The organism is Nocardioides sp. P4_G10 (assembly GCF_056401175.1).
The window spans coordinates 56682-112814 of record NZ_JBFUJV010000014.1 but is presented as its reverse complement, the minus strand read 5'-3'; the positions used below and the strand labels follow the sequence as shown (position 1 = coordinate 112814).

54 protein-coding genes (2 of these 54 running past the window's edge) are annotated in these 56133 nt (G+C 70.6%); 31 read left to right on the top strand and 23 right to left on the bottom strand.

From position 1 onward, the window contains the following. Positions 1-27, bottom strand: partial view of a 1-phosphofructokinase family hexose kinase gene (locus AC1DP1_RS15265; RefSeq protein WP_457191028.1) — the 5' portion only. The gene continues 939 nt to the left of window position 1, outside the view; only the first 27 of its 966 coding nucleotides appear in the window; the start codon lies at positions 25-27; its stop codon lies beyond the left edge, outside the window. After that, on the bottom strand, positions 24-791 hold the full coding sequence (locus tag AC1DP1_RS15260; RefSeq protein WP_457191026.1) for a DeoR/GlpR family DNA-binding transcription regulator: 768 nt from the start codon (positions 789-791) through the stop codon (positions 24-26). Before AC1DP1_RS15260 ends, AC1DP1_RS15265 begins: the two co-directional genes overlap by 4 nt. Positions 792-891: 100 nt before the next feature. Here AC1DP1_RS15260 and ptsP point away from each other — a divergent pair, with 100 nt between their 5' ends. The 4 genes from ptsP (at position 892) to AC1DP1_RS15240 (ending at position 6670) form a co-directional block, all read left to right on the top strand. Continuing rightward, positions 892-2583, top strand: coding sequence for a phosphoenolpyruvate--protein phosphotransferase (ptsP, locus tag AC1DP1_RS15255; protein WP_477507523.1), 1692 nt, complete (start codon positions 892-894; stop codon positions 2581-2583). Positions 2584-2696: 113 nt separating this feature from the next. Next, on the top strand, positions 2697-4433 hold the full coding sequence (locus AC1DP1_RS15250; protein WP_477507522.1) for an alcohol dehydrogenase catalytic domain-containing protein: 1737 nt from the start codon (positions 2697-2699) through the stop codon (positions 4431-4433). Positions 4434-4569: 136 nt separating this feature from the next. Continuing rightward, on the top strand, positions 4570-6078 hold the full coding sequence (locus tag AC1DP1_RS15245; protein ID WP_477507521.1) for a PTS mannitol transporter subunit IIBC: 1509 nt from the start codon (positions 4570-4572) through the stop codon (positions 6076-6078). Between the two features lie 157 nt (positions 6079-6235). After that, on the top strand, positions 6236-6670 hold the full coding sequence (locus tag AC1DP1_RS15240) for a PTS mannitol transporter subunit IIA (RefSeq protein WP_378543272.1): 435 nt from the start codon (positions 6236-6238) through the stop codon (positions 6668-6670). A 5-nt stretch (positions 6671-6675) separates the two neighbouring features. Here the strand turns inward: AC1DP1_RS15240 and AC1DP1_RS15235 are convergent, their stop codons facing one another. Next, the gene (locus AC1DP1_RS15235) at positions 6676-8805 is read right to left on the bottom strand and encodes a molybdopterin-dependent oxidoreductase (RefSeq protein ID WP_477507520.1); all 2130 of its coding nucleotides are present in this window, start codon (positions 8803-8805) and stop codon (positions 6676-6678) included. A gap of 129 nt (positions 8806-8934) precedes the next feature. Between AC1DP1_RS15235 and AC1DP1_RS15230 the strand changes: the two genes are divergently transcribed. From AC1DP1_RS15230 to AC1DP1_RS15215, 4 genes are all read left to right on the top strand, one after another. Beyond that, positions 8935-9201: a DUF6458 family protein gene (locus AC1DP1_RS15230; protein ID WP_191196801.1), complete on the top strand. Its 267-nt coding sequence runs from the start codon at positions 8935-8937 to the stop codon at positions 9199-9201. Positions 9202-9410: 209 nt separating this feature from the next. After that, on the top strand, positions 9411-9686 hold the full coding sequence (rpsO, locus tag AC1DP1_RS15225) for a 30S ribosomal protein S15 (RefSeq protein ID WP_056906479.1): 276 nt from the start codon (positions 9411-9413) through the stop codon (positions 9684-9686). 272 nt (positions 9687-9958) lie between these two features. Then, positions 9959-12196 carry a polyribonucleotide nucleotidyltransferase gene (locus tag AC1DP1_RS15220; RefSeq protein ID WP_477507519.1) on the top strand — a complete coding sequence of 746 codons (2238 nt, stop codon included), beginning with the start codon at positions 9959-9961 and terminating at the stop codon, positions 12194-12196. A gap of 111 nt (positions 12197-12307) precedes the next feature. Further along, a complete protein-coding gene (locus tag AC1DP1_RS15215; protein WP_477507518.1) occupies positions 12308-13618 on the top strand; it encodes a M16 family metallopeptidase in 1311 nt (436 codons plus the stop codon). A gap of 3 nt (positions 13619-13621) precedes the next feature. On the opposite strand, the gene AC1DP1_RS15210 is transcribed toward AC1DP1_RS15215, so the two are convergent. Beyond that, the gene (locus tag AC1DP1_RS15210; RefSeq protein WP_191196803.1) at positions 13622-14137 is read right to left on the bottom strand and encodes a class I SAM-dependent methyltransferase; all 516 of its coding nucleotides are present in this window, start codon (positions 14135-14137) and stop codon (positions 13622-13624) included. Positions 14138-14253: 116 nt separating this feature from the next. On the opposite strand from AC1DP1_RS15210, the gene dapB reads away from it, so the two are divergent. Then, a complete protein-coding gene (gene dapB / locus AC1DP1_RS15205) occupies positions 14254-14997 on the top strand; it encodes a 4-hydroxy-tetrahydrodipicolinate reductase (protein WP_477507531.1) in 744 nt (247 codons plus the stop codon). A 121-nt stretch (positions 14998-15118) separates the two neighbouring features. Further along, positions 15119-16729, top strand: a complete 1611-nt coding sequence (locus tag AC1DP1_RS15200; RefSeq protein WP_477507517.1) for a M4 family metallopeptidase — start codon at positions 15119-15121, stop codon at positions 16727-16729. A 34-nt stretch (positions 16730-16763) separates the two neighbouring features. Here AC1DP1_RS15200 and AC1DP1_RS15195 read toward each other — a convergent pair whose 3' ends face one another. From AC1DP1_RS15195 to AC1DP1_RS15175, 5 genes are all read right to left on the bottom strand, one after another. Continuing rightward, positions 16764-17060 carry an AzlD domain-containing protein gene (locus AC1DP1_RS15195; protein ID WP_191196805.1) on the bottom strand — a complete coding sequence of 99 codons (297 nt, stop codon included), beginning with the start codon at positions 17058-17060 and terminating at the stop codon, positions 16764-16766. Then, positions 17060-17791 (bottom strand): AzlC family ABC transporter permease, encoded by a 732-nt coding sequence (locus tag AC1DP1_RS15190; protein ID WP_477507516.1) that lies wholly within the window; start codon positions 17789-17791, stop codon positions 17060-17062. The genes AC1DP1_RS15195 and AC1DP1_RS15190 overlap by 1 nt, the downstream gene beginning before the upstream one ends. Before the next feature lie 55 nt (positions 17792-17846). Further along, positions 17847-18071 (bottom strand): hypothetical protein, encoded by a 225-nt coding sequence (locus AC1DP1_RS15185; protein WP_477507515.1) that lies wholly within the window; start codon positions 18069-18071, stop codon positions 17847-17849. A 118-nt stretch (positions 18072-18189) separates the two neighbouring features. Beyond that, positions 18190-18759, bottom strand: coding sequence for an N-acetyltransferase family protein (locus tag AC1DP1_RS15180; protein ID WP_477507514.1), 570 nt, complete (start codon positions 18757-18759; stop codon positions 18190-18192). Positions 18760-18769: 10 nt separating this feature from the next. Next, complete coding sequence (locus tag AC1DP1_RS15175; RefSeq protein WP_477507513.1) at positions 18770-19366, bottom strand: DUF3043 domain-containing protein; 597 nt, start codon at positions 19364-19366, stop codon at positions 18770-18772. A 181-nt stretch (positions 19367-19547) separates the two neighbouring features. Between AC1DP1_RS15175 and AC1DP1_RS15170 the strand changes: the two genes are divergently transcribed. Genes AC1DP1_RS15170 through AC1DP1_RS15150 form a run of 5 tightly spaced genes read left to right on the top strand, consistent with a single transcriptional unit; the run spans position 19548 to position 23300 of the window. Further along, positions 19548-20348, top strand: coding sequence for a PspA/IM30 family protein (locus AC1DP1_RS15170; protein ID WP_457185284.1), 801 nt, complete (start codon positions 19548-19550; stop codon positions 20346-20348). Further along, on the top strand, positions 20345-20623 hold the full coding sequence (gene pspAA / locus AC1DP1_RS15165; RefSeq protein WP_457185286.1) for a PspA-associated protein PspAA: 279 nt from the start codon (positions 20345-20347) through the stop codon (positions 20621-20623). Before AC1DP1_RS15170 ends, pspAA begins: the two co-directional genes overlap by 4 nt. A 13-nt stretch (positions 20624-20636) precedes the next feature. Then, positions 20637-21551, top strand: a complete 915-nt coding sequence (gene htpX / locus AC1DP1_RS15160; protein WP_477507512.1) for a zinc metalloprotease HtpX — start codon at positions 20637-20639, stop codon at positions 21549-21551. A 10-nt stretch (positions 21552-21561) separates the two neighbouring features. Beyond that, positions 21562-22134 (top strand): PspA-associated protein PspAB, encoded by a 573-nt coding sequence (gene pspAB / locus AC1DP1_RS15155; protein ID WP_457185290.1) that lies wholly within the window; start codon positions 21562-21564, stop codon positions 22132-22134. Next, positions 22131-23300 carry an ATP-binding protein gene (locus AC1DP1_RS15150; protein WP_477507511.1) on the top strand — a complete coding sequence of 390 codons (1170 nt, stop codon included), beginning with the start codon at positions 22131-22133 and terminating at the stop codon, positions 23298-23300. Before pspAB ends, AC1DP1_RS15150 begins: the two co-directional genes overlap by 4 nt. 27 nt (positions 23301-23327) lie before the next feature. Here AC1DP1_RS15150 and AC1DP1_RS15145 read toward each other — a convergent pair whose 3' ends face one another. Then, positions 23328-24512 (bottom strand): winged helix DNA-binding domain-containing protein, encoded by a 1185-nt coding sequence (locus AC1DP1_RS15145; protein ID WP_477507510.1) that lies wholly within the window; start codon positions 24510-24512, stop codon positions 23328-23330. 19 nt (positions 24513-24531) lie between these two features. Continuing rightward, positions 24532-25716 (bottom strand): quinolinate synthase NadA, encoded by a 1185-nt coding sequence (nadA, locus tag AC1DP1_RS15140; protein ID WP_477507509.1) that lies wholly within the window; start codon positions 25714-25716, stop codon positions 24532-24534. Positions 25717-25770: 54 nt separating this feature from the next. Between nadA and AC1DP1_RS15135 the strand changes: the two genes are divergently transcribed. Further along, positions 25771-26997 (top strand): glucose-1-phosphate adenylyltransferase family protein, encoded by a 1227-nt coding sequence (locus AC1DP1_RS15135; RefSeq protein ID WP_477507508.1) that lies wholly within the window; start codon positions 25771-25773, stop codon positions 26995-26997. Between the two features lie 24 nt (positions 26998-27021). On the opposite strand, the gene AC1DP1_RS15130 is transcribed toward AC1DP1_RS15135, so the two are convergent. Then, positions 27022-27909 (bottom strand): GNAT family N-acetyltransferase, encoded by an 888-nt coding sequence (locus AC1DP1_RS15130; protein ID WP_477507507.1) that lies wholly within the window; start codon positions 27907-27909, stop codon positions 27022-27024. After that, complete coding sequence (locus tag AC1DP1_RS15125) at positions 27906-28322, bottom strand: SRPBCC family protein (protein WP_477507506.1); 417 nt, start codon at positions 28320-28322, stop codon at positions 27906-27908. The genes AC1DP1_RS15130 and AC1DP1_RS15125 overlap by 4 nt, the downstream gene beginning before the upstream one ends. A 42-nt stretch (positions 28323-28364) precedes the next feature. Here AC1DP1_RS15125 and AC1DP1_RS15120 point away from each other — a divergent pair, with 42 nt between their 5' ends. The 3 genes from AC1DP1_RS15120 to erpA all read left to right on the top strand — a co-directional run bounded on the left by AC1DP1_RS15120 (position 28365) and on the right by erpA (position 31275). Then, entirely contained in the window at positions 28365-29447 is a 1083-nt protein-coding gene (locus tag AC1DP1_RS15120) for a glycerate kinase family protein (RefSeq protein WP_477507505.1), read from the top strand. 283 nt (positions 29448-29730) lie between these two features. Next, positions 29731-30690 (top strand): hypothetical protein, encoded by a 960-nt coding sequence (locus tag AC1DP1_RS15115; protein WP_477507504.1) that lies wholly within the window; start codon positions 29731-29733, stop codon positions 30688-30690. Positions 30691-30915: 225 nt separating this feature from the next. Beyond that, positions 30916-31275 (top strand): iron-sulfur cluster insertion protein ErpA, encoded by a 360-nt coding sequence (erpA, locus tag AC1DP1_RS15110; protein ID WP_191196820.1) that lies wholly within the window; start codon positions 30916-30918, stop codon positions 31273-31275. A 114-nt stretch (positions 31276-31389) separates the two neighbouring features. Here the strand turns inward: erpA and AC1DP1_RS15105 are convergent, their stop codons facing one another. Beyond that, positions 31390-31644 carry a hypothetical protein gene (locus AC1DP1_RS15105; RefSeq protein ID WP_477507503.1) on the bottom strand — a complete coding sequence of 85 codons (255 nt, stop codon included), beginning with the start codon at positions 31642-31644 and terminating at the stop codon, positions 31390-31392. A gap of 62 nt (positions 31645-31706) precedes the next feature. On the opposite strand from AC1DP1_RS15105, the gene AC1DP1_RS15100 reads away from it, so the two are divergent. Beyond that, complete coding sequence (locus AC1DP1_RS15100) at positions 31707-32693, top strand: carbohydrate kinase family protein (RefSeq protein WP_477507502.1); 987 nt, start codon at positions 31707-31709, stop codon at positions 32691-32693. Positions 32694-32712: 19 nt separating this feature from the next. Here the strand turns inward: AC1DP1_RS15100 and AC1DP1_RS15095 are convergent, their stop codons facing one another. Together AC1DP1_RS15095 and AC1DP1_RS15090 are read right to left on the bottom strand one after the other, a co-directional pair. Further along, positions 32713-32970, bottom strand: a complete 258-nt coding sequence (locus tag AC1DP1_RS15095) for a sulfurtransferase TusA family protein (protein WP_477507501.1) — start codon at positions 32968-32970, stop codon at positions 32713-32715. Next, positions 32967-34100, bottom strand: a complete 1134-nt coding sequence (locus AC1DP1_RS15090; RefSeq protein ID WP_477507500.1) for a cysteine desulfurase family protein — start codon at positions 34098-34100, stop codon at positions 32967-32969. The genes AC1DP1_RS15095 and AC1DP1_RS15090 overlap by 4 nt, the downstream gene beginning before the upstream one ends. Before the next feature lie 49 nt (positions 34101-34149). Between AC1DP1_RS15090 and ctaC the strand changes: the two genes are divergently transcribed. The 5 genes from ctaC to AC1DP1_RS15065 all read left to right on the top strand — a co-directional run bounded on the left by ctaC (position 34150) and on the right by AC1DP1_RS15065 (position 39962). Continuing rightward, entirely contained in the window at positions 34150-35163 is a 1014-nt protein-coding gene (ctaC, locus tag AC1DP1_RS15085; protein WP_477507499.1) for an aa3-type cytochrome oxidase subunit II, read from the top strand. Beyond that, positions 35160-36941, top strand: a complete 1782-nt coding sequence (gene ctaD, locus AC1DP1_RS15080) for an aa3-type cytochrome oxidase subunit I (RefSeq protein ID WP_457185317.1) — start codon at positions 35160-35162, stop codon at positions 36939-36941. Before ctaC ends, ctaD begins: the two co-directional genes overlap by 4 nt. After that, a complete protein-coding gene (locus AC1DP1_RS15075; protein WP_457185319.1) occupies positions 36938-37336 on the top strand; it encodes a cytochrome c oxidase subunit 4 in 399 nt (132 codons plus the stop codon). The genes ctaD and AC1DP1_RS15075 overlap by 4 nt, the downstream gene beginning before the upstream one ends. 115 nt (positions 37337-37451) lie before the next feature. Beyond that, positions 37452-38678, top strand: coding sequence for a L,D-transpeptidase (locus AC1DP1_RS15070; RefSeq protein WP_477507498.1), 1227 nt, complete (start codon positions 37452-37454; stop codon positions 38676-38678). Between the two features lie 120 nt (positions 38679-38798). Further along, entirely contained in the window at positions 38799-39962 is a 1164-nt protein-coding gene (locus AC1DP1_RS15065) for an RtcB family protein (RefSeq protein ID WP_477507497.1), read from the top strand. A gap of 93 nt (positions 39963-40055) precedes the next feature. Here AC1DP1_RS15065 and qcrB read toward each other — a convergent pair whose 3' ends face one another. The 4 genes from qcrB to ctaE are packed head-to-tail and all read right to left on the bottom strand — an operon-like array spanning position 40056 to position 44413. After that, positions 40056-41810: a cytochrome bc1 complex cytochrome b subunit gene (gene qcrB / locus AC1DP1_RS15060; protein WP_457185325.1), complete on the bottom strand. Its 1755-nt coding sequence runs from the start codon at positions 41808-41810 to the stop codon at positions 40056-40058. Continuing rightward, positions 41807-42919, bottom strand: a complete 1113-nt coding sequence (qcrA, locus tag AC1DP1_RS15055) for a cytochrome bc1 complex Rieske iron-sulfur subunit (RefSeq protein ID WP_477507496.1) — start codon at positions 42917-42919, stop codon at positions 41807-41809. The genes qcrB and qcrA overlap by 4 nt, the downstream gene beginning before the upstream one ends. Next, positions 42916-43788, bottom strand: a complete 873-nt coding sequence (gene qcrC, locus AC1DP1_RS15050; RefSeq protein WP_477507495.1) for a cytochrome bc1 complex diheme cytochrome c subunit — start codon at positions 43786-43788, stop codon at positions 42916-42918. The genes qcrA and qcrC overlap by 4 nt, the downstream gene beginning before the upstream one ends. Before the next feature lie 46 nt (positions 43789-43834). Then, entirely contained in the window at positions 43835-44413 is a 579-nt protein-coding gene (ctaE, locus tag AC1DP1_RS15045; RefSeq protein ID WP_457185614.1) for an aa3-type cytochrome oxidase subunit III, read from the bottom strand. 137 nt (positions 44414-44550) lie between these two features. Between ctaE and AC1DP1_RS15040 the strand changes: the two genes are divergently transcribed. From AC1DP1_RS15040 to trpD, 3 genes are read left to right on the top strand one after another with little or no spacing between them, the layout of a single operon-like run. Continuing rightward, a complete protein-coding gene (locus tag AC1DP1_RS15040) occupies positions 44551-45540 on the top strand; it encodes a cytochrome c oxidase assembly protein (RefSeq protein ID WP_477507494.1) in 990 nt (329 codons plus the stop codon). Beyond that, positions 45533-45949 (top strand): Rv3143 family two-component system response regulator, encoded by a 417-nt coding sequence (locus AC1DP1_RS15035; protein ID WP_477507493.1) that lies wholly within the window; start codon positions 45533-45535, stop codon positions 45947-45949. The genes AC1DP1_RS15040 and AC1DP1_RS15035 overlap by 8 nt, the downstream gene beginning before the upstream one ends. Before the next feature lie 43 nt (positions 45950-45992). After that, positions 45993-47021 (top strand): anthranilate phosphoribosyltransferase, encoded by a 1029-nt coding sequence (gene trpD / locus AC1DP1_RS15030; RefSeq protein WP_477507492.1) that lies wholly within the window; start codon positions 45993-45995, stop codon positions 47019-47021. A gap of 1 nt (position 47022) precedes the next feature. Here trpD and AC1DP1_RS15025 read toward each other — a convergent pair whose 3' ends face one another. Beyond that, a complete protein-coding gene (locus AC1DP1_RS15025; protein ID WP_477507491.1) occupies positions 47023-47646 on the bottom strand; it encodes a hypothetical protein in 624 nt (207 codons plus the stop codon). Between the two features lie 36 nt (positions 47647-47682). Continuing rightward, positions 47683-51936 (bottom strand): hypothetical protein, encoded by a 4254-nt coding sequence (locus tag AC1DP1_RS15020; protein ID WP_477507490.1) that lies wholly within the window; start codon positions 51934-51936, stop codon positions 47683-47685. Positions 51937-52153: 217 nt separating this feature from the next. Here AC1DP1_RS15020 and AC1DP1_RS15015 point away from each other — a divergent pair, with 217 nt between their 5' ends. Genes AC1DP1_RS15015 through AC1DP1_RS15005 form a run of 3 tightly spaced genes read left to right on the top strand, consistent with a single transcriptional unit; the run spans position 52154 to position 54955 of the window. Beyond that, complete coding sequence (locus tag AC1DP1_RS15015) at positions 52154-52432, top strand: Lrp/AsnC family transcriptional regulator (RefSeq protein WP_378543193.1); 279 nt, start codon at positions 52154-52156, stop codon at positions 52430-52432. 31 nt (positions 52433-52463) lie between these two features. Further along, positions 52464-53324 carry a glycosyltransferase family 87 protein gene (locus AC1DP1_RS15010; RefSeq protein WP_477507489.1) on the top strand — a complete coding sequence of 287 codons (861 nt, stop codon included), beginning with the start codon at positions 52464-52466 and terminating at the stop codon, positions 53322-53324. 47 nt (positions 53325-53371) lie between these two features. Beyond that, positions 53372-54955, top strand: coding sequence for a hypothetical protein (locus tag AC1DP1_RS15005; protein ID WP_477507488.1), 1584 nt, complete (start codon positions 53372-53374; stop codon positions 54953-54955). A gap of 94 nt (positions 54956-55049) precedes the next feature. On the opposite strand, the gene AC1DP1_RS15000 is transcribed toward AC1DP1_RS15005, so the two are convergent. Beyond that, positions 55050-56133 carry the 3' portion of a DEDD exonuclease domain-containing protein gene (locus AC1DP1_RS15000; RefSeq protein ID WP_477507487.1) on the bottom strand. It continues 707 nt past the right edge of the window, so the window shows 1084 of its 1791 coding nt (coding positions 708-1791); the start codon falls outside the window, past its right edge — the gene reads right to left on this strand; its stop codon occupies positions 55050-55052.

Below are 56133 nucleotides of genomic sequence, written 5' to 3'. Positions count from 1 at the left end.
GGGGTTGGGGGTGAGGGTGAGGATCATGCGACCACCACCTCGATCCCGGCGCTCTCGAGCGCCCGGAGGTCCGCCGGCTCCACGTCGCTGTCGGTGACGAGGACGTCGAGGCTGTCGAGGGTCGCGAACCGCACGGCCGTCTCGACGCCGAGCTTGGTGGAGTCCGCGAGCACGACGGTCTTGCGCGCGCAGGCGATCATCGCCCGCTTGCTCGCCGCCTCGTCGCTGTCGGGGGTGGTGAGCCCGTGGCCGACGGTCAGGCCGTTGGTGGCGATGAACGCCACGTCGGCGCGGAGGTCCGCCAGGGCGGCGACCGTCTCGGCTCCGACCGCGGCGTGGGTCGTGGGCCGCACCTTGCCCGGCAGCAGGTGGAGCTCGATCTGGGGCAGCCCGGCCAGGCGGGTCGCGACCGGCACGGCGTGGGTGATGACGGTCAGCCGGTGGTCGCGGGGGAGGGCGGCGGCGAAGCGCGCGGTGGTGCTGCCCGCGTCGATCACGATGACCGAGTCCGGGGGCGGCAGCAGGGAGACGGCTGCATTGGCGATGGCCTCCTTGGCCTGCGTGTTGGACTGGTCGCGCTCACCGATGCCTGACTCGATGACGGTGAGGGAGCCGGCCGGGACCGCGCCGCCGTGGACGCGTCGGACCAGTCCCATCCGGTCGAGCGTGGACAGGTCGCGGCGCACGGTCTCGGTGGTGACCTCGAACTGCTCGGCCAGCTGGACCACCGAGAGCCGGCCGCGCCGACTGATCAGGTGGGCCATCGCCTGCTGGCGCTCTTCCGCGTACATCCGGTCCACCTTCCAGGTACATCGACGAACGATCTGTGTATGTGTTGTTTTAGTCCCGAATGTGTTGCTTGTCAACAACCCGGTGTTCTACGGTGTGTCCATGACCACATCCGCCGACCCATCCGCGACCACGCTCAGCGGGACCCCGGTCGTCCCGGGAGTCGCCGCCGGACCCGTCCTCCACGTGCGCGGCGAGGTGTCGCCCGACGCGATCGCCCGCTACGGCGACGGCGACTTCGCCGACGCCGACGCCGCGCTGACGGCCTACGACGACGCCGCGGCCGCGGTCGCCGAGACCTTCACCGCCAAGGCGGCCTCCGCCCAGGGCGCGGCGGCCCAGGTTCTCACCGCGAGCGCCGGGCTGGCCCGCGACAAGGGCCTGCGCTCGGGCGTCGCCAAGAACCTGCAGGCCGGGCAGGGTCCCGTCACCGCGGTGCAGGGAGCGGTCGAGCAGTTCGTCACGATCTTCACCAACATGGGCGGCCTGATGGCCGAGCGCGTCACCGACCTGCGCGACATCGAGCGGCGCGTGGTGGCCCACCTGGTGGGTGAGCCCGCCCCCGGCGTGCCGACCCCGAGCGAGCCGTCGATCCTGGTGGCCGAGGACCTGGCCCCGAGCGACACGTCCGGCCTCGACCCCGAGCTGGTCACCGCCCTCGTCACCGAGCGCGGCGGCGCCACCAGCCACACGGCGATCATCGCCCGCCAGCTCGGCATCCCGTGCGTGGTCGGCGCCGCCGGCATCATGGCGGTCCCGGCCGGGGCCTTCGTGGTCGTCGACGGCGAGGCCGGCACCATTGAGCAGGGCGCCGACCCCGAGGCGGCCCGCGCGCGCGTCGAGGAGAGCCGTCGCCTCCGCGAGGAGCTCGCCAGCTGGAACGGCCCCGCCGCGACGTCCGACGGCATGCCGGTCAAGCTGCTCGCCAACGTCGCCGACGGCCCCTCCGCCGAGTCCGCGGGGGTCGAGCCGGTCGGGGGAGTGGGCCTGTTCCGCACCGAGCTGTGCTTCCTCGACCAGAAGGAGGAGCCGACCGTCGAGGAGCAGGCGGAGATCTACAGCGCGGTCCTCGCGCCCTACGCAGACGGCCGCTACGTCGTCGTACGCACCCTCGACGCCGGCTCCGACAAGCCGATCGCGTTCGCGACCCACGAGGGCGAGGAGAACCCCGCCCTCGGTGTCCGCGGACTGCGGCTCAGCTTCGACAACCCCGGCCTGATGGACCGCCAGCTCGACGGCATCGCCGCCGCGGCCGAGCGGACCGGCACCGAGACCTGGGTGATGGCGCCCATGGTCGCCACGGTGGCCGAGGCCGCCGACTTCTCCGTCAAGGTCCGCGCGCGCGGGCTCAAGGCCGGCGTGATGGTCGAGATCCCCAGCGCAGCGCTGCTCGCGCACCGGATGCTCGAGGTCGTCGACTTCCTCTCGATCGGCACCAACGACCTCACCCAGTACGCCATGGCCGCCGACCGGATGGCCACCGACCTCGCGCACCTGACCGACCCCTGGCAGCCGGCCGTGCTCCAGCTCATCGCGATCACGGCCCACGCCGGCACCGAGGCCGGCAAGCCCGTCGGCGTCTGCGGCGAGGCGGCGGCCGACCCGCTGCTCGCCACGGCGCTCATCGGGATGGGCATCACGTCGCTCTCCATGGCCGCGCGCGCCGTACGCCCCGTGGGCGCGCAGCTCGGCAAGGTCAGCTTCGAGACGTGCGAGGCGGCGGCCGAGGCCGCCCTGGGTGCTCCCGACCCGATGGCCGCGCGAGCTGCCGTCCGGGAGCTGCTCGGTCACTGAGCGTTGATGGCCTCCCCGCCTCGTCAGGCGGGACCAGCCTCGGGAGATCGGCCTCCGGCCCGTGGCTCTGGTGATGTCCCCGGAGGCGCCGTCCACCTCAACACGGAGGAACCATGACATCAGCGTACGACCGCTACCGCGCGGCCGATCTCGACCTGCCGGAGGAAGCCTGGGCCTGGAACCTGTGGGGCGCGGGCGAGGACAACATGGGCAAGAACGGCGCGCCCGAGCTGGTCGCCATCCCCGAGCCCGACGCCGACCACATGCTGGTGCGCATCGACAGCGTGGGCCTCTGCTTCTCCGACGTGAAGATCATGCGTCAGGGCGGGAGCCACCCGAAGCTCTACGACCGCGACCTGGCGAAGGAGCCCACCCGGCTGGGGCACGAGGTGAGCCTCACCGTCATCGAGGTCGGTGACCACCTCAAGGACCAGTACCACGCAGGCCAGCGGCTGGCCGTGCAGCCCGACATCTACCAGGACGGCAAGAGCACGGCCTACGGCTACACGATCCCCGGCGGACTGATCCAGTACCACCTCATGGGTGCGGAGATGCTCGAGACCGACGACGGCGCCTGCCTGCTGCCGCTCCCCGACACGATGGGGTACGCCGAGGGCTCCACGCTGGAGCCCTGGGGCTGCGTGATGGCCGCCTACACCCAGCGTCGCCGCCTCGAGCCCAAGGCCGGCGGGACCATGTGGATCGTCGGCCGGCCCGGCGACGAGCGCGACTACCTCTTCTCCTCCGGCCTGGACGCCCCGGCCACCATCGTGATGACCGACGTGCCCGCCTCGGTGGTGGAGCTCGTCGAGCGCACCTCGGCCGACACGGTCGTGCGCAACGGCATCGGCGCCGACGACTACCAGGCACTGGTGGACGAGGTGACCGACGGCGCCGGCTTCGACGACATCGTCATGCTGGATCCTCGTTCCGCGGCGACAGCGGGTGCCGTGGCCAAGCACATCGCCCGGCGGGGCACCCTCAACATGGTGGGCGAGACCGCTCTCGACGGCCTGGTGGACACCGACGTGGGCCGTCTGCACTACGACTACACCGCCTACCTCGGCGGCCGGGGCCCGGACATCGCCGCCTCATACGGAGAGGCGCGCAACCGCTGTGACCTGCGTCCGCAGGGCACGACGGTCTTCGTGGGCGCCGGCGGCCCCATGGGGCTGATGCACGTCCAGCGGGCCATCCAGCAGCCCGACGGCCCCCGGACGATCGTCGCCACTGAAGTGAGCGACGAGCGCCTGAAGGCCCTCGAGGACCGTCTGGCCCACCTGGCGGCGAGCAACGACTGCGAGCTGCTCACCTTCAACTCGCAGACGTCGGACCAGTCGCTCCACGACTTCGTCATGGGGATCACCGACGGCCGGGGGGCCGACGACGTGGTGGTCAGCGTCCCCATCTCCGGCGTGATGGCCGAGGCCGACACCCTGATGAACGCCGACGGCATGCTGGTCTTCTTCGCCGGTGTCCCCAACGGCACGCTCGCGCCGCTGAACCTGAGCGCGGTGTACCTGGACAACGCCCAGTACACCGGGACGTCGGGACTGACCATCCACGACCAGCAGCAGGTGGTCGACCTGGCCGACCGGGGTGAGCTCTCCCCGGGATCCATCGTGGGCGCCGTCGGCGGCATGCGCGCGGCCAAGGACGGGCTCCAGGCCCTGGTCGACGGCAGCTACTCCGGGAAGGTCCTGATCTTCCCCCAGATCCACGACCTCCCGCTCATGGGGCTCGACGAGCTGAAGGAGAAGCTCCCGGACGTCGCCGCGAAGCTGGGACCCGGCGACACCTGGAACGACGAGGCGGAGAAGGCGCTCTTCGACAGCCAGCTGAGCGGCTAGCGCCGACTGTCCGGGGTAAAGCCACAAGGTCGGGCACAAATCGTGCCCGAATGCTTGGCAACATGCCCGAACGTGAGGTTTAATCGCGACATCATGTGATGGGGGTCACCCCCGCGTTCGACTGGAGGACATCAGCATGGCCACAACATTCACGGCCCCCACCGGCTCCGGTGCCAGGGTGCGCGTGCAGAAGTTCGGCACCTTCCTCTCCAACATGATCATGCCCAACATCCCGGCACTGATCGCGTGGGGACTGCTCACCGCCCTGGTCATCGACGTCGGCTGGCTGCCGAACGCCGACCTCGCCACGATGGTCGGCCCGATCATCCACTACGCCCTTCCGATCCTCATCGCCGCGACGGGCGGCCGCATGGTCCACGGCGACCGCGGTGCCGTGGTCGGTGGCTTCGCGGTGATGGGAGCGATCGCCGGCTCCGACCTGCTCGTGGCGAACTTCAACGCCGACCTGCCCGCGGGCGACGCCCCGCTCGGCCAGGTGCACATGTTCATCGGCGCGATGATCCTCGGCCCCCTGACGGCCTACATCATGAAGCGGCTCGACGCCCTCTGGGACGGCAAGGTCAAGGCCGGCTTCGAGATGCTCGTCAACATGTTCTCGGCCGGCATCCTGGCGTTCGTGATGGCGATCGTCGGGTTCTGGGTCGTCGCTCCCGTGGTCAACGAGGTCATGGAGGTCCTGGGCAACGCGGTCGAGTGGCTGGTGGACAACAACCTGCTGCCGCTGACCTCGATCGTCATCGAGCCCGCGAAGGTCTTCTTCCTCAACAACGCCATCAACCACGGCGTCCTGACCCCGCTGGGTCTCACCGAGGCCGCGGACACCGGCAAGTCGGTGCTGTTCCTGCTCGAGGCGAACCCCGGTCCGGGCCTAGGCCTGCTGCTCGCCTACTCGTTCTTCGGCCGCGGTGTGCCGAAGGCGACCGCCCCCGGCGCGGCGATCATCCAGTTCTTCGGCGGCATCCACGAGATCTACTTCCCCTACGTGCTGATGAAGCCGCGCCTGATCCTCGCCATGATCGCCGGCGGCATGACCGGCGTCGCGATCAACGTGGCGTTCGACGTGGGCCTCCGGGCGCCCGCGGCCCCGGGCTCGATCTTCGCCGTGTACGCGCAGACGGCCAGGGGTGACTACCTCGGAGTGACCCTCGGCGTCTTCGGCGCCGCGGCCGTCACGCTCGTCGTGGCGTCGCTGCTGCTGAAGATGGACAAGTCCGACGACGAGGGCGACCTGAGCGCTGCGACCGCGCAGATGGAGGCCAACAAGGGCAAGAAGTCGTCGGTCGCCGGCACCCTGACAGGTGGCGTGGCCACGGCCACCGCCACCGCCACCCGCGAGATCCGCAACATCGTCTTCGCGTGCGACGCGGGGATGGGGTCCTCGGCGATGGGTGCCTCGGTGCTCCGCAAGAAGATCCAGGACGCAGGGCACCCGGAGGTGACGGTCGTCAACAAGGCGATCGCCAACCTCGAGGACAGCTACGACCTCGTGGTCAGCCACCAGGACCTCACCGACCGGGCCCGCCAGAAGACACCGTCCGCCGAGCACGTCTCGGTCGACAACTTCATGGCCAGTCCACGCTACGACGAGATCGTGGAGATGGTCCGCGACAACAACCGGACCTGACGCCCGGACGGTCGAGCCCGGCCCTCCCCCCGKGGGGGCCGGGCTCGACCCTTCGGCGACCACCCTCCGCCGCGAGCGTGTGGTCTGATGATTTCCACCCAGGATCTCCAGACAAGATTTCCAGCCAACCCGACACTGCGAGGAAGAGAGACGCCCCATGAGCGACGTACTGAGCAGGGAGGCCATCGTGCTCGGCGGCCAGGCCACGGACAGGGACGCAGCGATCACCGAGGCCGGTCGGCTGCTGGTCGCGAGCGGCGCGGTCGACGAGGCCTACGTCGACGCCATGCACGAGCGCGAGACCTCGGTCTCCACGTTCATGGGCAACGGGCTCGCCATCCCGCACGGCACCAACGAGGCGAAGGCGCTGATCCGCCACACCGCGATCTCGTTCGTCCGATACGACCAGCCGATCGACTGGAAGGGCAGCCCGGCCCGCTACGTCGTGGGCATCGCGGGTGCGGGTGACGACCACCTGACCGTGCTGCAGGCCCTCGCCGGCGCGTTCACCGACGACGCCAGCATCGCCGCTCTTGACGCGGCGCAGACCCCGGACGACGTGCTCGCCGTCCTGGGCGACGTCAGCGCCTGAGGCGGTCAGACCGCAGTGACGGCGACGGGTACGCCGTTGAGCGCGGCGTTGCCCGACACGTCGAGCAGCTCGGGGTCGGTGAGGTCGTTGACGGAGACGCCCGGCACCTCGCGGCTGCGTGACATCAGGACGCCGTCGCCCGCGTGCCCGTAGCCGTGGGGGAGCGAGACCACGCCCGGCATCAGGTCGTCCGACGCGGCCACCTCGACCTCCACCGACCCGACCCGCGAGGTGACCCGCACCCGCGAGCCGTCCTCGATGGCACGCTGCACAAGGTCGTCGGGGTTCATCAGCAGCTGGTGGCGCGGCCGGCCACGGGTGAGCCGCTCGGAGTTGTGCATCCAGGAGTTGCAGTCGCGCTGGTGGCGGCGGCCGATGAGGACCAGCTCGTCGGCTGCGGGAGCCGGGACGCGCGCGAGGCGGGCCACGTCCTCCACCACCAGGGCGGGCGCCAGGTCGACCCGCTTGCTCCGCGCCGGCAACCGGTCGGGCAGCTGGCCGCCGCGGAGCGGACCGAGGTCGATGCCGGCCGGTCGCCTGCGGAGCTTGGCCAGGGTGACGCCGCTCGACCCGCGGCGCAGCAGCTGCCCGATGAGGAAGGTGGGGCTCGCGGTCAGCCGGGCCCGTTGCACGAGCCGCTTCTTGAGCGGGGCCTTGCGGTCCAGGCGCGCTGCCGTGCGCAGGGTGATCTCGCGGAAGACCTCCCAGTCGTGGCGCTGGTCGGGCTCCTTCTCGAAGACCGCCGGGGTGAACCGGGCCGTGTTGCGCACGGCCAGCAGGTGGAAGACGAGGTCGTAGTGGTCGCGCTCGAGCGCCGTGGTGGGCGGCAGGATCACGTCGGCGTGCCGGGTGGTCTCGTTGACGTAGATGTCCACGGCGGCCATGAAGTCGAGGTCGCGCAACACGCGGTCGAGCCGGGCGCCGTCGGGCGTGGACAGCACCGGGTTCCCGGCGACGGTGAGCAAGGCCCGGACCTGTCCCTCGCCGGGCGTCTCGATCTCCTCGCGCAGCGCCGCCACGGGAAGCTCGCCGGCGGTCTCCGGCAGCCCGCGCACCCGCGAGCGCCAGGCGTCGTGGTGGCCGCGGCCGATCAGCCCCGTGCCCACCGCGTCGATCGCCGGGGTCGTGAACATCGCGCCGCCGGGGCGGTCGAGGTTGCCGGTGAGCACGTTGAGGCAGGTCACCGCCCACTGGCACACGGTGCCCCACGGGCCGGCGGACACGCCGATCCGGCTGTAGACGACGCCGGAGTCCGCGGCCGCGAGCTCGCGGGCGAGGCGGCGGACCTCAGCCGCCGGCAACCCGCTGACCGCCTCGGCGCGCTCGGGGGTGAACCCGGCGACGAGCTCGACCACCGTGTCCAGCCCGTCGACGTACGACGCCACGGTGGGCAGGTCGTCGGGCGAGGCCTCGGCGGTGAGGACGTGCAGCATCGCGAGCAGCACCCACGCGTCGGTGCCCGGTCGGACGAAGTGGTGCTCGTCGGCCACCTTGGCGGTCTCGGTGCGGCGCGGGTCGAGGACGACCATCCTGCCGCCGCGCGCCCGCAGGTCGCGCAGGCGCTGCGGGAAGTCGGGCACCGTCATCAGCGAGCCGTTGGAGGCCATCGGGTTGCCGCCGACCACGAGGAACCACGACGTGCGGTCGATGTCGGGGATCGGCAGGAAGAGCTGGTGGCCGAAGACGAGGTGTGCCACGAGCTGGTGGGGGAGCTGGTCGACCGAGGTGGCCGAGTAGCGGTTCTTCGTCCGGAACGACTTGAACATCGCGGTGCCGTGCGTCATCGACCCCAGGCTGTGGGCGTTGGGGTTGCCGAGGTAGACGCCGAGCGCGTCGTCGCCGTGCTCGTTGATCACGCGCGCGAGGTTGTCGGCGACCAGGTCGAACGCCTCGTCCCAGCCGATCTCCTGCCACCGGGCGTCGTTTCCATCGCCGACACGACGGACCGGGCGCCGCAACCGGTCGGGGTCGGCGTACACGTCGGCGATCGCCACCCCCTTCGGGCAGATGTGCCCGCGGGACAGGGGATCGGCCGGGTTGCCGCGCACGCCGACGACGTCACGCCCCTCGATCGTCAGTTCGAGGCCACAGATCGCCTCGCAGAGGTTGCAGACACCGATCCGCCTCTCGCCCATGTGTGGATCGTCGCACGCCGCACCTCCCACAGGGGGATGACAGCGCAGCGGTCGCGCGCCAGACTCTGCCGAGCCCGGGCCGGGCCACAGGGCCGCCGGGCAGCATCCACCAACAGAACGGAGCACGTCATGGGTTTCGGAGGGCCGATCGGCCTGATCGTCGTGGGACTGATCCTCGCGCTGGCGTTCAACCAGCAGCAGGTGGGTCCCCTCGAGGTCACCACCCTGGGATGGATCCTGGTCCTGGCCGGGGTGCTGTGGCTGGTGCTCACGCTGATCCAGCAGAACACCAAGCGGCAGCACACCACGACCGCCACCACCACCGACGCCCAGGGTCGCCAGGCGTCGACGCAGCGGACCACCGAGTCCGACCCGCCGGCCCCGCCGGCCGTCTGAGCCGCTCGCGGTCCACGTGAACAGGAGCCCCCGCCGGACACGGCGGGGGCTCCTGCGGCGTCGGGCGTGGATTGGGGGAGCCGAGCCGCTCGTTGGTACGCTCGACCGGTTGCCCAGGAGGGCGACACGCCGTCACGACGGCCGCGGAACCAGAGTGCCCCGGTGAACAGGCCCGGGCGCGCCGCGCAACGAGAACCGAAGGAGCCCCCATGTCGATTGGTACCGACGCGGAGACCAAGAAGAAGATCATCGCCGAGTACGCCCTGACCGAGGGTGACACCGGTTCCCCCGAGGTCCAGATCGCGCTGCTCAGCCACCGCATCTCGCACCTCACCGAGCACCTCAAGACGCACAAGCACGACCACCACAGCCGTCGTGGTCTGCTGCTGCTCGTCGGCCAGCGCCGCCGCCTGCTCAACTACCTGCAGAAGACGGAGATCGAGCGCTACCGCTCCATCGTCGAGCGCCTCGGCCTCCGCCGCTGAGTCACGGAGCGGCTCCCCGCCACGGGGAGCCGCTCCTCTCACATCCGGGCCGCGCCGCGCTAGTGTCGTCCCGGCACAACTGAAACAACACCCAACAGGAGCGACCCGCCTCGTCGCCCGGTCCTCGGTAGTGGCCTTCAGATCCCCGCCCTCGGGCGCGTCGATCTGCGGGCCTCGATCGAAGACCGGCCCCGCGGGACCTTCGATGGTCCACCGCACGAGGGGTGGACGCCGCGGATCGCTCCGCGAAGAGAAAGCAGGATCCTGCTTCCATGAGTGAACCCATCATCTCCGCTGTCGAGACCGTCCTCGACAACGGCAAGTTCGGCAAGCGCACGGTCAAGTTCGAGACCGGCCTGCTCGCCCGCCAGGCCGCCGGCTCCGTCACGGCCTACCTCGACGACGAGACCATGCTGCTCTCGGCGACGACCGCGGGCAAGACGCCCAAGGACCACTTCGACTTCTTCCCCCTGACGATCGACGTCGAGGAGCGGATGTACGCCGTGGGCCAGATCCCCGGCTCCTTCTTCCGCTCCGAGGGTCGCCCGGGCGAGGACGCGATCCTCACCTGCCGCCTCATCGACCGGCCGCTGCGCCCGACCTTCAAGAAGGGCCTGCGCAACGAGGTCCAGGTCGTCATCACCGTCATGGCGCTCGACCCCGACATGCCCTACGACGTGCTGGCCATCAACGCCGCGTCGCTGTCGACCCAGCTCTCCGGCCTGCCGTTCTCCGGCCCCGTCGGCGGCGTCCGCGTGGCGCTCATCGACGGCCAGTGGGTCGCGTTCCCCAGCCACTCGCAGCTCGAGTCGGCCGTCTTCGACATGGTCGTTGCCGGTCGCGTCACCGAGACCGGTGACGTCGCCATCATGATGGTCGAGGCCGAGGCGCCCGAGGACACCATCGCCCTCGTGCAGGGCGGCGCCCAGGCGCCGACCGAGGAGGTCGTGGCCGGTGGCCTCGACGCCGCCAAGCCCTTCATCAAGCAGCTCGTCGAGGCGCAGGCCCAGCTCGCCGCCGAGTCCGCCAAGCCGGTCCAGGACTTCCCCGTCTTCCTCGACTACGAGGACGACGTCTACGCCGCCGTCGAGGCCGCCGCGAAGGACGACACCGCCGCCGCGATGACCATCGCGGACAAGCAGGAGCGCGAGCTCAAGGTCGACGAGATCAAGGCCGCGCTGGTCGAGAAGCTCTCCGGCCAGTTCGAGGGTCGCGAGAAGGAGATCGGCGCGGCGTTCCGCTCGCTCAACAAGGCGCTGGTCCGCCAGCGCGTGCTGCGCGACAAGATCCGCATCGACGGCCGCGGCCTGGCCGACATCCGTCCGCTGCACTCCGAGGTCAACGTGATCCCGCGCGTCCACGGCTCGGCGCTGTTCGAGCGTGGCGAGACCCAGATCCTGGGCGTCACCACCCTCAACATGCTCAAGCTCGAGCAGCAGCTAGACACGCTGTCGCCGGAGAAGCACCGCCGCTACATGCACAAGTACGTCTTCCCGCCGTTCTCCACCGGCGAGACCGGCCGCGTGGGCTCGCCCAAGCGCCGCGAGGTCGGCCACGGTGCGCTCGCGCGCCGCGCGATCCTGCCCGTGCTGCCGTCCCGCGAGGAGTTCCCCTACGCCATCCGCCAGCTCTCCGAGGCCATGGGCTCCAACGGCTCCACCTCGATGGGCTCGGTCTGCGCCTCGACCCTGTCGCTGCTGCAGGCCGGTGTGCCGCTGAAGGCCTCCGTCGCCGGCATCGCGATGGGCCTCATCTCCGACGTGGTCGACGGCGAGACGCAGTACGTCGCGCTGACCGACATCCTCGGCGCCGAGGACGCGTTCGGTGACATGGACTTCAAGGTCGCTGGCACGCGCGAGTTCGTCACGGCCCTCCAGCTCGACACCAAGCTCGACGGCATCCCCGCCGAGGTGCTGGCGTCCGCCCTCAACCAGGCCCGCGACGCGCGCCTGGCGATCCTCGACGTGATGGCCGAGGCCATCGACGCCCCGGAGGAGATGTCGGTGCACGCGCCGCGCATCATCACCGTCCGCGTGCCCGTCGACAAGATCGGCGAGGTGATCGGTCCCAAGGGCAAGGTCATCAACCAGATCCAGGACGACACGGGCGCGACGCTGTCCATCGAGGACGACGGCACGGTCTACATCGGTGCGACCAACGGCGAGGCGGCCGAGGCCGCCAAGGCCGCGGTCAACGCGATCGCCAACCCGACGATGCCCGAGGTCGGCGAGCGCTACCTCGGCACCGTGGTCAAGACGACCAACTTCGGTGCCTTCGTCTCGCTCATGCCGGGCAAGGACGGCCTGCTCCACATCAGCAAGCTCCGCGCCCTGGCCGGTGGCAAGCGCGTGGAGGCCGTCGAGGACGTGCTGTCGGTGGGCCAGAAGGTCCAGGTCTCGATCGCCGAGATCGACGACCGCGGCAAGCTCTCGCTGGTCCCCGTCGTCGACGAGGCGGAGGGTGACTCCGAGGAGTCGGTCGACGCCCCCGAGGCCGTCGACGCCGAGTGACCTGACGCTCCTGCTCCACCCACGACCGGTCGGCCGTCTGGCCGGCCGGTCGTGGCGCTTCACCCCCTGCGCCACTCGTGAACCGCCCCTGCTCCGCCCGGAAGGACCCCTGTGCAGAAGAACGGCACCACCCGCACCCTCCACACCGTGAAGGACGCCGACGGCGCGGTCACCTCGCGCGTACGACGTACGGTCCTGCCCAGCGGCCTGCGCGTCGTCACCGAGCAGATGGCCGGCACCCGCTCGGCGAGCATCGGCGTCTGGGTGGCGGTCGGGTCGCGCGACGAGACGCCCGCGCTGCACGGCTGCTCGCACTTCCTCGAGCACCTGCTCTTCAAGGGCACCCCCGAGCGCACGGCGATGGACATCTCCGTCGCGCTCGACGCGGTCGGCGGCGAGTTCAACGCCTTCACGACCAAGGAGTACACGGTCTTCCACGCGCGGGTCCTCGACGAGGACCTCGGCACCGCGGTCGACGTGCTCGGTGACATGGTCACCGCCTCGACCATCACCGCGGCCGACGTCGAGGCCGAGCGCGACGTCATCCTCGACGAGATCGCCATGCACGATGACGACCCGGACGACGTGGTGCACAACCTCTTCGCCCACCAGGCGTGGGGTGACACCCCGCTCGGTCGCCCGATCGCCGGCACCGACGCCTCGATCACCGCGATGACCCGCGCCCAGATCCAACGCTTCTACCGGCGCCACTACCGCCCGGACAACATGGTCGTGTCGGTCGCCGGCAACATCGACCACGCCACCGTCGTACGCCAGGTGCGGCAGGCGTTCGGTCGCGGCGGCTTCCTCGAGGGAGAGGCCGACCCGACCCCCTCGACGCAGTCCGAGCGCGCCCGCAAGGTGAGCCCCGGCGAGGCGCGCACCATCCGCCCGCAGGAGCAGGTCAACCTGGTCCTCGGAGTCAAGGGGATGACCCGCACCGACCCCCGCCGCTACACCCTCGGCGTGCTCAACACCGCCCTCGGCGGCGGCACCTCGTCGCGGATGTTCCAGGAGGTGCGCGAGCTGCGGGGCCTGGCCTACTCCGTCTACTCCTTCGCCAGTCACCACGCCGACGCAGGTGTCGTCGGGGTCTCGGTCGGCTGCCTGCCCGGCAAGTACGCCGCCGTGCTCGAGACCGTGCGCAACGAGCTGGCCAAGGTCGCGGCCGAGGGCCTGACCGAGGAGGAGGTCGAGCGCGGCAAGGGCCAGCTCAAGGGCGGCCTCGTGCTCGGGCTGGAGGACTCCGGCTCGCGGATGTCGCGCATCGGCAAGGCCGAGCTCGTCCACGACGAGCTGCTCACGATCGACGAGGTGGTCGACCGGATCGAGGCCGTCACCCCCGAGGACGTCGCCACGCTCGCCCGGGAGCTCTTCACCCAGCCCGAGCTGCTCGCGGTCGTGGGGCCCACGAAGTCCTGACGCTCAGCGCTTGGCGATGATCCCGATGACCGGGGGAGCCTTCTGCTCCACGACGCTGACCCGGAAGCCGCCGCGGAGGAGGTTCTCGGAGGCCTTCTTCACGATGTTGGGCACCAGCTCGGGGCGGGCGGCCTCGTAGAAGAGGTAGACCGCGCCCCCGGGGACGACGCGCTCGTGCAGGAGGGCGACCTCGTCGTCGCAGGGGCGCACCCAGAACAGGTTGACGTTGAACGCGAAGACCTTGTTGAGACGCTTGACCGGGACGCGGAGCGTGGCGAGGTCGATCTGGCGCACGACGAGCCGGCCGGCGTCGACGTACTTCTGGTTGCGGCGCTTGGTGCGGTCCACGCCCGACTCGGATCGGTCGATCGCGAACAGCTTGCCGGTCTCCAGCTTGGCGCAGATCGCCTCGGCGCCGGCGCCGGGACCGCAACCGATCTCGAGGACCTGGTCGGCCGGTTGGACGTCCATGAGGTCGACGGCCCACTTGATGCGCGGCGGGATGGTCGAAGCAGGCATGGCCCACAGCCTGCCAGACGGCTGTTCGCGCGTCAGCCACCGCCACACACCGATACGCACGGGCCGATACGGTTGACCGCGTGAGCACAGGAGACGAGGCACAGGTCCGGGCCCAGATCCGGGTGGGCGTGCTGGGCGCCCGCGGCAAGGTCGGCTCGGAGGTCTGCCGGGCCGTCGACGGGGCCCCCGACGCCGAGCTGGTGGCCTCGGTGGACGCCGGCGACGACCTCGAGGAGCTCGCCCGGGCGGGCGCCGAGGTGGTCGTGGACTTCACCCACCCCGACGTCGTGATGGACAACCTGCGCTTCTGCATCGAGCACGGCATCCACGCCGTCGTCGGCACGACCGGCTTCGACCAGCCCCGGCTCGACCAGCTCGAGGCCTGGCTCGCCGACGCCCCGGGTGTCGGCGTGCTGATCGCCCCCAACTTCTCCATCGGCGCGATCCTGATGATGCGCTTCGCCGCGCAGGCCGCCCCGTTCTTCGAGTCGGTCGAGGTCGTCGAGCTGCACCACCCCGACAAGGCCGACGCCCCGTCCGGCACCGCGCGGCGCACGGCTGAGCTGATCGCCGCCGCCCGCCGCGACGCCGGCAGCGCCCCGATGCCCGACGCGACGTCCACCGGCCTCGAGGGCGCGCGTGGCGCCGACGTCGAGGGCGTCCGGGTGCACGGCCTGCGCGTCCGTGGCCTCGTGGCGCACCAAGAGGTCATCCTCGGGACGGCGGGGGAGACCCTGACGATCCGCCACGACTCCCTGGACCGGGTCTCGTTCACGCCCGGCGTGCTCGCGGGCATCCGCGCCATCGGCGACCACCCGGGCCTCACCGTCGGGCTCGACGCCTTCCTCGACATCGGCTGAGTCCCGGAGCCGAGCGACCTTCCGGGAGTGCCAGCGGGCGTAACCCGCCGTCGCGGCCGCTCGTTGGGGAGGGTGTCGGGCCCACTCGGGTGCCCGGCCCACCTCTCGGAAGGCCCCCTCCATGCGCAGAACCGCAGGACTCGCCGCGCTCGCCGTCGCCGCCGCCACCGCGGCGCTGCCGCTGACCACCGCCTCGACCGCGCAGGGCGCGCCCGCGGGGGTGCGGGCCGACGTCGTGTCCGACGCCCTCGCCGCGCTGCAGCGACACCCGGGCGCGGCGCGCAGCACCGACGGCCAGGCCTTCGTCGCCGGCACCACCCTCGTCGACCCGGACGGCAGCACGCACGTGCGGTTCGACCGCACCCTGGACGGTCTCCGTGTGGTCGGCGGCGACCTCGTCGTCCACCGTGACGCCTCCGGTGGCTGGGACGGCGTCAGCCAGACGGTGGCCGAGCCGCTGACCGTCGGCACCGACGCCGCGATCCCGAGGACCGCGGCCACGCGCACCGTCCTGGCGCGCAACGCCCGCACCGCCGGCATCCGCGGCGACGACCGTGCCGAGGCGCGTGAGCTCGTCGTCGACGCCACGAGGGCCACGCCGCGCCTGGCGTGGGAGGTCGTCACCGGCGGCACCCAGGCTGACGGCACCCCCTCGCGCCTGGCGACGTACGTCGACGCCCGCACCGGCACGGTGATCCGGAGCGAGGAGCAGGTCGTCAACGTCGACGGACAGGGCCAGACGCTCTACAGCGGCACGGTCCCGCTGCAGGTCAGCGGCTCCGGGACGTCGTACACGCTCAAGGACGCCACGCGCGGCGGCACCTACACGACCGACATGAAGAACGCCGAGGACTCGATCTTCTGCCAGATCTTCGGCGCCGGGTGCTCCACGGGCACGACGTTCACCTCGACGTCGACGACCTTCGGCAACGGCCAGCCCCGCAACCGGGCGAGCGCCGGAGCCGACGCGCAGTACGGCTCCGACGTCACGTGGGACTACTTCAAGGCCGTGCACGGGCGCAACGGCATCTGGAACGACGGCCGCGGCTCCTACAACCGGGTCCACTACGGCAACGGCTACGTCAACGCGTTCTGGGACGGCAGCAAGATGACGTACGGCGACGGCGACGGCGTCGACTTCGGGCCGCTGGTCTCGCTCGACGTCGCCGGTCACGAGATGACCCACGGCGTGACCGAGAACTCCGCGAACCTGACCTACTCCGGCGAGTCCGGCGGCCTCAACGAGGCGACCTCCGACATCTTCGGCACCCTCGTCGAGTTCCACGCGGCCAACGCCAACGACCCGGCCGACTACCTCATCGGCGAGGAGTTCGACCTCAAGGAGCACGCCGGGTTCCGCCGGATGGACCGCCCGTCGTCCGACGGCAGCTCGCTCGACTGCTGGAGCAGCGCCGCCAAGGACGTCGACGTGCACTACTCCTCCGGCATCGGCAACCACTTCTTCTACCTGCTCGCCGAGGGCAGCGGGACCAGGACGATCGGCGGCGTGAGCCACAGCTCGACGACCTGCAACGGCTCGTCGGTCACCGGCATCGGCCGGGACGCGGCAGCGAAGATCTGGTACCGCGCGCTGACGGTCTACATGACCTCCGGGACCACGTACGCCGGTGCGCGCACCGCGACGCTCGACGCGGCGCGGGACCTGTACGGCGCCGGCTCGGCACAGCACACCGCTGTGGCCGCGGCCTGGAGCGCCGTCTCGGTCGGCTGACCACCCCAGCCGACCCACATGGGGAGTGGGGGCGTCAGACGAGGCGAGCCACGGCCGCCACGACCGACGCCCCCACGACCACGACGAGGAACGGCATGCGCAGCAGCAGGGCCACCACGGCGAAGGCGAGGCCCAGCGCGCGTGCGTCGAGCACCAGCTCGGGGCCTGTCGAGAAGACCTGCACGGCGACCAGTGCCGACAGCAGCGCCACCGGGATCAGGTCGGCGACCCGCTCGACCGTCGGGTGCGCCAGCACCCGCTCCGGCAGCGACAGCCCCGCCAGCTTGAGCAGGTAGCACCCGACGCCGGCCAGCAGCACGGCGGTCCACATCAGTGGTGCCTCCCTGCCACGTCGTCGGGCCCGGGGACCTCGGTGGGGTCCTGGCGCTTGCCCAGCACCCCGACGAGCAGCGCCACTCCACCTGCCGCGAGCACCGGCACGCCGGCCGCCGTCGCCGGCACCGCCGCGAGCGCGACGGCCGCGGCGAGGACGCCCACGAGGATGTTGCGCCGGTCGCGGAGCCGCGGCCACAGCAGGGCGAGGAACGCGGCGCCCACGGCGGCGTCGAGACCGAACGTGCGGGGGTCGCCGACGGCCTCGCCGGCGACCGCCCCGACGGCGGTCGCGACGTTCCACAGGACGAAGACGGAGACACCGGTGGTGAGGAAGCCCAGGCGGGTGCCCTCGGTGGTGTCGCGGGTGACCCCCATCGCCGTCGACTCGTCGATCAGCACGTGGGCGGCCGCCACGCGCCGCCAGCCGCGCCAGCGCAGCAGCGGCGCCATCCGGAGGCCGTAGAGGGTGTTGCGGGTGCCGAGCAGCAGTGCCGTCGCCGCACCCGACACCGGGGCGCCTCCCGCGGCCACGACTCCCACGAGGGCGAACTGGCTGGCACCGGTGAACATCAGCAGCGACAGCACGCACGTCTGGGCGATGCTCAGGCCGGAGGCGACCGACACGGCGCCGAAGCCGAAGCCGTACGCCCCGGTGGCCAGGCCGACCGCCAGGCTGTCGCGGACGATCGCCGACCGCTCAGTGGGACTGAGGGCGGCTTCGGACACGCCCCGAGGCTAGGTCATCTGCCGGGCGGGCCCGGAGCCCGTCCCGACCCGCAGCTCAGTGGCGACGGCGTGCGCGGGCGGCGCGGCCCTGCTGCTGGTGGAAGTCGTGGACGAGCACGAACGCCGCGGCGGCCCCCGCTGCGGCACCGGCGACCAGCCCCACCCGCAGGTTGAGCGGGAGCTCCGGCACGGCGCCGAACCAGAGGCCGATGCCGACGCAGACGACGAGCGCGGCGAGGACGAGCACGTACCTGTGCAGAGCGGGAAGCGGACCTAGCATCTGGACCCCCGTGGTGGACCGGCGAGCGGCCGGTCACTCCATGGTGACGCGCGTCACGCGAAATGCAAGTGCCCCACGGGTGAATTACCCCGATCGGGTCATGCCGCGAGAGACGAGGTCAGGCGATCGCCGTGTGGAGGCGTACCTGCTTGACGGTGGTCGTGCCGGTCCCGTCGAGGTCGAGCTCGCGGTGGGCCGTGTCCGGTGCCCAGCCGGCGTCGGTGAGGAACGTCCGCAGGGCGTCGTCGCCGGCGTTGACCCAGCTCACGGCGCGGGTGAAGCGGTCGGCGGCGAGCGTGTCGACGGCTGCCTGGAGCAGCCGCGAGCCGTGGCCCTTCGCCCGCTCCGAGGGGTCGAGGGTCACCTCGGCCAGCTCTCCGTCGGCGACGGGGTCGCAGTCGGGGTCGGTGGCCGCCGAGGTCAGGGCGAAGCCCACCACCCGGTTGCGCTCGAGGGCGACGAGCACCCGGTTGCGGGCGTCGGCCGGACGCGCGAGCACCTGGCGCCACTGCTCGGCGACGGCGTCGACGTCGGTCGGCAGCACCTCGGCCGGCAGCAGGCCGGCGTAGAGCTCGGGCCACGCCCGGACCTGCACGGCGGCGATCGACGTCGCGTCGTCGGCCCAGGCGACCCGCACGGACACGTCGGCACTGGGTCCCCCGCCCGCGGGGGAGTGGCTGTGGGACATCAGCGCGGGCTCATCGATAGGTCTCGGGGAGCTTCTCGCCGATCTTGACCTGCGGCTTGGGCAGCCGGAGGAACTTCATCTGCAGGGACCGCATCGCGGCGTAGAGCGTGGTGCCCTTGACCGGCTCCTCGGGGAAGCGGCGGGCGAGCTCGCGGCGCAGCCGGAACCGGAGCATCACGATGTCGAGGACGATCACCAGCAGGGTGGTGAACAGGACCGTGTTGCCGAGCTGGACCATCGTCGAGCTGCCGGAGTAGCCCAGCACCATCGACACGATCAGCAGCGGGACCATCAGCTCGATGAAGGAGAAGCGCGAGTCGACGAAGTCGCGGATGAAGCGGCGCACGGGACCGCGGTCGCGGGCGGGCAGGTACTTCTCGTCACCGGTCTTCATCGCCTGGCGCATCTTGCGGGACGTGTCGCCGCGCGCGGCGCGCTGGGCGGCGGCCTGCTCCTTGCGCGTGCGGGGCACCTTCGCACGGGCCCGGGCGGCTGCCTCGGCCTCCTTGCGMGTCGGCGTGGGTCGACCCTTGCCACCCGCCTTCAGGTCGGTGGTGGGGGTCTCCGGCTCGGAGTTGGTACGACGGAACACGCGTGCTGCCTTCACATGGCTACGAGAGGAACGGATGGACGGATCGTGACGGTGTGACCAGCCTATCGTCGCGACCCGCCGGGCGCGGCGTCGCGGGATGCCCTACCTCCGCCTTGGGTTTGGTTCTAGGGTGAGAACGACAGTCCAGTCGTTCCAGCCACCACCCCCGCATGACCAAGAGAGGGTCTCCACCCCGATGAGTCTCATGAAGCGCATCAGCCTGATCTTCCGCTCCAAGGCCAACAAGGCCCTGGACAAGGCGGAGGACCCCCGCGAGACCCTCGACTACAGCTACCAACGGCAGCTCGAGCTCCTCTCCAAGGTCCGCCGCGGTGTCGCCGACGTGGCCACCAGCCGCAAGCGCGTCGAGCTGCAGGTCAACCAGCTCGACCAGCAGGCGGCCAAGCTGCAGGGACAGGCCGAGAAGGCCATCGGCGCCGGTCGCGAGGACCTCGCCCGCGAGGCGCTGACCCGCAAGTCGGGGCTCGCCTCGCAGATCACCGCTCTCAAGGAGCAGCAGGCGACGCTCCAGGGCGAGGAGGAGAAGCTCGTCCTGGCGCAGCAGCGGCTGCAGGCCAAGGTCGAGGCCTTCCGCACCCGCAAGGAGACCATCAAGGCCACCTACACCGCCGCCGAGGCGCAGACGCGCATCGGCGAGGCGATGTCGGGCATCGGCGAGGAGATGGGCGACGTCGGCCTCGCCATCCAGCGTGCCGAGGACAAGACCGCCCAGATGCAGGCGCGCGGCCAGGCCATCGACGAGCTGATCGCCTCCGGCGCCCTCGACGACGCCTCCCAGCTCAACGCCGGCGACGACATCACGCGTGAGCTCGACGCCCTCAGCTCTGGCTCCGACGTCGAGGCCGAGCTGGCGCGGCTCAAGGCTTCGAGCGCCCCGCAGGCCATCGAGTCCTCCGAGACGGGCGGCGACATCCTCGCCGAGGAGCCCGAGACCGTGCGCGCCGAGGGCGAGACCAACGAGGGCGGTCGCGCATGATCGTACGCATCCTCGGCGAGGGTCAGTACGACCTGGACGACCACGCGCTCGACGCCCTCAACGGCCTCGACAACCAGATCGAGCAGGCCGTCGACTCGGGTGACGAGGCGATGTTCCGCACGGCCCTGCACGGCCTGCTGTCCGCCGTCCGCGCGAGCGGCTCGCACCACGAGCTCGACTCGCTCGACGAGTCCGACCTGATCCTGCCGCCGCCGGACGCGACCATCGACGAGGTCCGTGAGCTCTTGGGCGACGACGGCCTCATCCCTGGCTGAGGTCGGCCGACTCGTGGCCACCTCCCGCTTCATCAAGGACTCCGGGCTGACCGCCCGGATGACCCTCACCATGTTCCTGCTCGGGGCGCTGTTCGTGGGCCTCGTCTCGCTGGTCATCGCCTACGTCAACAGCGCCGGCGGGGCCATCGCGGTCGCAGCCATCGCGATCGGCATCGCCTTCTGGCAGTGGTGGAGCTCCGACAAGGTCGCGATGCGGGCGATGCGCGCCCGCGAGGTGAGCCCGGAGGAGGCGCCCGAGCTGCACGGCATGATCGACCGGCTCTGCGCCCTCGCCGACATGCCCAAGCCGCGGGTCGGTGTCTCCGACCTGCCGGTCGCCAACGCTTTCGCGACCGGTCGCTCGCCCGACCGTGCGGTGGTCTGCGTGACGACCGGCATCCTCCAGAAGCTCGATGCCGAGGAGCTCGAGGCGGTCCTGGCCCACGAGCTGAGCCACGTCGCCCACCGCGACGTGCTGGTGATGACGATCGCCTCGTCGGCCGGCATCGCGGCGGGCCTGCTGATGCGCTTCACACAGTTCGGCGGCATGGGCCGCTCGCGCGGCAACAACAACAGCGCCCTGCCGGTCGCCCTGGTCGTGCTGCTCGTCAGCCTGTTCGTGTACGCCGTCAGCTTCGTGATGCTGCGCGTCCTCTCGCGCTACCGCGAGCTCTGCGCCGACCGGTCGGGCGCCTACCTGACGATGAAGCCGGCAGCCCTCGCCTCGGCCCTGCAGAAGATCAGCGGCGAGTCGGCCGCAGCCATCCCGACGAAGGACCTGCGCACGGCCAACTCGGCGAGCGCGCTGTGCATCGTCCCGGCGTTCGCCGGTGGCCTGAGCGGCCTGATGGCCACCCACCCGCCCCTCCAGCAACGGCTCGAGCAGCTCGCCCGGATCCAGGCCGAGCTGAGCCGGCCGAACGACTGAGGGGACGGCGATGGGACTCTGGGAGGCGATGCGCGCGCGGACGCAGCCCAAGCGCAACAACCTCGACGCGCTCTTCCACGTGCCGAGCGCGGCGATCACGCTCCAGACCGCGCTGGGGTTCGAGCCCACCGGCGCGGGATCGGTCTGCTACCGCTCGGCTGCCGGGGCGGCCTTCGCCCAGACCCAGGCCGACGTGCTGGCCCTGATCCGTGACGACGCCGAGGCGCCCGAGGTCGAGATCACCCAGGACGACTTCGGGTTCACCTGGCTCGTGGTCGCCGGTGACAAGGACGACGTGCCCGGGCTGTGCACCGACCTCCACGCCGTCAACACCACGCTCGAGCTCAACGGGTTCGAGTCCGGCCTGCTGTGCTCGATGGTCCCGTTCGCCAACGCGTCGGGTCAGCGCTTCGGCCTCACCTACCTCTACAAGCAGGGCACGTTCTACCCCTTCGCGCCCTCGGGCGAGCAGACCCGCGACACGCTGCTGGAGCTGTCCGTGCGCGACCTGCTGGGAGCCGAGCTCCCCATGGAGCCGGACCTGCAGCGGTGGCTGGCGGTCTGGAAGGCCCCGGGGCTGTGACGGACGCGGAGGCACGCGACCGCTCGATCGCGGCGTACGACGTCCTCGACGGGGCGCCACGCCGCGAGCTCGACTCCCTCGTGCAGCTCGCCGCCCAGGTCGCCGGCGTGCCCTTCGCCGCCGTCAACCTGCTGAGCTCCCACTCGCAGCACCAGGTCGCGACGGCCGGCTTCGACGGCGCCGACTCGCCGATCGACCACTCGATGTGCCGGCTCGTGGTGGAGAGCGGCACGCCGATCATGCTCGAGGACGCCGGTGACGACGTGCGCTTCGCCCACAACCCGTGGACGACCGGCGAGCTCGCCGACGTGAAGTACTACGGCTCCCACCCGCTCACGACACCCGCCGGCGTCACCATCGGCACCCTCTGCGTCTTCGACGACCGGTCCCACGAGGTGACGCCCCAGGCGGCCCGAGGCCTGGCCCAGCTCGCCGACCGCGTGGTGGACGTCCTCGAGCTCGAGCTCGCCTCGCGCCGCCTCAGCGTGGCCAACGCCCGCCTCAGCACCTCCAACGAGCGCCTTGCCCAGTTCGCCGGGCAGGTCAGCCACGACCTGAAGAACCCGCTGACGTCCATCTCGCTGTCGCTCGAGACGCTCGAGCTCGACATCGAGGAGCCCGACCAGCTCGACACCCTGGCCCGCGCGCGCCGCGGCGTGGACCGGATGACCGACCTGATCAACAACCTGCTGGAGTTCGCGCAGCAGGGCCAGGCCCCGGGTGAGGACGTCGTCGACCTCGCCGTGGAGATGCAGTCGGCGCTCGACGACCTCACCGGGCGGATCCCCCGCGAGCAGGTGGGCGTGGGCGAGCTGCCGCTGGTGCGCGGTGACGCCGGCCAGCTGCGGTCGGTGCTGATGAACCTCGTCGACAACGCGGCGAAGTTCACCGTCGCGGGCGAGCAGCCCGACGTCGAGGTCGACTCGATGCCGGTCGACGGGCACCACCGCGTCGAGGTGCGCGACCGGGGCCGCGGGATCCCGGACGAGAAGCGCGAGCGGGTGTTCGCGCCGCTGGCGCGCCTCGACAAGACCGTCGAGGGCTCGGGCATCGGGCTGGCGACGTGTCGTCGGATCGTCGAGGCCCATGGCGGCCAGATGGGCGTCGAGGACCGCGAGGGCGGCGGAGCCGTGTTCTGGTTCGAGCTGCCCCGCGCCGACGCCTGAGCCCGTCCCGCGCAGGTCGCGCCGGGGTCAGGGCAGCTTGGCCTGCTTCATCTGCCGCGAGGCGTAGACGTTGCCGATGACGGTGCCGTCGAGCCAGGCGGTGAGCCGCTGCGCCTCGAGCTCGAGGGCGGCGAGCCCGTCGGGTCCCACGTCCTCGAGCAGGGACAGCCGCACCACCCCCTCCTCGTCCTGGACCCAGCAGCCCACGATGCGGCCGTCCCACCACGCCGTGGTGCCGGCGTTGCCGTTGGTGTCGAAGAGGTAGGGGACATGCTCCGGGGCGAGGTAGAAGCCGCGCGACTTCCAGCCCATCACCGTGGGGTCGAGCGTCGGCAGGAGTGCCGCCCACGGCTCGACGGGTCCGCTGTCCTCGTCGGCGGGGTGGACCCAGCCCGTCGTGCCGTCGTCGAGGTCGACCTCGACGGCGCCCAGGTCGGCCAGTGCCCGGGTGACGGCGGTCTTGGTCGACCCCAACCACCACTGGATGTCGGCCGCGGTGCCGGGTCCGAAGGTGGTCAGCCACCGGTCCACCAGCGCGGCGTAGCCGGGGTCCTGCCCGAGCGGCTCGTCCACGACCCCCAGCCAGTCCTCGGCGGTCGTCCAGGTCGGCTTGTTGAGGCGCCAGTGCCCGGCGTTGCGCCCGCGCAGGGCCTTCCCCTCGAGGCCGAGGTGGGTGAGCACCCAGGGGGCGACCGACACGGGTCGGTCCCACGTCTTGTCGGTCGTGCCGCCGACCATCCCGGCCAGCTCGGGGACCTCGGCGCGCAGCTCGGCGGTGGTCGCCGGCCCCGCCGCCAGGCGGGCGAGCGTCGCGTCGCGGGCGGCGTCCAGCCACGCCTCCCCGTCGGGGGCGATGCCGCCGGCGGCGATGGCCTTGGCGATCCGCTTGCGCTCCGAGGTCGCCACCCGTGCCGAGGCGCTGCCCCATGCCGCGGGCAGCAGCTCACGTGGGAAGACGAACAGCGTCCGTCGCATCGCGAGCTGCTTCACCACCGACCGGGCGTCGTACAGCTCCGCGTCGACGTCCTCGGGCTTGACGCCCTCGGCGCGGGCGGCGACCGCGAGGTGCACGGTGGCCGCCTCGGTCGCGTGCAGGACCGTCATCGCGCGGGTCACCTCGGCGACGTCGGTCAGCCGGTGCGCCGGCGCCAGCGCGTGTCGTACGGCGATCCGGCTGCGGCGCTCGGAGTCGCTGATCCGTCGTCGTGCCATCGTCGTCGCGCCCGGTCGCTCAGTCGCGGTGCGACTTGCCGGGCAGGTCGAGCATCCGCTGGAGCGCAACGAGCGCATCGGCCTCGGTGTCGGGGTCGACGGTGATCCGGTTGACGACGGTGCCGGCGACCAGGCTCTCGAGGGCCCAGACGAGGTGCGGGAGGTCGATGCGGTTCATCGTCGAGCAGTAGCAGACGTTGCGGTCGAGGAAGACGATCGTCTTGTCGGGGTGGGCGTCGGCGAGGCGCTTGACCAGGTTGAGCTCGGTGCCGATGGCCCACACCGTGCCGGGCTCGGCGGCCTCGATGGTCTTGATGATGAACTCGGTGGAGCCGACCAGGTCGGCCTTGAGCACGACCTCGTGCTTGCACTCGGGGTGGACCAGCACGTTGATGCCGGGGTGCTTGACGCGCAGCTCGTCGACGACGTCCTCGGAGAAGCGGCCGTGCACCGAGCAGTGACCCTTCCAGAGGATCATCCGCGCATTCCGGAGCTCCTCCGCGGTCAGGCCGCCGCCGGGCTGCAACGGGTCCCACACGACGCACTCGTCGAGGCCGATGCCCATCTGGAGCACCGCGGTGTTGCGACCGAGGTGCTGGTCGGGCAGGAAGAGCACCTTGGCGCCCTCGCCGAGATCGGCCTTCTGGGCGAACGCCCAGTCCAGCGCGACGTCGGCGTTGGACGAGGTGCAGACGACTCCGCCGTTGCGCCCGCAGAACGCCTTGATGTCGGCGCTGGAGTTCATGTAGGTCACCGGGACGACGGCGTCCTGGATGCCCGCGTCGGCCATCGCGTCCCAGGCGTCCTCGACCTGGCGCAGACGGGCCATGTCGGCCATCGAGCAACCGGCGGCGAGGTCGGGGAGGACCACCTGCTGGCTCGGCGAGGTGAGGATGTCGGCGGACTCGGCCATGAAGTGGACGCCGCAGAAGACGATGAACTCCGCGGCAGGGCGTGCGGCCGCGTCGCGGGCCAGCTTGAAGGAGTCGCCGGTGACGTCGGCGAACTGGATGACCTCGTCGCGCTGGTAGTGGTGACCGAGGACGAAGACCCGCTCGCCCAACGCTTCCTTGGCCGCGCGCGCCCGGGCGACCAGGTCGGGGTCGGACGCCGCGGGCAGGTCGCCGGGACACTCCACGCCGCGCTCGGCGTCGAGGTCGCGGCCCTTGCCGAGGGGGAGGAGCGGCAGGTCGACGAGGCTCATTCCTTCATCCTATGAGGGGGCGCGGACAGCTCACCCGGGTGCCATGCTTCGGCCATGACGCGACGCGGTGAGGTGCTTGCCCTGGTGCAGGCCGGGGGCCAGGGGTCCCGGATGGACGTGCTGACGCGCGAGCGGGCCAAGCCCGCGCTGCCCTACGGCGGGGTGCACCGGCTGGTCGACTTCGCCCTCTCGGGGCTCGTGCACGCCGACCTCGCCGACGTGTGGGTGTCCCTGGAGTACCAGGTGACCTCGATCGACGACTACCTCTCCGGGGGTCGCCCGTGGAGCCTGGACCGCAACCGCGGCGGCTTCCGCCGCATCGTCCCGCAGACCGGCACCGGACCCGCGACCGAGAGCGGCTTCGCCCACGGCAACGGCGACCTGCTGCTGCGGATGTCGGCCGACATCGAGGCGTTCGGTGCGCGCACGCTCGCCGTGTGCAGCGCCGACCACGTCTTCAACATGGACCTCGCGCCCGTGGTCGAGGAGCACGTCGCCGCCGGTCGCGTGGCCACCGTGCTGACCAGCGAGGTCACCAAGAAGGACGCCTCGGACAACGTCGTCGTGATCGCAGGCCGCGACGGCACCGTCACCGGCGTCGAGAACAAGCCGTCCCGGCCCTCGGCGGGCACCGTCGCGACCGAGATCTTCCTCTACGACACCGAGGCGCTGCTGGCGACGCTGCGCGACCTGCGTCGCGAGCTGTCGGCGGAGGCCGACGGCGGCGACAGCGGCATCGGCGACTTCGGCGAGCACCTGCTTCCGCGGCTCGTGGAGACCGGGAAGACCGTCGCGGTCCCGCTGACCGGCTACTGGCGTGACGTCGGCCAGCCGAGCCTCTACCTGCAGTCCCACCGCGACCTGCTCGCCGGCCGGGTCGACGTCTTCGACCACCCCGGCCGGCCGGTCATCTCGCACTGGCCCGACCGTCCCGCCGCCCGTGTCCGGGCGTCGGGGGAGTGCCGCGACTCGATGCTGTCCCCGGGGGCGGACGTCGCCGGCCTCGTCACGGGCAGCGTGCTGGGTCCCGGCGTCGTGGTGGAAAAGGGTGCGGAGATCCACGACAGCGTGGTGATGGAGGACTGCGTCATCCGCGCGGGATCGGTGGTGCGCACCTCCGTCCTCGACGAGCGCTCCGAGGTGCTCGCGAAGGCACGGGTCGGCGCGGAGCCGACGCGGCGCCTGGCCCACGACGACGACCTCGTGCTCGTCGGCCGCGACTCCCGGGTCTCCGGCACCGTGGCCGCAGGCGCACGCCTGGAGCCGGGCTCGGCGACCTGAGGCGCCGCCCGACGGGTCGTCGGGCTAGAGCAGCGAGCCGTGGTGCAGGTAGGGCGCCGGCGGCTTCATCCGCCGCAGGCACAGGTAGCCGTTGGTGTAGATCGCCATCCGCGCTGCCAGCCCGACGTCGAGGGCCCACGCGTTGGCCGCCGTGACGTGGTGGACCGACACCTGCGTGCCCGGTGACGAGGACGCCAGGGCCTCCCACATGAGCCCCGACGCCGTACGCCGGTTGGTGGCCGCCACGAGCACCGGCGAGCCGTCGTCGTCGACGTAGGCGTAGCCCGATCCGGTCGAGTGGTCGGTCACCACCAGCCTGAACTGGGCGAGCAGCAGCTCGTGGTCACCGAGGTGGGCCGCGCCGCGCGTGCGGCGGTCGACGGAGTCCATCAGGTCCACGTCGCCGGCCGTGCCCTCGCGGACCCGGTCCACCACCGGGATCGCGCTCCGGTCGACCACCCCGGTGAGCATCATCTGCGGGTGCAGGTCGAAGCCGGCCAGCCGGTAGCGGCGTACGGCGCCGGGGTCGGCGCTGGCGGCGAACATGCCGCGCAGGCACCCGCGGCCGTGGTGCATCGCCGCCGCCATCAGCTCGGTGCCGATGCCGCGACCCTGGTGCTCGGGACGGACGGCGAAGGACGCGAGGATCCACATCAGCTCGCGGACCCGCGAGACCGCGCCGCCGACCACCTCGCCGTCGACCTCGGCCACCCAGCAGCCGCCCGGGTCGGTCACCAGCGCCTGCCCGGTCCGTCGGATCCAGTGGCTGTTGCGGGCGGCGGGGCGTCGTACGGGGTCGGGCCAGGCGCGCTGGTGGGTGCGGGTGTCGACCTCGTGGTAGGAGGTCGCGGTGATCTCGGCGAACGCCTCGAGGTCCTCCACGCGCATCGGCCGGACGAGCGGCGTGCTCACGACACGTGGGTGGCGTACCTCTGCAGGAGGTCGCCCCAGTGCGTGTACTTCTCGCGCACCTCCTCGGTGGCGGGGGTCCAGCCGCTGTGGACGAGCCGCACCAGCGTGCCTTCGGGTGCCTCGGTGAAGCGGACGTCGAGCACGGTCGCCTCCTCCTCGGGGTGCCCGAGCCAGAGCTCCTGCGTGTAGTGGCCGATCGGGTCCCACTTCATCACCCGGCCCCAGACGTACTGCTCCTCGCCGTGCACCGACGCGACCGGTCCGTCGGGGTCGATGGCGATGCCGTTGAAGGTGGGCGGCTCGGGGCTGAGCAGGGGATCCCACCACTCGCCCATCTGGGCCGTGAAGCCGACGAAGGCCTCGGTGATGCTCGCCGGGACCGTGATCTCGGCGACGATGGGGTCGAGGCTCATGCAGGTAAGCATGCCCGACGCACCCACTGCAAGGATGCAGCCATGCGCGTGCTGATCGCCCCGGACAAGTTCGCCGGCACCCTCACCGCGGTCCAGGCCGCGGAGGCGGTCGCCGCCGGCTGGCGCCGGCACGCGCCGGACGACGAGCTCGACCTCGCTCCCATGGCCGACGGCGGCCCCGGTTTCGTCGACGTCCTGCACGCCGCCCTCGGCGGATCCCTCGACGCCGTGACGGTCAGCGGGCCGCACGGCGACCCGGTGCCCGCGGTGGTGCTGCGGGTGGGCACGACGGCGTACGTCGAGAGCGCGCAGGCCGCCGGCCTGCACCTGTCCTCGGGTCCGGTCGAGACCGCCTCGAGCGCGGGCGTGGGTGAGCTGGTGCTGGCCGCGGTGGCCGGTGGCGCGACGACCGTCGTGGTCGGTCTGGGTGGGACCGGCACCAACGACGGCGGCGCGGGTGTCCTGGCCGCCCTCGGCGCGCAGGCCGACGGCGTGCTCGACGGCGGGGCAGCCCCGCTGGGGACCGTGACGACGGTGGACCTGTCCGCGGCACGCTCCCGGCTCGACGGAGTCACGCTCGTCGCGGCCAGCGACGTGGACAACCCCCTGACCGGGCTCTTCGGCGCCACCAAGACCTTCGGGCCGCAGAAGGGCGTCGCCGAGGACCGGGTCGCCGAGGTGGACGGGTGGCTCGAGGTCTTCGCCGCCGCCACCGATCGGCGTACGTCGCTGGAGAAGGGCGCCGGCGCCGCGGGCGGCATCGGCTACGCCCTCCTCGTCCTCGGCGCCTCCCGGGAGCCGGGCATCGGCCTGGTCGCGTCCGCGGTGTCGCTCGCCGACCGGGCCCGCGCGTCCGACCTGGTCGTGACCGGCGAGGGCGCCTTCGACTTCTCCAGCCGGGCCGGCAAGGTGCCCTACGGCGTGGCTGCCGTCGCCTCGGAGGCCCTCCGTCCCTGCATCGCCCTCGCCGGCCAGGTGCTCGTCGGCTCGCGCGAGATGCGCGCCCTCGGCATCGAGTCGGCGTACTCCCTCGTCGACCTGGTGGGGGAGGAGCGCGCGTTCAGCGCACCCGCCGACGCCCTCGCCGACCTCGCCGCCCGGGTCGCGCGCACCTGGTCGCGCTGACGCAGTCCCGATTGCGCCCACGACCTCCGCTCGCTCGTGGGGGTGGCGGCAGATCGCGAGCCGGTGCCGTCCCCGTGCGCAAGGTGCCGCCACCATCCCTTCGCTCGCTCGTGCGGGTGGCGGCAGATCGCGTGGCCACTGGCCGGACCCGCGCAATCTGCCGCCACCCCCGACGGGCCGACCCCGGGCCCGCAGCTGTCCACAGCAAGGACCTCGAGATCGTTGTCCACAGGCTCGGTCGCGGTCCTGTGACGGCCGGAGGGGGTGCCATGACCCTCGAGGCATGGATGAGCTGGAAGCGGTGCGTGGGCATCGACGCGGAGCGACGTGGGCGCGCGTGACGTACGGCGTGCACAAGCAGGCGGGTGCCTGGCAGTCGGCGGAGCATCCGCCGGCCTGGGCTGAGGACGACCTGTCCGGGTGGCAGCTCCTGATGACCGACGTCGGCTGCTTCACCGGGCTCACGGCCCTCGAGGTCCACGGGGTTCCCCTGCCTCCGTTGCCCGAGGAATGCCCTGTCTTCGTCGCGTTGGCCAAGGACGACCCGCGGCCCATGCGCAGCGGCGTGCACACGAGCCGCCACATCCGACCCGTGGAGCACGTCGTCGTGCGTGGCCTGCGTGTCGCGACTGTCCCTGAGGCGCTCACGGCGGCGGCGCGGTGGCTCGGCGTCGTCGACATCGTCGCGCTGATCGACGCGGCAATCTTCCTCGAGCTGGTCTCGCTGGAGCAGCTGGAGGTGATCGCGAGGACCCGACGACCGGGTGGCCGGCGGCTGCGAGCGGCGCTGCCTTTGGCGGACGGTCGCGCCCAGTCCCTGTGGGAGTCGCTGCTCCGGCTGCTGCACGTCGTGTGCGGCATCGAGGTGGAGCCACAGTGGGAGCTGGTGGATGCCGACGGAGTGCTGGTGGCTCAGGCCGATCTATGGGTCGTCGGGACGACTGCTCTTCATGAGTTCGACGGGGACGAGCACGAGAAGGCACCGCGCAGGGTCGGTGACCGGCGACGGGACCGCCGGGTCGATCGAGAGGGATTCGTGCGCCGCGGGTACACCGGGGGAGACGTCATCCATCGGGCGGTGACGATCCTGGAGGATGCCGACCGGTCGCTGGGGAGGGACCACGACCCCACTCGCATACGGGGATGGCACCGGCTTCTCCGGGACTCCCTGTTCACCCCCGCAGGGAGGCTCGCCTTTCTCAAGCGGATCCCCGTGGCGCCACCCCGGCGGCGTACCGCCTGAAGGTGGCGGCAGATCGCCGTTGCGCTCCTTGGCAGCGTGTGGTCCGCCGCCACCTCGCGGGATGGCGTACGGACGGTGGCGGCAGACGGGCCACCGCTGGCCCGCAAACGTGCAATCTGCCGCCACCCTCCCCGATCGGGCACCATTGCGCCCACGACCTCGGGGAATAACCCTCGGTGTGCGACCATTGAGGCAAGCAGTACCCGAGACTTCTGGAGTGATGAGATGACCGAGCAGGTCGAGACCACTGAGCGCCGCACCGATCAGATCAACCTTTCCGCTGTCGCCGCCAGCAAGATCAACAGCCTCCTCGAGCAGGAGGGTCGCGACGACCTGGCCCTGCGGATCTCCGTGCAGCCCGGTGGCTGCTCGGGCCTCCGCTACCAGCTCTTCTTCGATGAGCGCACCCTCGACGGCGACGTGACCACCGACTTCGACGGCGTGACCGTGGTCGTCGACCGGATGAGCGTCCCCTACCTCAACGGTGCCGAGATCGACTTCGTCGACACCATCGAGAAGCAGGGCTTCACGATCGACAACCCCAACGCCACCGGCTCCTGCGCCTGCGGCGACTCGTTCCACTGATCTGAGACACCACGAAGGCCCCCGCCCCTGGCGGGGGCCTTCGTCGTACGTCGTGGCTCGGGCTGCTCTCCGGCTGCTGACCGGGGCTTCGCAAGCTCAGCCCCGCGCGTCACCTCAGTCCAGGTGCAGGTGGAGCGCGTTGGCAATGCGGGTCGCGGCGTCGGAGACCCGGATCTCGCGCTTGCCGACCTCGGCCGGGTAGTCGTCGAAGTGCAGGCTGGGCGCGGGGGCGACAGCGGCCTGCGCGGCGCGCTCGAGGCGGCTCTGCAGACCGAGGTTGCGTCTCGTCTCCCGGCCGTCGGCGGCCATCTCGGCGGGGGTGCCCAGCTCGTCGCTGAAGAAGGGCGCGGGGCGTCGGGACGTCGTCATGGGGTCGACGGTATTGGCTACTGATGCGTATCCCGAGCCGTACCGCGGGGTAGTGTCCGGGCGTGTCCCTCCTCGTAGCCGGATCGATCGCGACCGACCACCTGATGTCCTTCCCGGGGAAGTTCGCCGACAGCCTGGTGGTCGACCAGCTCGACAAGCTCTCGGTCTCGTTCCTCGTCGAGGACCTCGAGGTACGACGCGGTGGCTGCGCGGCCAACATCTGCTTCGGGCTCGGCAACCTGGGCCTGCGCCCGGTGCTGGTCGGGGCGGTCGGCGAGGACTTCGCCGAGTACCGCGCGTGGCTGGAGCGCCACAACGTCGACTGCGACTCGGTGCACGTCTCCGAGACCCGCCACACCGCCCGCTTCGTGTGCACCAACGACACCGCCCACGCGCAGATCGCCAGCTTCTACGCCGGCGCGATGAGCGAGTCCCGCGAGATCGAGCTCAAGCCGATCGTCGACCGCGTGGGCGAGCCCGACTACGTCATCATCGGCCCCGACGACCCGCAGGGGATGCTCCGTCACACCGAGGAGTGCCGCCAGCGCGGCTACCGGTTCCTGGCCGACCCCTCCCAGCAGCTCGCCTTCGGCGACGGCGACCTGATCCGTCCGCTCATCGACGGCGCCGAGATCCTGTTCTCCAACGAGTACGAGGCCAGCCTGATCACCCAGAAGACCGGCTGGAGCGCCGCGGAGGTGCTCGACCGCGTCGGCACCTGGGTCGTCACTCTCGGCCCGGCCGGCGTCCGGATCGACCGGAAGGGCGAGGAGTCGGTCGTCGTGCCGGCCGTCCCGGAGATCGAGAAGGTCGAGCCGACCGGGGTCGGCGACGCGTTCCGTGCCGGCTTCATGGCCGCCCTCAGCTGGGGCCTGGGCCACGAGCGCGCCGCCCAGCTCGGCTGCCTGCTGGCGGTCTACGTCGTCGAGCAGGTCGGAACGCAGGAGTACGAGATCTCCCGCACCGCCTTCCTCGAGCGCTGCGCGGCGACCTACGGCGACGCGGCCGCGGCCGACTTCGAGCCGCACCTGCGCACGATCCGTCCCTGAGGGCCTGGGCCCTCGACCCTCAGGTGAGGCGTCGTACCACGTAGCGCGGTGCACCGTCGTCGGCGGCGTCCGCGCCGACGTAGTCCTGCGCCTTCATCCGGCACCAGGCCGGTACGTCGACCGCAGCCGCGGGGTCGTGGGCGACCACCGCCAGCAGCTCGCCGACCTCCACGTCGCCGAGGTGGCGCGCGAGCTCGATGACCGGCATCGGGCACGGCACCTCTCGGCAGTCGAGCTCGAGGGCGACGTCGAGGCGTCCACCGGGAGGGGGCGTCACAGGCCCACCCGTGACCGGATCTCGGTGACGACCCCGGGCAGCGCGTCGCAGAAGGCGTCGACGTCGGCGCGGTTGGTCTCGCGCTGGAGCGAGAGCCGGACGTTGCCGTGCGTCAGCACGCCCATCGCTTCCAGCACGTGGCTCGGGGTCAGGGTCGACGCGGTGCAGGCCGAGCCGCTCGCGATGCCGAAGCCGCGCCGGTCGAGCTCGGTCACCAGGGCCTCGCCGTCGACGTAGAGGCAGGAGAACGTCACCAGGTGGGGGAGGCGGATGTCGGGGTCGCCGACGACCTCGACGTCGGGCACCTCCGCGCCCACCCTGCGGCGTACGACGTCCACGAGCTCGTGCTGGCGCGCGTTGACCTCGTCGCGCTCGGCCACCACCGCCTGCAGCGCGGCCGCCGCAGCGAGGACCGCGGGGACGTTCTCGAAGCCGGTCGAGCGCTCGTCGGCGCGGTCGTCGCCCGGGAAGGGGTTGCGCCACCGCGCCCGCTTGCGGACGAGCAGCACGCCGACGCCCGCCGGGCCACCCCACTTGTGGGCCGACCCCGCGGCCGCCGCCCAGCCGCCGGGCAGGGGCAGCCGACCCATCGACGCACACGCGTCGGTGAAGAGCGGGACGTCGTCGGGCAGGTCGAGCCCGCCGACCGGCTGGAGGGTGCCCACCTCGTGGTTGGCGGTCTGGAGGGCGACGACGCCGACGCCGGGGGAGCGGGCGTCCTCGACGAGGCCTTCCCGGTCGACGAGACCGGACCGGTCGACGCGCACCTCCCGGTCGCTGCCGTCGGCCCCCCACGCCACCGCGTGGCGCACGGCCGAGTGCTCGACGGCCGAGAGCACGACCGCGCTCCCGCGCCGTGAGCCCCGCAGGAGCCCGAGCAGCCCCAGGTGGACGGCGTGCGTGCCGCTGGGGGTGAAGGTGACCTCGTCGGGCCGCACACCCAGCGCATCGGCCGTGGCCTCACGCGCGTTGTCGACCAGCAGTCGTGCGTCGCGGCCGGCGCGGTGCAGCCGGCGCGGGTCGGCGTACCCCCGGTCGAGGGCGGCCAGGAGCACCTCGCGCGCCGCCGGGTGCAGCGGCGCCGAGGACGCGCTGTCGAGGTCGACGGACCGGGCCGGAGGGGCAGTCACACGGGCAACTTATGCCACGCGCAGCCGCCTGCGCGCGGGCGGACGGACCGTGACCTGCGCAGATCGGCCGACACCCGACCCTGCCCCGCACGACGCGGTCAGATGGGGATACTCTCTGTGTGTCGTGAAGGACCGAGAGAGAGGCTCGTCAGTGGGTCTGCAAGTCCCCAACCTTTCAGGCGCGCCCCTGAAGCGCACCCTGAGGGTCGCGCTCCTGGGCGTGACGATGCTGGTGCTGGCCGGATGTTCCGAGGCCGACACGCACCAGATCCGCAACCTGGCCATGCCCGACCGGGCCACCGCCGAGGGTCCCTACACCTACGAGCTCTGGAAGTGGGCCTGGGTCGCCGCCATGGTGACCGGCGTGATCGTCTGGGGCCTCATCCTCTACGCCGTGGTGAAGTTCCGTCGTCGCAGCGACGACGAGGTGCCGCGGCAGACGCGCTACAACCTGCCGCTCGAGGTCTTCTACACGATCGCCCCGGTCCTCATGTGCGTCGTGTTCTTCTTCCACACCGTGCGGGTCCAGGACGAGGTGCTCAACCTCGACGCCAACCCCGACATGACCGTCGAGGTGCTCGGCCAGCAGTGGTCGTGGACGTTCAACTACGGCGTCGGCGAGCAGAACCCGTCCGCGACGGCTGAGGACGGCGACTTCGCCTACGGCTCCTACGTGTACACGTCCGGCACCGGCGCCGACATCCCGACGCTCGTGCTGCCGGTCGACCAGACCATCCAGTTCAACCTCCACTCTCCTGACGTCATCCACGACTTCGGCGTCCCGTCGTTCCTCGTGAAGATGGACGTCATCCCCGGCCGGGTCAACAGGCTCCAGGTCACCCCGACCGTCGAGGGCACCTACGCCGGCAAGTGCTACGAGCTCTGCGGTGTCTCCCACTCGCGGATGCTCTTCAACGTCGAGGTCGTCGGCCAGGAGGAGTACGACGCGTACCTCCTCGAGCTGGCCGACGCCGGCAACACCGCCGAGCAGCCCGTGCTCGGTGGCGACTTCGTCCGGGAACAGGCGGGTCTCGACGACGACTCGGAAGGACACAGCCAGTGAGCGCTGCAACCACAGCCACCCCGCACGCCGCGGCACCTCCGCCGGAGCGCAAGAAGCCGCTCGGTGAGCAGGCGGTGCGCCTGCTGACGACGACCGATCACAAGCTGATCGGCAAGATGTACCTGATCACCTCGTTCGGGTGGTTCCTCGTCGCCGGCCTGATGGCCATGCTGATCCGTTCCGAGCTCGCCTACCCTGGCCAGCAGATCGTCAACGACCAGCTCTACAACCAGCTGTTCACGATGCACGGCACGATCATGCTGCTGCTGTTCGCGACGCCGCTGTTCTTCGGCTTCGCCAACGTGATCATGCCGCTGCAGATCGGTGCGCCCGACGTGGCGTTCCCGCGCCTCAACATGTTCAGCTACTGGCTGTTCCTGTTCGGTGGCCTCATCGCCGCGTCCGGCTTCCTCACGCCCTCGGGCGCCGCCGACTTCGGCTGGTTCGCCTACACGCCGCTCTCCGACGCCGTACGCAGTCCGGGCGTGGGTGGTGACCTCTGGATCATGGGCCTCTGGATGGCCGGTCTCGGCTCGATCCTCGGTGGCGTCAACTTCATCACCACCATCATCTGCATGCGCGCGCCCGGCATGACGATGTTCCGGATGCCGATCTTCGTGTGGAACACGCTGATCACCAGCATGCTCGTGATCATGGTGTTCCCGATCCTCGCGGGGGCGCTGCTCTCGCTGGAGGCCGACCGGATCCTCGGTGCCCACGTGTTCGACCCGTCGCACGGCGGTCCGATCCTGTGGCAGCACCTGTTCTGGTTCTTCGGGCACCCGGAGGTCTACATCATCGCGTTGCCGTTCTTCGGCATCGTGTCGGAGATCCTCCCGGTCTTCAGCCGCAAGCCGATCTTCGGCTACGTCGGCCTGGTCGCCGCGACCCTCGGCATCGCGATGCTGTCGGTGGCGGTGTGGGCGCACCACATGTTCGTCACCGGCGCCGTGGACCTGCCGTTCTTCTCCGGCATGACCTTCCTGATCGCGGTCCCGACAGGAGTGAAGTTCTTCAACTGGATCGGCACGATGTGGGGGGGATCTCTGTCCTTCGACACCCCGATGCTGTGGTCGATCGGCTTCCTGGTGACCTTCCTCTTCGGTGGCCTCACCGGCGTCATCCTGGCCAGCCCGCCGCTGGACTTCCACGTGTCCGACTCCTACTTCGTGGTGGCGCACTTCCACTACGTCGTCTTCGGCACCGTGGTGTTCGCGATGTTCGCCGGGTTCTACTTCTGGTGGCCCAAGATGACCGGCCGGATGCTCGACGAGCGCCTCGGCAAGCTGCACTTCTGGATCCTGTTCGTCGGCTTCCACACCACGTTCCTGGTCCAGCACTGGCTGGGCGTCGAGGGCATGCCGCGTCGCTACGCCGACTACCTCCCGCAGGACGGCTTCACGACGCTCAACCAGATCTCCACGGTGGGCTCGTTCCTGCTGGCCGCCTCGACGCTGCCCTTCCTGCTCAACGTCTACCTCTCGGCCAAGGCGCCGAAGGTGGTCGTGGACGACCCGTGGGGCTGGGGCCGCTCGCTCGAGTGGGCGACCAGCTGCCCGCCGCCGCGCCACAACTTCCACACGCTGCCGCGCATCCGTTCCGAGTCGCCCGCCTTCGACCTGCACCACCCGGAGATCGCGCTGCTCGAGCTGGCCGACAACGACGCCGAGCGCGACGGCCAGGTGGCCGACGCGCCCGAGGTGCACGGCCGCGAGGAGATGCTGCGCGACCGCGCCGACCTTCCGGTCGACGGCACCCACGAGGAGAGGGACCGATGAAGGCCGAGGCATGGATCTTCGGGATCACCACCGTGTTCGTGGCGGTGGTGGCACCCGGCTACTGGTTCCTCTCCGGGGACTGGACCGGCACGTCCGCGCTGGTGATGACCGCCCTCCTCACCGCGATGATCACCCTCTACCTCGGGTTCCACGCCTCGCGCATGGACCCGCGGCCTGAGGACCGCAAGGAGGGCGAGATCGCCGACGGGGCCGGTGAGCTGGGCTTCTTCCCGCCCTACTCCTGGTGGCCGCTGTGGTGCGCCCTCGCCCTCGGTGTCATGGTCTACGGCGTCGCGATGTCGGCCTGGTGGCTGGTCATCATCGGCTTCACCACCGGTGCCGTCGTCACGTGCGGCTTCGTCTTCGAGTACTACCGGGGCGAGCACGCCCACTGAGCCGCGCCCCTGAGTGGGAATTCTGGAAGAGCCCGTCCGCGACGTACGCTGGACGGGTTCTTCTGTTCCACCGCCCCGCCCGTCCGGGGCGGGCTCTCCATGGGGGTCACGTCGCATGCGCACTCGCGCGCTCAGGTCCACGCGTCCCGCGCACCGTCGTACGGCGGCCGCGGCGGCGCTGCTGATGCTCTCCGCCGGCCTCGCCGCGTGCAGCAGCAGCCCCACGTCCGATGACGGCTCCCCGGCCGCTCCCGGCGACACCCCGGGTGCCTCGAAGGCCGCCCAGGTCGACCCCGTCCGGTTGACCACCAGCTTCGCCGACCCCGGGTCGGTGCCGATCGACGCGCCGGTGACCGTGTCGGCCGACGGCGGCGACCTGTCCGACGTACGCGTCACGTCCGCGGCCGGACCGGTCCAGGGCCGCGTCGAGGGCGGCACGTGGACCTCCACGTCCCTGCTCGAGCCGGGCACCGACTACCGGATCTCCGCCTCGGCGACCCGCTCCGACGGCGAGGCGGTCGAGCGCACCCGTGCATTCCACACCATCGACCTGACCCTCGACCAGCAGACCTACCCCTCGATCGCCCCGCTCGATGGCGAGACCGTCGGCGTCGGCATGCCCGTCGTGGTCACGTTCGACATCCCGGTCACCGACCGGGCGATGTTCGAGAAGCACATGAACGTCACCAGCACCCCCGCCCAGAAGGGCTCGTGGTACTGGCTGAGTGACAGCGAGGCGCACTTCCGCCCCGCCCGCTACTGGAAGGCCGGCACCGACGTCTCGGTCGACCTCGACCTCAACAGCCTGCCCGCCGGCAACGGCATCTACGGCCAGGAGGACCGTCAGCTGTCCTTCCACGTCGGCGACGCCCATGTCTACAAGGTCAACGCCCAGACCCACCAGATGCAGGTCTTCAGCAACGGCGAGCTGCTCCGCACGCTGCCGATCACCACCGGCAAGCCGGGCTTCACCACCCGCTCCGGGGTCAAGGTGATCATGGAGAAGTTCGAGACCCGCCGGATGAACTCCGAGACGGTCGGCATCAACCGCAACAGCCCCGAGGCCTACGACATCGACGACGTGCGCTGGGCGATGCGGGTCACCTACTCGGGCGAGTTCATCCACGCCGCGCCGTGGTCGGTCGGCTCCCAGGGCTACGCCAACGTCTCCCACGGCTGCACGGGCATGTCGACCGCCGACGCCGGCTGGCTCTACGCCATGACCCGGCGTGGCGACGTCGTGGAGTACACCGGCACCGACCGTCCGATGACGCTCGAGAACGGCTACGGCGACTGGAACCTCGCTCCGGCCGCCTGGAAGCAGGGCTCCGCGCTCAGCTGACGCCACCTCTCCGCCGTCGCCCCTACGGCACCGGAAATGGACGGTGCAAGCCGTTTCCGGGTGCGTACGGTCCTGGGTCGGCCCGCAACTGTGCGGGACCCTCCCAGAGAAGGAAGGACGATGGAGAACCTGACCCCGACGCTCATCAGCTGGGCGTCGATCCTCGAGGACAACACGCGCGCGCAGGCGGAGCGGACGGCCACGATGCCGTTCATCCACCCGCACGTCGCGCTGATGCCTGACGCACACCTCGGCCTGGGTGCCACCGTCGGGTCGGTCATCCCGACCCTCGGTGCGATCATCCCCGCCGCCGTCGGCGTGGACATCGGCTGCGGCATGATCGCCGTGCGGACCCAGTACGCCACCGGCGACCTGCCCAGCGACCGCAAGCCGGTGCGCCAGGCGATCGAGCGGGCCGTCCCGCTCAACGCCGGTGCCGCGAACCGCACGGTCAGCCGCGAGCACACCGAGCAGCGGCTCGAGCAGCTGCGGGCCCTGGCGGCCGAGGCCGGTTTCGACCCGGCGTCGTACGCCAAGCGGTGGGACCTGCAGCTGGGCACCCTCGGGTCGGGCAACCACTTCATCGAGGTCACCGCCGACGAGACCGGGGGAGTGTGGCTGTTCCTGCACTCGGGATCGCGAGGGGTCGGCAACCGGATCGCGCAGAAGCACATCGCGGTCGCCCGCGAGCTCTGCGCCGGCGAGGACCTGCCCGACCGTGACCTGGCCCACCTCACCGAGGGCACGGAGCAGTTCGATGCCTACATCCGCGAGATGCGGTGGGCGCAGACCTACGCGCTGCTCAACCGTGAGGAGATGATGGACCGGGTCGTGCGCCAGTTCGGCGAGTGGGTGGACGGTGACGTGGAGCGGGTGGAGGAGATCAACTGCCACCACAACTACACCGAGCCCGAGCACCACTACGGCCGCGACGTGTGGCTGTCCCGCAAGGGCGCGATCAACGCCGAGGCGGGCCGGCCCGGCCTGATCCCGGGGTCGATGGGTACGGCGTCCTACGTCGTCGTCGGGAAGGGCGACCCGGTGTCGCTCTGCTCCGCACCCCACGGGGCCGGCCGGGAGTACTCCCGGACCCGGGCGCGGAAGACCTTCACCGGCGACGACCTGCGGGCGGCGATGGCGGGGATCGAGTACCGCGACACCGACGCGTTCATCGACGAGATCCCGGCGGCCTACAAGGACATCGACCAGGTGATGGCCGACGCGGCCGACCTGGTGGAGGTGCGCCACGTGCTGCGGCAGCTGGTCAACGTCAAGGGCGACTGAGCCACGGGCGCGGCCGCCGGCTGAGCCACCGCGGACGAGCAGAGGGCCCGCCGGGAGTCATCCCGGCGGGCCCTCGTGCATGTCGTACGACGATCAGTGGTCGCGCAGCGGCACGTCGTCGGTGTCGCGCAGGCGGTGGTCGTCGAACTGGTGACCGTCGACCGGGTGGTCGAGGCCCGCCTGGAGCTCGGCCTCGTGCTCGGCGTGGTGGTGCGCCTCCTCGAGCTCGGTCCGGGTGGGCTTCTGCACGTTGTGGCTGTACATCCACGACGAGAGCCTGGCCCGCAGCTTCTCCGAGCGCGAGTTGGGTGCGGCCACGCCGGAGGCGTCGGTGTCGCTCCCGACCGTGTAGACCTCGTCGCGGTCGCGCGCGGTGAGGGTGTAGGCGGACGTCTCGTTGATCGGCAGGTGCCGCTCGGCGTACTGCCCCTCCGGGGAGCGGGTGATGATGCCCGTCTCGTAGCCGTGCAGCAGCTTCTCGTTGTCGTGACGCTGCAGCGAGATGCACCAGCGGCGGGTGATCCAGAACGCCAGGAGCGGACCGAGGAAGATCGCGACCCGCATGAAGTAGGTGATCTGGTTGATGCTGAGGTGCAGCTTGATGGCGATGATGTCGTTGCCGCCCGCGGCCCAGGCGAGGCCGTAGAAGGTCATCAGGGACACCATGACCGCCGTGCGCGTCGGCGCGTTGCGCGGACGCTGGAGCAGGTGGTGGTCCCGCTTGTCGCCGGTGATCCAGCCTTCGATGAACGGCAGGAGCATCAGGATGACCAGCATCATCGGGGGCACGATGAGGATCGGCAGCATCACGTTCCACGAGATCGTGTAGCCGAAGATCACCGACTCCCAGCCGGTCGGGATGATGCGCAGGAGGCCGTCGGGCCAGCCCATGTACCAGTCGGGCTGCGAGCCGGCCGTCACCTTGGTCGGGTCGTAGGGGCCGAACTTCCACACCGGGTTGATCGACAGCAGGCCGCCCATGATGGCGATGACACCGAAGACCATGAAGAAGAAGCCACCGGCCTTGGCGGCGTACACCGGGAGCATCGGGAAGCCGACGACGTTCTGCTCGGTGCGGCCGGGGCCGGGCCACTGCGTGTGCTTGTGGTAGACGAGCAGCAGCATGTGCGCGGCGATCAGGGCGAGCAGGATGCCCGGGATCAGCAGCACGTGGATGATGTAGAGGCGCGGGATGATCGACTCGCCGGGGAACTCGCCGCCGAAGAGCAGGAACGACATGTAGCTGCCGGCGACCGGGGTCGCCTTGAGGAAGCCGTCAGCCGCCCGGACGCCGGTGCCCGAGAGCAGGTCGTCGGGGAGCGAGTAGCCGGTGAAGCCCTCGAGCGTGCCGAGGAGCAGCAGGAGGCAGCCGATGACCCAGTTGAGCTCGCGCGGCTTGCGGTAGGCGCCGGTGAAGGCGACACGGAGCAGGTGGACCATCATCGAGGCGATGAAGATCGCGGCCGCCCAGTGGTGCATCTGGCGCATCAGCAGGCCGCCGCGCACGTCGAAGGAGATGTGCAGGGTCGAGGCCATCGACTCCGACATCCCGACGCCGCGCAGCTGGTCGTAGGAGCCCTCGTAGGTGATGTGACCCATGGAGGGGTTGAACCACAGGGTCAGGAAGACACCCGTGAGCAGCAGGACCACGAAGCTCCACAGGGCGATCTCGCCCAGCATGAACGACCAGTGGTCGGGGAAGACCTTGCGCAGGTTCTTCTTCATCGCCGTGGCCAGGCCCAGGCGGTCGTCGGCCCAGGAGGCCAGCGAGCCGGCAGGGCCGGGCTTCGATGCGGTTGCGGCGTCCGTGCGATTGCTCGTCGCGACCTTGCTGGTGTCGACGCTCACAGCTTCTCACGCTCCCAAAAGCTAGCCCCGATGGGCTCGTTGAAGTCGCTCTGAGCGACCAGGTAGCCCTCGTCATCCACCGCGATGGGCAGCTGGGGGAGGGGGCGGGCAGCCGGACCGAAGATGACCTTCGCGTGGTCCGCGAGGTCGAAGGTCGACTGGTGGCACGGGCACAGCACGTGGTGGGTGGTGCGCTCGTAGAGGGAGATCGGGCAACCCACGTGGGTGCAGATCTTCGAGTAGGAGATGATCCCGTCGACGGTCCACTTCTCGCGGCCCGGGAGCGGGATGATGTCGTCGGGGTCCATCCGGACGATGATGATGGCGCCCTTGGCCTTCTCGGCCTGCTCCTCCGCGCCGTGCAGCTCGGGGTAGCCGTTCTCCTCCGTCGGGAACATCGCCTCGGGGGCGGCGTTGATCAGGTCGCCCATCTCGATCTCGCTGGCGAGGATCGGCGTGCCGACGACGTCTCGCACCAGGCGCATGCCCGGCTCCCAGATGGTCTGCCCGAGCTTGTCGACGTCGAGGGCGTTGCCGGGGGCCAGGTCGCGCAGCAGCACGATCGTCGGCAGGCCGAGCACGCCGATGGCGCCGAGCATGGTGTTGCGCACCAGCGGGCGGCGGCCGATGCCGGCCTCCGCGAGCCCGTCGTTGAGGGCCTGGACGGTGAGGTCGCGGTCCTCCTGCGGCGACGCGGCCGGGTGGCGCATCTCGACCATCTCGTGGTCGGCCATCAGCTTGCGGGCCAGGTGGATGATGCCGGTGCCGATGAGCAGCAGGCTGAGGCCGAGGGTCAGACCGAGGGTGATCGTCGACGCGCCGAGGCCGGCGAAGGTGTCCCAGTTGTCGCCGACCTCGAAGGAGAAGTAGGCGACCACGAAGAGGACGGCGAAGAGCATCGCGGCGATGAACATGGCCGCGATCTGGCGCTCGGCGCGCTTCTCGGCCTTGGGGTCGACGTCGGTGGGACGCCAGGTGTGGGCCGGCAGCCCCGGGTCGGAGATCGGCTCGGCGTCGCGGTGCGTGGGCACGTGCGTCGCGTAGGCCACGGGAGTGCCGTCGGGCGCGTTGACGGGGTGCTCCGGGGTCGAGGAGTTGTCGTTGCTCACGCGTTCACCTTGCTCTTCTTGCTGCGGGTCGTGTGCGAGGCGATCCAGACCGCTGCGCCCACCAGACCGCCGATGCCGATGACCCAGGCGAACAGGCCCTCGGAGACCGGCCCCAGCCCGCCCAGGGTGAAGCCGGCGTACTCGGGGGTCTCCTCGAGACTACCGAGGTAAGCAATGACGTCCCGCTTCTCCTCGGGGGAGAGGTTGCCGTTGCTGAAGTTGGGCATCTGCTGGGGGCCGGTGAGCATCGCCTCGAAGATGTACTTCGGCTCGACGCCGTGGAGCGTGGGGGCGTAACCGCCACGGGGCATCGCGCCGCCGGCGCCGTTGAAGTTGTGGCACGCGGTGCAGTTGGTGAGGAAGATCTGGCCGCCGCGGGAGATCGCCTCCTGGCGCTCCTCCTCCGACAGCTCGTCGATCGAGTAGTCGGCCTCGTTGGGGATGGCCGGGCCGGGGCCCAGCGATGCGACGTAGGCGGCGAGCGCGGCGACCTCTTCGTCGTTGAACGCGACCTGCTTGCGCGGCGCCTGCTGGCCAGGGCTCGCCATCGGCATGCGGCCGGTGCCGACCTGGAAGTCGACGGCAGCGGCGCCCACGCCCACGAGCGACGGGCCGAGCTGGTAGCCGTCGCGGACGGTGGGCACGCCCTCGCCGTTCTGGCCGTGGCAGAACGAGCAGCTGGCGATGAAGAGCTCCTTGCCCTTCGCGACCTGCTCGGTCTCGCTCGCCTGCGAGTCAGCCTGGGCGGGGGAGAAGACCGCGTAGAGGGAGCCGCTGATCAACAGTCCCAGCAGCAGCACGGCGAGACCCGCAAGCGGTCCCCGACGGTGCCGGGAGAGGCGTCCAGCGGTTCGGTTGAGCAAACGCACGATGAGTCCTTGCCGGTTGCGACGGTGTTGGCTGTCTGGGCGGTGCTTACTGGATGACGTAGATCGTGAAGAACAGACCGATCCAGACCACGTCGACGAAGTGCCAGTAGTAGGACACGACGATCGCGGTGACGGCTTGCTCGTGGGTGAAGCGTCGGGCCAGGTAGGTGCGGCCCAGGACGAACAGGAAGGCGATCAGTCCTCCGGCCACGTGGATGCCGTGGAAGCCGGTGGTCAGGTAGAACATCGAGCCGTAGGCGGAGCTCGGGATGGTCACGCCGTGCTCGATCAGTTCGGCGTACTCCAGGGCCTGGCCACCGATGAACACGGCGCCCATGACGTAGGTGAGGATGAACCACTCGCGCAGGCCCCACTTGGCGAAGTTGAGCAGGCCCCCGGTGCGCCCGACCTGGCCGCGCTCGGCGGCGAAGACGCCCCACTGGCAGGCGAAGGACGACGCGACCAGGATCGCGGTGTTGGCGGTGGAGAAGGGGACGTTGAGCTTGGCGGTCTCCTGCGCCCACAGCTCGGGGCTCACCGCCCGGATGGTGAAGTAGGACGCGAACAGCGCCGCGAAGAACATCAGCTCGCTCGAGAGCCAGATGATGGTGCCCACGCTGACCATGCTGGGTCGGTCGTGGTGCCCGTGCAGACGGGAGGCCGGAATCGTCGCAGTTGCTGTCGCCACGGAGCCATTATGGCCGTTGGTGGGGACGAGGGGCACCCCGACCCCCTGTGTTGTCCCGTCATAAAGTTCACAGCGTGCACAACGCTCTCCTCGCCCTCTCCGCGGACGCCGCCGAGGTCCTCCCGAGATTCACGCTCGGACGCGTGCTGACGGACTGGGGGATCGACCCGATCCCCTTCGTGGTGACCGTCTGGGCGGTCGGGCTCTACAGCCTCGGGGTGGCCGTCCTGCACCGCCGCGGCGACCGCTGGCCCATCGGCCGGACGCTGTCGTTCGTGGTGCTGGGGATGGGCTCGTTCGCCTTTGCCACCATGTCGGGGCTGGGCATCTACGACACGACGCTGCTGAGCGTCCACATGGTCCAGCACATGGTGCTGTCGATGGTCGTGCCGCTCGCCCTGGCGCTCGGCGCACCGGTCACGCTCGCCCTCCGGACGCTGCCGGCGACGCCGCGGCGCTGGCTGTTGGTGGTGCTCCACTCCCGGGTGGCGAAGGTGCTGTCCTTCCCGCCCCTGGCCTTCGCCCTCTACGTGGCCTCCCCGTGGGCGCTCTACTTCAGCCCCTGGTACGACGCCAGCCTGGGCTCGTCGTTCGTCCACCAGATGATGCACATCCACCTGGTGCTGGTCGGGACGCTGTTCTTCTGGCCCCTGGTGGGCGTCGACCCGGTGCCCGGCCGGGTCAGCCCCCCGTTCCGCGTGCTCCTCACGCTCATGACCCTCCCCTTCCACGCGTTCCTGGGCGTCACGATCATGGGCCAGACGACGCTCGTCGGCGAGGAGCACTACCTCGCGCTGCGGGAGGGACCGATGGGCGCCTGGCTGCCGCCGATGCTCGAGGACCAGCACCTGGCCGGCGGGATCCTCTGGGCCAGCGGCGACCTCATCGGCGTGCTGTTCTTCGGGGTCATCTTCATCCAGTGGGTGCGCTCGTCGATGAAGGAAGCTGCCCGGGAGGACCGGCGACTGGACCTTGCGGAGCGGCGTACGCGACCGCCCGGTGCTGTGACGCATGCCTCGGCACGCGGCGCCGATGACGACGGTTACGATGCCTCTCGTGACTGATGCCGCCGCCGACCGCGCCCTGAAGGTCCTCGTCTACAGCGACGACGTGAACACCCGCCAGCAGGTCATCCTCGCGCTGGGTCGCCGTCCGCACCCCGACCTCCCCGAGCTCGAGTACGTCGAGGTGGCCACCGAGCCGGTCGTCCTGCAGAACATGGACCGCGGCGACATCGCCCTGGCCATCCTCGACGGTGAGGCCGTCCCCGCGGGCGGCATGGGCATCGCCAAGCAGCTCAAGGACGAGATCTACCAGTGCCCGCCCGTCGTGGTGCTGACCGGTCGACCCCAGGACGCCTGGCTCGCGACCTGGTCGCGAGCCGAGGCGGCCGTCCCACACCCCATCGACCCGATCCAGCTCGCCGAGGCCGTCATCGGCCTGCTCCGACCGTCGGTGCCGGCCACCTCCTGACACCCCTCGGGCGCGGGACGGCCGCGGCACTAGCCTGATCCCCATGTCCCACACCTGGCCCGACGTCCTCTCCACGCTGGTCGCCGGTGACGACCTGACGACCGAGCAGGCGCGATGGGCCATGGACGAGGTCTTCGCCGGTGCGGCGACCCCGGTCCAGCTGACCGGACTCGTCGTGGCGCTGCGTGCCAAGGGCGAGACGGTGGACGAGGTCACCGGCATCGCCGACGCGATGCTCGCCGCGGCCAACCCGATCTCGGTGCCGGGTCGCTTGCTCGACGTCGTCGGCACGGGCGGCGACCGCTCCATGTCGGTCAACATCTCCACGATGTCCGCGATCGTCGCCGCCGGCGCCGGCGCGCGCGTCGTCAAGCACGGCAACCGCTCGGCGTCCTCGAAGTCCGGGTCCGCCGACGTGCTCGAGGCGCTCGGCATCCGCCTTGACCTGCCGCCGTCGCGCGTCGCCGAGGTGGCCGACGAGGCCGGCATCACGTTCTGCTTCTCCGCCGCGTTCCATCCTGCGATGCGCCACGCGGCCGTGCCGCGGCGTGAGCTCGGCATCGCCACGACGTTCAACATCCTCGGTCCGCTCACCAACCCCGCGCGGCCGCAGGCGCAGGCCATCGGTTGCGCCGACATCCGGATGGCCCCGGTGATGGCCGGCGTGCTCGCGGGTCGCGGCGTCGACGCCTGGGTCTTCCGCGGCGACGACGGCCTCGACGAGCTGACGACCACCACCACCTCGACCCTCTGGCGCGTCCACGAGGGCGAGGTCACCGAGTCGTCGCTCGACCCGGCGTCCCTCGGCATCGCCCGGGCGACCACTGAGGACCTGCGTGGCGGCGACGCCGCGCACAACGCCGACGTCGTACGACGTCTCCTGGCGGGGGAGCAGGGCCCGGTCCGGGACGCGGTGCTGCTCAACGCGGGCGCCGCCCTGGCCGTCTACGACTCGCCGGACTCCGACGTCGACTCCTCGCTCGCCGCCGGGGTGACGAAGGCTGCGGACGCGATCGACTCCGGTGCGGCGCAGGCCGCGCTCGAGCGGTGGGTGGCGGCGACCTCCGCCTGACTCAGAGCTCGAGGACGTAGGAGTCGCCCTCGCGGCGGAATCCGAGCCGGTCGTAGTAGGCGCCGACCATCTCCGGCGGTGTCACCACACGGCGGATCCCGCGGTCTGCGAGCAGGCCGCTCTTGCGCCACACGAACTCGCCGGGGGAGAAGTCGCGGTAGCGCGGCGTGACGTAGTCGAGCAGCACGTCCGCCGTCTCCCCGGTCTCGCGCAGGAGCACGACCCCCACGGTCTCGTCGCCCTTCTGCACGAGGAACGCGTCCTGGTCGTCAGCGGGGTCGTGGACGAACGTCGGGTTGAACTTCAGGATGTCCGCTCCGTGCACGCGGAGGGTGTGGCGCAGGTACTCGTCGGCGGGGCCGACCTCGAGCACCTCGAAGGCGGTCTCGTCGTGACGGTCACGCAGGAGCCGCACGATGAACCAGACGTTGATGGCGACGAGCACGGTGTTCATGCCGACCATCGGCCAGACCTCGAGCGCGGCGTTGAACACGATCAGGATCACGCACGCGATCGCGTTGAGCACGCGCAGCCGGAGGACGCTCGCCTGCAAGAGGGAGTAGACGAGCAGGGCGCTCCCGCCCCACCCGAGGACGTCGAGCCAGTGGTCGGCGAGCCAGGTCACGGCGGGAGACTATCTCCCGCCGCGACCCTCGGACCGCTACTTCACGATGTAGAGCACGAGCTTCTTCGACTTGGAGCCGAGTGTCTGGGCGGTGCCGAGGTAGACCACCTGCAGTCGGTGCTTGCCCTTCTTGAGCTTCTTGAGCTTCAGCGTCTTCTGGCCCTTGTGGATCGGGGCGAACGTGAACGACGCGACCTTCTTGCCCTTGTCGAGCACCTGGACGGTCCCGTTGGGTCCCGTCACGCCCGGCACGGTGAGGGTGATGCCGAGCTTGACCCGCTTCCCGACCTTCACTCGATCTGCGCTCAGCGACCCGGTGATGGAGGAGGACATGCGGCTGACAGCAACGGCACCGGTCGTGGCCGCGCCGTCGGCGAATCCAGCCTTCGTCGCCGAGACGACGACGGAGACGTCGCGGCCAGCGTCCTCAGGGGTCAGGCGATAATTGCCACTCGTGGCTCCAGGAATCGGCGCGCCGGTGCGCAGCCACTGGTAGGCGAAGGTCGGTGACGGCTGGGACCAGGTCCCTGTAGCTACCTTCAGCGTCTGGCCGACGGCCGCCGTTCCCGTGATCGTGGGCTGCGCGGTCGCTTGCAGGGCTCCGCCCGCTTGGACCGTCACGGGAGCGCTGGTGACGACCGCCTTCGCGTACCCCGTTCGCGTTCCCGTGACTTCGAAGGTCACCTGCTTGCCCAGGTCGGCGGCGCGCACTGTGAAGGTCGGTGCTGTCCCGACGCTCGATCCGTTGACGAGCCACCGCTGCGTGGTGGTGACGTCAGGGCTGACCCAGGTGGGCATCCCGCCAGTCAGCGTCTCGCCCACGAAGCCGGTGCCGACGATTGCAGGGGGTGTCGCCGCTACGGGGGCAGCGCCCTGGACGCCGGTGATCGCGTTGCTCGCCGACGTGGCATCGGGGGAGCCTGGGAGGACGGCGGTTGCCCGGAGGCTGATCTTCCTGCCCAGGTCAGCGGCCACCACTGTGTAGGACAGCGTGCCGTCGCCGACAGGAGTGTTGTCGCGGTACCACTGGTACGAGACGGCGCTGGGCACCTCACTCCAGGTCGGGGGGTACGCCGTCAGGATCGTGTCGAGCTGTCCGGATCCCTCGATGCGGACGGCCTGAGTTGCTCGCAGGTCGTCGGAGACCGTGAAAGCCCGCTCCGCAGCGTTGCCCATCGGTACGCCGGCGGTGTCGCGTGGCTCCACCCGCCAGGTCCACCCCCCGGACGCCAGCTTGGTCAGCGGTGCCCAGGACGTCGCCTTCGTGATCTGGCTGAGCTGCGCTCCAGTCGAGGACGTCAGCACGATGCGGTAGTCCGCCGCTCCGGCGAGCGGCTCCCAGGTGAACAGGGAGTCGCGCGGCGCGACCGTTCCGCCGACACTGGGCGAGCTCAGCGTGACGAGAGATTCGGAGATGGTGAACTGCGCCCGCGGACTCCAGCCGCCGAAGCGGTTCTTCGCGTCCTTGCGTCGCACCTGCCACTCGTAGGTTCCCGGGGACAGCGACTGGGCCGCCGTGGTCGCGGACCACTTGACCTGGTTGCTGGTCGCTGTGATCTTGGCGGTGTTGGAGCCCTGCGGGAAGACGGCCAGCTCGTAGGAAGCGGCGAAGTTCAGTGGTTGCCACGTGAGAGTCGGGGTAGGGCCTTGGGCGCCTTCCAGAGGATTCAGCGTTGGGCGAGGCGACTGCTTGTTGATGGCTCGAACTGCGCTCCAAGGAAGCGGATTGCCCATCGGGTCGATCGCGCGCACGCGCCAGTAGATGTTCCCCTCGGGATAGGTGTTGAGGTACGACGTGAAGCGACGCTGGTCGACAATCGCCGTCTCCAACGGGCTGGCGAAGGTGTGGTCGGTCGCCACCTGGACCTCGTACTCACGCGCGRTCTGCGTGGACTCTGTCGCCAGAGAGGTGCCGGTACTCGAGGCCGTGTCGTTGGTGTCGAAGTAGTCGGCCCACTCCAACGTCACGTCGTCCTCGACGGTCGGGACCTTGTCCCCGTCCGCGGGCACGCCGTCGACGACCACCACGCCGGGACCCGTCGTGTCGACGGCGTTGCTCTTCTTGTTGAAGCTGTTCAGCGGGATCGGGTTCGGCGCGCACTTGTCGTCCGCGGTGCAGGGCTGGACGGCCCAGTAGTAGGCCTCGCCCGCGTTCGACTCCTGGAGGGAGGTGGTCGGTGCCCAGATCGTGTTCTCGACCCGGAACGGGTTGCTGCCCGTGCCGAGCTGGCTGGGAGGAATCGGGTTGCTGAGGTTGGCGTTGCGGGTCACCCACAGCCGGTAGTAACCCGTGTCAGGTTCGGGATCCCAGCTGAGAACCGGCGTCTGGCGGAGGTCGGTGCAGGCGAATCCGGTGCACGCCTGGCTGGCCTTGAGCCCGGTCATGGTCAGGGCGTTGACCTGTCCAGTGACCGCCGCCGGGTTGGCGATCTCGAACGTGCCGGTTGTGGGGCTGGTGGCGATGACGCCGCCCGAAGCGTTGAGAGCGTCCACCTCCCACTCGTAGTTCGAGGGGGCCAGGTTGTTGGAGGTGGGGTCCGTACCGGCGGGGAAGGAGAACAACGGGTTGACCAGGTTCCACGCGGACGCGCCCGCGACCCGCACTCGCACCCGGTAGTTGGCAGCTCCGGCGACGGGGGTCCACGTCAACGACGGGAACCGGGCGAACGTGCCGCTCATCGGGGAGGTGATGCTGGGCGCCGATGCCGTGCCTGCGACGAGGGGCTCGACGGTGAACGTGCGTTGCGACTGTGGCAGCAGCGGCGCCCCCTCCGCGCCAGACGCGGACACGGGGACGACCTGCCAGCGGTACTCACCCGCTGCGAGGGTCGCCGGGGTGAACGAGGTGGCCGCCGTTACCTGCGAGGTAGTCCCGCCGCCACTTGTGGGGGTGTAGGACACCTTGTACTTGGCGGCCCCGTCCAGGGGCAGCCACTTCATCGTGGGTACCCGGACGCTCGCGCCGGAGGCGGGAGAGCTCAGGCTGACCCGTTCGGGCGAGTAGGTGAAGCGTGCGTCGTTGAACACGTTCTGGCTGGTCTGGGGGTAGACCAGGTCCTGCCACGTCGTGTCCTCGAACTGGTCCATCGCCGTGATCCGCCACCAGTAGTTGCCCTCGGCCTGCGGCATGCAGCCGGTGGCTGCGCTGTTCGGGGTGTAGGTCGTGTTGCGCGTGTAGCAGGACACGGTGCTGCGCGGGCTGAAGTTCTGGTCTGTTGACAGGTCGATGCGGTACATGCTGGCAAATCGCACCGGCTGCCACTCGAAGTAGAACGGGTCGCCCACCGTCACGCCGGTGTCGGAGTCGTTCGGGTTCGCCGGGTCGACGTCGCCGGGGGCCGCGGGATAGACCGGCATGGGCAGCTCGGCCCAGTGTCGCTCGAAGCGCCAGGTCGGCCGCGACGACCAGCTCGGGACGTTGCCGGCGACGTCCCGCGCGCGCACACGCCAGTAGTACTCGTCGTTGTTCAGCGACTGGGGTCGCGCGTAGGACGTCCCGGTGATGTTGAACGCATCGTGGACGATGCTGCCGAAGGATGGGTCGGTGGCGATCTGGATGTCGTAGGTTCGTGCTCCAAGGACGGGTTTCCAGTCGAGGACCGAGTCGTTGACCTTCGTCAGGTCCATCTCGGCCGGGGTCTGGCCAGGCTCCGCGGGCACGCGCTCCGCGGCCGGCAGTGCACTGACCGAGTAGCTGCGAGCGGTCGAGAAGTCGGAGAAGGTGGCTCCACCCGTGGCGGAGGAGATGCGCGCGCGGACCTTGAACCAGTACGTCGTGTCGACCTGCGGGTTCGCGACCACATAGCTCGTCGACGTCGTCGTTGCGGTCGTCTTGAGGTTGGGGTCCGTGAAGCTGCTGTCCTGGCTGATCTCCACCTGGTAGTCCTGTGCGCCCGGGACCGGGTCCCAGGTCAGGGTCGCAGGGTCACCCGGCTGGGTGAACGTCTTGCCGGGAGCGGGCGAAGTGATCGCAGGCGCGTCGTAGCCCTTGAGGCGCGAGATCGGGGTCCACGACGAGAAGTCACCCTGGACCGAGTCCTTGGCCGCGACCCGCCAGTAGAGAGTGGTTGCCGACTCGGCGGACCACGGCAAGGGCTGGACAGGCACGTAGCGCCGGTTGACCGTCGTAGCGCTCACGAATCGCTGCGCCACATCGGGGGTCCGGCTGAGCTCCACGACGTACTGCGTGGCGCCCTGGACGTGGTCCCAGCTGAGGGTCGGGATGATTGCTTCGGACGCCTCGAGGCCCGACGGAGCCGCGGGCGCGGCACTGGCTGTCGTCGGGGTCAAGGCGATCCCCAGACACAGGCCTGCTATGGCCGCGGCGCGCGCGAATGATCCGACAAGCGTTCGTGACATCCCCGGAGGTCCCCTCGTGGCGTGGCTCAGACGCCGTCACGCTAGGTCGCCCGGACGCCTGGAGTACGAGAATGGGGTCCCACTAGTCACAAATGACTAGCGGCTCCGCCTGATCGGTCGACATGAGTGCGGGCGCTACGGTGAACCCATGATCACCGCCATCGTCTTCGTGAAGGCCGACGTCGCGCGCATCCCGGAAGTCGCGGAGGCGATCGCGTCGCTGGACGGGGTGAGCGAGGTCTACTCGGTGACCGGCACGATCGACCTCATCGCGCTCGTGCGGGTGCGGGAGCACGAGGACGTTGCATCCGTCGTCGCCGACCGGCTCAACAAGGTCGAGGGCGTCACGGAGACCGAGACCCACATCGCCTTTCGCACCTACTCCCGGCACGACCTCGAGTCGGCCTTCAGCATCGGGCTCGACTGAGTTTGACGGTTCGGCCGCCTGAGGCCGCCCGTTGCTGGAAGATGTGCGGGTGTCCCCAGTTCTCGGTCAGCGATACCCGCTCGTCACGGCAGCTGCCCCGTGGCTGCTCGCTGTTGTGTTGTGGGGGTTCTTCATCAAGCTGTGCTTCTTCGTCGACTTCGGGACCGACACACACGCGTACTGGTTGGCAGGGCAGGCCACGGACCTCTACAACCAGGCGCCCGCCACCAAGGACGCATATCTCTACGCCCCCGTCTTTGCGCAGGTCATCTCGCCTCTGACCGGTCTTTCGTTCTGGGTCTTCTACGGCCTCTGGATCGGAGCCGAAGCCGCGGTTCTCATCTGGCTCGTGAAGCCCCTTCGCATGCCGTGGAGACTCTGCGTCATCGCGCTGTGCATGCCTGAGCTGATCATCGGGAACATCTACATCTTCATGGCGGGTGCGATCGTCCTCGGCCTCGCGCGCCCGGCATTTTGGAGCTTCCTGGTACTCACCAAAGTCACTCCGGGAGTCGGTGTCCTCTACTTCGCCGCCGCCCGTCAGTGGCGCCAGGTCGCCGTGGCCATGGCAGCCACCATCCTCATCTCGGCACTATCGTTCGTGGTCGCGCCCCGGCACTGGGTCGAGTGGGTCACCTTCATGACGACCCACGGTGAGGGCAAGCCGTGGCTCTTCGCGCAGCTGGCCTGCGCGGTGCTCGTCGCCGTGGTGGCGGGACGGACAGGCAGGGCCTGGCTCGTCCCCGTGGCCGTGCTCATATCGTTCCCGGTCCTGAACACGCCGGCTGCTCCCGCAGTGCTGGCCGCCATCCCGCGTCTCCTGTCCCACGGGAAGGACGCAGTCCCGGACGGCGACCAGGCGGCGCCGTCCCGCGCCTCGGTCGACGCGTGATCGCGGGGCAGGGCCGAAAGGGCGGACGCGTCACGCTCCAAGCGCTGTTGGAAGAGCTGCCCGTCGCCCTCGTGGTCGGCACGTCGGCGACGACGGTCGCCGCGATGGGGATCAGCTGGTTGGGTCAGGCCCCGCTACGGGCGCCTGCAGTGGCGCCTGCGCTGATCCTCTTGTTCCTGTCGAGCGTGGTCGTGGCGATGCGCTACCTCCTGCCGCACAGCGCTCCCGAGCGTGCATGGCTCTGCTTCGCGCCGTTCGGCTGGGTGCTGGTGGTGGGCGCAGCGTCGCTGGTGGTGGCGCGCGAGAGTCGCGTCGAGTGGTTCCTCGGCGGCGACAACGTCCGCCATCTCGCCTACGTGGCGGACATCGTCGGCAACGGAGCCCTCGACTACTCGGAGAACCCCTACCCACGCGCGTGGCACGCCCTGCTCGCCATCGGGTGGCTCAACTTCGACGGCGACGTGACTGCCGACTCGCTTCCGGGCTTCCTCGCGATGAACGCGATGGCGACGTGGGTCCTCTTCGCCGTCCTCGTCCTTGCCACGAGCAGCGCCGCCGCTGCAATCGCACGAGGTGTGGGGCTTTCGGGGCGCCAGGTGATGGCATCTGCGCTCATCGCGGGCTTCGTCGTCTCCACCCCGCGGTTCATGGCCGACACGATGGCGCTGGGCTTCCAGACCTCCGTCCTCGCGGCTGTCGTCCTCGCTGTGCTCGCTCGCGAGTGCGTCATCGAACGCGGGTCATCCGTTCGAAGGGCGTTGGTCCTCACGAGCTCGGTCGTGCTCATGGCGCACACGTGGCAGCTCCTTCTGCCGGCTGTCGTCCTCCCTGCCCTGATCCTGATGTGGCGCAGCCGGGAACCCGATCCGGCAACCAGCGTCAAGGTGCTCCTGCTGGCAGCTGCCGGCGCGGTGGCGTGCTTTCCGCCTGTCGTTGCCGTTGTCACCGGTTTCGGTGCCGGGCACGCGTCCCTCCACGGTGTTGTCGGATCGCCTCCGTGGCTGAGCCTGGGTCTGTCCCTCGTCGCTGGGATGAGCGTGCTCCCACGTTTGACGCGTACGTCTGCGGTCGCCGCCTGCACTGTGCTGGCAGGCCCGACTCTCGTGGCCATCGGGATCGCAGTTGCGTTCTCGATCCCCTTGGAGGCCTACTACCCCACGAAGCTCCTGTGGCACTCGGCCGTGATCGGGATCATCCTCATCGCGCCCTGTTCGGTGATGATGAGCAGGGCTGCCGCTGTGCGGGTGCTCCCCGTGCGCCTCGCAGGAGCAACCCTCACCTTGGCCGCGACTGCGTTCGTCCTGTGGGGCCTCGTGACTCCGCTAGGGTCACAGCTCGGTTGGTGGTCCACGGTCGACTCGTCGCGGGTGATCCGGGCAGCGGTTGCGCCTGGCTCGGTCGAGGCCCACGGCGTCTGGCTGGATACTCCGACGGAGTCGGCCGTGACGCGAACCCTCCTCTCGATCCTCCGTGGTGAGGCGGTCATCGACGATCGGCCGAGCCTTGCGGACGAGTGCGCGGCGCTGCGTACGGCGCGCGAGCCCGTCGTCGTCAGTGCGCGTTCCACGACTGCCACTGTCGACCGGTACGACTGCGTGGACGGACTGCTCGTCGTGACCGCCTCGGGGTGAGCGACTGCAGCAGCTGTCTCCTCGTGGACCCGTCGCCTCGAGGGACCTGTGGTCAACTTCGGGCCTGGGACGGCCGGGACGTCGGTCCGACCGGTCATCGGTGCGGCCGGTGCACCGGTGACGGCAGGCGCTGCTCGTCGAACGGCACCAGCGAGAGACGGGACTCGTTGGCCGCGTCGTAGACCGCGAGGTGGCGCGCTGCGCCGCCGAGGGGGCAGACCCACTCGCCGTCGACGTCGACGAGGCGCACGCCCGGTGACTCCAGCCAGCGCAGGATCTTCTCCGACTCCTCGGCGGTCGCGGCCGGCACCGGACCGGGCGCCCCGCTGACGGTCTCCGCGCTCGCGGTGAGCTCGCGGACGTACTGGTGGGCGTCGGCACCCGGCGGGATCACGCCGGCTGCGGCAAGGCGTCCGTGGCGCACGACGTGCACCGACCAGCGGCCGCTGTCCTCCCGCCGGGCGGCGACGATCTCCTGGCAGCGGGTGAGCGCCGACAGCCGCTGGGTGCGGGCGGCGGCGCGGACGAAGGTGGCCAGACGGTCACGGTGGATGCCGGCCTCCTCGAAGCGCTCGCGATCGGCCAGTGCGGTCATGCGCTGGTTGATGGCCTCGACGACCTCGTGGGGGCTGCGCAGCAGCGTGTCGCGCAGCTGACGGACGATCGCTGCGTAGGTCGAGGCGTCGGTGGAGCCGTCGCAAGGAGACAGGCACCGTCCCATCTCGGCGAGGACGCAGGCCGACCGGGAGGGCGTCAGGGGAAGCCGTCCGCTGCACTGCCGGACGGGGAAGGTCTCGTGGAGGGCGGCCAGGCACTTCTCGGCCGTCTTCTTCGAGGAGAACGGACCGAGGTAGTCCGCGTCGTCGTCGAGCACCTTGCGCACGAGGGAGAGACGCGGCCAGGCTTCGCGGGTGAGCTTGAGGAAGTGCACCTTCTCGGGGAAGCGGGAACGGCGGTTGTACTTCGGCTTGTGCTCAGCGATCAGCCGCAGCTCCCGCACCTCGGCCTCGAGCGGCGTCGCGCACTCGATGCCCGTCACGGACTCCGCGAGGCCGACCATCTCGCCCATCCGGGTCCGGGTCTCCGAGGACGTGAAGTAGGTGCGCACGCGGGTGCGGAGGTCCTTCGAGGTCCCGACGTAGAGGACGCGCGCCCGGTCGTCGCGGAAGAGGTAGACG

Coding starts and splice junctions, on each gene's coding strand:
- AC1DP1_RS15200 (WP_477507517.1), top strand. CDS start 15,119: ATGCGCAGAACCGCAGGACTCGCCGCGCTCGCCGTCGCCGCCGCCACC.
- AC1DP1_RS15235 (WP_477507520.1), bottom strand. CDS start 8,805: ATGGGCGAGAGGCGGATCGGTGTCTGCAACCTCTGCGAGGCGATCTGT.
- pspAB (WP_457185290.1), top strand. CDS start 21,562: ATGGGACTCTGGGAGGCGATGCGCGCGCGGACGCAGCCCAAGCGCAAC.
- AC1DP1_RS15070 (WP_477507498.1), top strand. CDS start 37,452: ATGCGCACTCGCGCGCTCAGGTCCACGCGTCCCGCGCACCGTCGTACG.
- AC1DP1_RS15065 (WP_477507497.1), top strand. CDS start 38,799: ATGGAGAACCTGACCCCGACGCTCATCAGCTGGGCGTCGATCCTCGAG.
- AC1DP1_RS15170 (WP_457185284.1), top strand. CDS start 19,548: ATGAGTCTCATGAAGCGCATCAGCCTGATCTTCCGCTCCAAGGCCAAC.
- AC1DP1_RS15105 (WP_477507503.1), bottom strand. CDS start 31,644: ATGACGACGTCCCGACGCCCCGCGCCCTTCTTCAGCGACGAGCTGGGC.
- AC1DP1_RS15180 (WP_477507514.1), bottom strand. CDS start 18,759: ATGTCCCACAGCCACTCCCCCGCGGGCGGGGGACCCAGTGCCGACGTG.
- AC1DP1_RS15145 (WP_477507510.1), bottom strand. CDS start 24,512: ATGGCACGACGACGGATCAGCGACTCCGAGCGCCGCAGCCGGATCGCC.
- AC1DP1_RS15120 (WP_477507505.1), top strand. CDS start 28,365: ATGCGCGTGCTGATCGCCCCGGACAAGTTCGCCGGCACCCTCACCGCG.
- erpA (WP_191196820.1), top strand. CDS start 30,916: ATGACCGAGCAGGTCGAGACCACTGAGCGCCGCACCGATCAGATCAAC.
- AC1DP1_RS15115 (WP_477507504.1), top strand. CDS start 29,731: ATGGATGAGCTGGAAGCGGTGCGTGGGCATCGACGCGGAGCGACGTGG.
- AC1DP1_RS15260 (WP_457191026.1), bottom strand. CDS start 791: ATGTACGCGGAAGAGCGCCAGCAGGCGATGGCCCACCTGATCAGTCGG.
- AC1DP1_RS15125 (WP_477507506.1), bottom strand. CDS start 28,322: ATGAGCCTCGACCCCATCGTCGCCGAGATCACGGTCCCGGCGAGCATC.
- nadA (WP_477507509.1), bottom strand. CDS start 25,716: ATGAGCCTCGTCGACCTGCCGCTCCTCCCCCTCGGCAAGGGCCGCGAC.
- ptsP (WP_477507523.1), top strand. CDS start 892: ATGACCACATCCGCCGACCCATCCGCGACCACGCTCAGCGGGACCCCG.
- AC1DP1_RS15250 (WP_477507522.1), top strand. CDS start 2,697: ATGACATCAGCGTACGACCGCTACCGCGCGGCCGATCTCGACCTGCCG.
- ctaE (WP_457185614.1), bottom strand. CDS start 44,413: ATGGTCAGCGTGGGCACCATCATCTGGCTCTCGAGCGAGCTGATGTTC.
- trpD (WP_477507492.1), top strand. CDS start 45,993: ATGTCCCACACCTGGCCCGACGTCCTCTCCACGCTGGTCGCCGGTGAC.
- AC1DP1_RS15015 (WP_378543193.1), top strand. CDS start 52,154: ATGATCACCGCCATCGTCTTCGTGAAGGCCGACGTCGCGCGCATCCCG.
- AC1DP1_RS15210 (WP_191196803.1), bottom strand. CDS start 14,137: ATGCCTGCTTCGACCATCCCGCCGCGCATCAAGTGGGCCGTCGACCTC.
- AC1DP1_RS15195 (WP_191196805.1), bottom strand. CDS start 17,060: ATGTGGACCGCCGTGCTGCTGGCCGGCGTCGGGTGCTACCTGCTCAAG.
- AC1DP1_RS15230 (WP_191196801.1), top strand. CDS start 8,935: ATGGGTTTCGGAGGGCCGATCGGCCTGATCGTCGTGGGACTGATCCTC.
- AC1DP1_RS15220 (WP_477507519.1), top strand. CDS start 9,959: ATGAGTGAACCCATCATCTCCGCTGTCGAGACCGTCCTCGACAACGGC.
- AC1DP1_RS15135 (WP_477507508.1), top strand. CDS start 25,771: ATGACGCGACGCGGTGAGGTGCTTGCCCTGGTGCAGGCCGGGGGCCAG.
- AC1DP1_RS15240 (WP_378543272.1), top strand. CDS start 6,236: ATGAGCGACGTACTGAGCAGGGAGGCCATCGTGCTCGGCGGCCAGGCC.
- rpsO (WP_056906479.1), top strand. CDS start 9,411: ATGTCGATTGGTACCGACGCGGAGACCAAGAAGAAGATCATCGCCGAG.
- pspAA (WP_457185286.1), top strand. CDS start 20,345: ATGATCGTACGCATCCTCGGCGAGGGTCAGTACGACCTGGACGACCAC.
- AC1DP1_RS15185 (WP_477507515.1), bottom strand. CDS start 18,071: ATGCTAGGTCCGCTTCCCGCTCTGCACAGGTACGTGCTCGTCCTCGCC.
- AC1DP1_RS15245 (WP_477507521.1), top strand. CDS start 4,570: ATGGCCACAACATTCACGGCCCCCACCGGCTCCGGTGCCAGGGTGCGC.
- AC1DP1_RS15075 (WP_457185319.1), top strand. CDS start 36,938: ATGAAGGCCGAGGCATGGATCTTCGGGATCACCACCGTGTTCGTGGCG.